The 56,182-nt window shown below is 71.4% G+C and carries 50 protein-coding genes and 2 pseudogenes (1 of these 52 cut by a window edge); 27 read left to right on the forward strand and 25 right to left on the reverse strand.

What is annotated here, in order from left to right; genetic code table 11:
• Nucleotides 1-87 precede the first annotated feature (87 nt).
• Genes H4N64_RS45545 through H4N64_RS45555 form a run of 3 tightly spaced genes read right to left on the reverse strand, consistent with a single transcriptional unit; the run spans nt 88 to nt 3,016 of the window.
• Nucleotides 88-1,488: a helix-turn-helix domain-containing protein gene (locus H4N64_RS45545; RefSeq protein WP_260859996.1), complete on the reverse strand. Its 1,401-nt coding sequence runs from the start codon at nt 1,486-1,488 to the stop codon at nt 88-90.
• Complete coding sequence (locus H4N64_RS45550) at nt 1,485-2,129, reverse strand: MarR family transcriptional regulator (protein WP_260859997.1); 645 nt, start codon at nt 2,127-2,129, stop codon at nt 1,485-1,487. The genes H4N64_RS45545 and H4N64_RS45550 overlap by 4 nt, the downstream gene beginning before the upstream one ends.
• Entirely contained in the window at nt 2,129-3,016 is an 888-nt protein-coding gene (locus tag H4N64_RS45555) for a hypothetical protein (protein ID WP_260859998.1), read from the reverse strand. The genes H4N64_RS45550 and H4N64_RS45555 overlap by 1 nt, the downstream gene beginning before the upstream one ends.
• Nucleotides 3,017-3,401: 385 nt before the next feature.
• Between H4N64_RS45555 and H4N64_RS27230 the strand changes: the two are divergent.
• Nucleotides 3,402-3,539 (forward strand): annotated as a pseudogene (locus H4N64_RS27230) (ribonuclease domain-containing protein); the annotation flags it as partial.
• 33 nt (nt 3,540-3,572) lie between these two features.
• Here the strand turns inward: H4N64_RS27230 and H4N64_RS27235 are convergent.
• Nucleotides 3,573-3,773 carry a hypothetical protein gene (locus H4N64_RS27235; protein WP_186285070.1) on the reverse strand — a complete coding sequence of 67 codons (201 nt, stop codon included), beginning with the start codon at nt 3,771-3,773 and terminating at the stop codon, nt 3,573-3,575.
• A gap of 178 nt (nt 3,774-3,951) precedes the next feature.
• Between H4N64_RS27235 and H4N64_RS27240 the strand changes: the two genes are divergently transcribed.
• Together H4N64_RS27240 and H4N64_RS27245 are read left to right on the forward strand one after the other, a co-directional pair.
• On the forward strand, nt 3,952-5,199 hold the full coding sequence (locus H4N64_RS27240) for a histidine kinase (RefSeq protein ID WP_186285071.1): 1,248 nt from the start codon (nt 3,952-3,954) through the stop codon (nt 5,197-5,199).
• Between the two features lie 241 nt (nt 5,200-5,440).
• The gene (locus H4N64_RS27245; protein WP_336246809.1) at nt 5,441-6,346 is read left to right on the forward strand and encodes a hypothetical protein; all 906 of its coding nucleotides are present in this window, start codon (nt 5,441-5,443) and stop codon (nt 6,344-6,346) included.
• Between the two features lie 9 nt (nt 6,347-6,355).
• Here the strand turns inward: H4N64_RS27245 and H4N64_RS27250 are convergent, their stop codons facing one another.
• Nucleotides 6,356-7,387: an aldo/keto reductase gene (locus H4N64_RS27250; RefSeq protein WP_186285072.1), complete on the reverse strand. Its 1,032-nt coding sequence runs from the start codon at nt 7,385-7,387 to the stop codon at nt 6,356-6,358.
• An 86-nt stretch (nt 7,388-7,473) separates the two neighbouring features.
• Here H4N64_RS27250 and H4N64_RS27255 point away from each other — a divergent pair, with 86 nt between their 5' ends.
• Nucleotides 7,474-8,154, forward strand: a complete 681-nt coding sequence (locus H4N64_RS27255) for a response regulator transcription factor (protein WP_186285073.1) — start codon at nt 7,474-7,476, stop codon at nt 8,152-8,154.
• A 56-nt stretch (nt 8,155-8,210) separates the two neighbouring features.
• Entirely contained in the window at nt 8,211-9,389 is a 1,179-nt protein-coding gene (locus H4N64_RS27260) for a cytochrome P450 family protein (protein ID WP_186285074.1), read from the forward strand.
• A 15-nt stretch (nt 9,390-9,404) separates the two neighbouring features.
• Here the strand turns inward: H4N64_RS27260 and H4N64_RS27265 are convergent, their stop codons facing one another.
• The gene (locus H4N64_RS27265) at nt 9,405-10,427 is read right to left on the reverse strand and encodes a Gfo/Idh/MocA family protein (RefSeq protein ID WP_186285075.1); all 1,023 of its coding nucleotides are present in this window, start codon (nt 10,425-10,427) and stop codon (nt 9,405-9,407) included.
• 129 nt (nt 10,428-10,556) lie between these two features.
• Here H4N64_RS27265 and H4N64_RS27270 point away from each other — a divergent pair, with 129 nt between their 5' ends.
• The 11 genes from H4N64_RS27270 to H4N64_RS27320 all read left to right on the forward strand — a co-directional run bounded on the left by H4N64_RS27270 (nt 10,557) and on the right by H4N64_RS27320 (nt 24,105).
• Nucleotides 10,557-11,294, forward strand: a complete 738-nt coding sequence (locus H4N64_RS27270; RefSeq protein WP_186285148.1) for a UTRA domain-containing protein — start codon at nt 10,557-10,559, stop codon at nt 11,292-11,294.
• 171 nt (nt 11,295-11,465) lie between these two features.
• The gene (locus tag H4N64_RS27275; RefSeq protein WP_186285076.1) at nt 11,466-12,470 is read left to right on the forward strand and encodes a substrate-binding domain-containing protein; all 1,005 of its coding nucleotides are present in this window, start codon (nt 11,466-11,468) and stop codon (nt 12,468-12,470) included.
• Nucleotides 12,467-13,504, forward strand: coding sequence for an ABC transporter permease (locus H4N64_RS27280; RefSeq protein WP_186285077.1), 1,038 nt, complete (start codon nt 12,467-12,469; stop codon nt 13,502-13,504). The genes H4N64_RS27275 and H4N64_RS27280 overlap by 4 nt, the downstream gene beginning before the upstream one ends.
• Entirely contained in the window at nt 13,501-14,271 is a 771-nt protein-coding gene (locus H4N64_RS27285; protein ID WP_186285078.1) for an ATP-binding cassette domain-containing protein, read from the forward strand. Before H4N64_RS27280 ends, H4N64_RS27285 begins: the two co-directional genes overlap by 4 nt.
• 116 nt (nt 14,272-14,387) lie before the next feature.
• The gene (locus tag H4N64_RS27290; RefSeq protein ID WP_186285149.1) at nt 14,388-15,536 is read left to right on the forward strand and encodes an ROK family glucokinase; all 1,149 of its coding nucleotides are present in this window, start codon (nt 14,388-14,390) and stop codon (nt 15,534-15,536) included.
• Nucleotides 15,533-16,126, forward strand: coding sequence for a sugar kinase (locus H4N64_RS27295; RefSeq protein ID WP_186285079.1), 594 nt, complete (start codon nt 15,533-15,535; stop codon nt 16,124-16,126). The genes H4N64_RS27290 and H4N64_RS27295 overlap by 4 nt, the downstream gene beginning before the upstream one ends.
• 109 nt (nt 16,127-16,235) lie before the next feature.
• Nucleotides 16,236-19,058 (forward strand): DEAD/DEAH box helicase, encoded by a 2,823-nt coding sequence (locus tag H4N64_RS27300; RefSeq protein WP_186285080.1) that lies wholly within the window; start codon nt 16,236-16,238, stop codon nt 19,056-19,058.
• A complete protein-coding gene (locus H4N64_RS27305) occupies nt 19,055-20,941 on the forward strand; it encodes an SWIM zinc finger family protein (RefSeq protein ID WP_186285081.1) in 1,887 nt (628 codons plus the stop codon). Before H4N64_RS27300 ends, H4N64_RS27305 begins: the two co-directional genes overlap by 4 nt.
• A gap of 238 nt (nt 20,942-21,179) precedes the next feature.
• Nucleotides 21,180-22,505, forward strand: coding sequence for a bifunctional 3-oxoadipate enol-lactonase/4-carboxymuconolactone decarboxylase PcaDC (pcaDC, locus tag H4N64_RS27310; protein ID WP_418896296.1), 1,326 nt, complete (start codon nt 21,180-21,182; stop codon nt 22,503-22,505).
• 154 nt (nt 22,506-22,659) lie between these two features.
• Nucleotides 22,660-23,295 carry an MBL fold metallo-hydrolase gene (locus H4N64_RS27315; RefSeq protein WP_186285083.1) on the forward strand — a complete coding sequence of 212 codons (636 nt, stop codon included), beginning with the start codon at nt 22,660-22,662 and terminating at the stop codon, nt 23,293-23,295.
• A 30-nt stretch (nt 23,296-23,325) separates the two neighbouring features.
• Nucleotides 23,326-24,105, forward strand: a complete 780-nt coding sequence (locus H4N64_RS27320) for an exodeoxyribonuclease III (RefSeq protein ID WP_186285084.1) — start codon at nt 23,326-23,328, stop codon at nt 24,103-24,105.
• Between the two features lie 10 nt (nt 24,106-24,115).
• Here H4N64_RS27320 and H4N64_RS27325 read toward each other — a convergent pair whose 3' ends face one another.
• Together H4N64_RS27325 and fdxA are read right to left on the reverse strand one after the other, a co-directional pair.
• Entirely contained in the window at nt 24,116-25,882 is a 1,767-nt protein-coding gene (locus H4N64_RS27325; RefSeq protein ID WP_186285085.1) for a GDSL-type esterase/lipase family protein, read from the reverse strand.
• A 122-nt stretch (nt 25,883-26,004) separates the two neighbouring features.
• Nucleotides 26,005-26,328 carry a ferredoxin gene (fdxA, locus tag H4N64_RS27330; protein WP_186285086.1) on the reverse strand — a complete coding sequence of 108 codons (324 nt, stop codon included), beginning with the start codon at nt 26,326-26,328 and terminating at the stop codon, nt 26,005-26,007.
• Between the two features lie 182 nt (nt 26,329-26,510).
• Here fdxA and H4N64_RS27335 point away from each other — a divergent pair, with 182 nt between their 5' ends.
• From H4N64_RS27335 to H4N64_RS27350, 4 genes are all read left to right on the forward strand, one after another.
• Nucleotides 26,511-27,497 (forward strand): DMT family protein, encoded by a 987-nt coding sequence (locus H4N64_RS27335; RefSeq protein WP_186285087.1) that lies wholly within the window; start codon nt 26,511-26,513, stop codon nt 27,495-27,497.
• A 493-nt stretch (nt 27,498-27,990) separates the two neighbouring features.
• Nucleotides 27,991-28,140 carry a hypothetical protein gene (locus H4N64_RS27340; protein ID WP_186285088.1) on the forward strand — a complete coding sequence of 50 codons (150 nt, stop codon included), beginning with the start codon at nt 27,991-27,993 and terminating at the stop codon, nt 28,138-28,140.
• Nucleotides 28,137-29,456 carry a glutamate-5-semialdehyde dehydrogenase gene (locus tag H4N64_RS27345; RefSeq protein ID WP_186285089.1) on the forward strand — a complete coding sequence of 440 codons (1,320 nt, stop codon included), beginning with the start codon at nt 28,137-28,139 and terminating at the stop codon, nt 29,454-29,456. The genes H4N64_RS27340 and H4N64_RS27345 overlap by 4 nt, the downstream gene beginning before the upstream one ends.
• A 15-nt stretch (nt 29,457-29,471) precedes the next feature.
• Complete coding sequence (locus tag H4N64_RS27350; RefSeq protein ID WP_186285090.1) at nt 29,472-29,633, forward strand: hypothetical protein; 162 nt, start codon at nt 29,472-29,474, stop codon at nt 29,631-29,633.
• An 81-nt stretch (nt 29,634-29,714) separates the two neighbouring features.
• On the opposite strand, the gene proB is transcribed toward H4N64_RS27350, so the two are convergent.
• From proB to H4N64_RS46215, 3 genes are read right to left on the reverse strand one after another with little or no spacing between them, the layout of a single operon-like run.
• On the reverse strand, nt 29,715-30,932 hold the full coding sequence (proB, locus tag H4N64_RS27355) for a glutamate 5-kinase (protein ID WP_186285091.1): 1,218 nt from the start codon (nt 30,930-30,932) through the stop codon (nt 29,715-29,717).
• Nucleotides 30,929-31,939: an alpha/beta fold hydrolase gene (locus H4N64_RS27360; RefSeq protein WP_186285092.1), complete on the reverse strand. Its 1,011-nt coding sequence runs from the start codon at nt 31,937-31,939 to the stop codon at nt 30,929-30,931. Before H4N64_RS27360 ends, proB begins: the two co-directional genes overlap by 4 nt.
• A complete protein-coding gene (locus tag H4N64_RS46215; RefSeq protein WP_272491821.1) occupies nt 31,936-33,489 on the reverse strand; it encodes a WhiB family transcriptional regulator in 1,554 nt (517 codons plus the stop codon). The genes H4N64_RS27360 and H4N64_RS46215 overlap by 4 nt, the downstream gene beginning before the upstream one ends.
• A gap of 419 nt (nt 33,490-33,908) precedes the next feature.
• Here H4N64_RS46215 and H4N64_RS27370 point away from each other — a divergent pair, with 419 nt between their 5' ends.
• Complete coding sequence (locus tag H4N64_RS27370) at nt 33,909-34,970, forward strand: hypothetical protein (protein ID WP_186285093.1); 1,062 nt, start codon at nt 33,909-33,911, stop codon at nt 34,968-34,970.
• A 112-nt stretch (nt 34,971-35,082) separates the two neighbouring features.
• Here H4N64_RS27370 and H4N64_RS27375 read toward each other — a convergent pair whose 3' ends face one another.
• From H4N64_RS27375 to H4N64_RS27420, 10 genes are all read right to left on the reverse strand, one after another.
• Nucleotides 35,083-35,808 (reverse strand): TetR/AcrR family transcriptional regulator, encoded by a 726-nt coding sequence (locus tag H4N64_RS27375; RefSeq protein ID WP_186285094.1) that lies wholly within the window; start codon nt 35,806-35,808, stop codon nt 35,083-35,085.
• A gap of 130 nt (nt 35,809-35,938) precedes the next feature.
• Nucleotides 35,939-36,514: a TetR/AcrR family transcriptional regulator gene (locus H4N64_RS27380; RefSeq protein ID WP_186285095.1), complete on the reverse strand. Its 576-nt coding sequence runs from the start codon at nt 36,512-36,514 to the stop codon at nt 35,939-35,941.
• Between the two features lie 118 nt (nt 36,515-36,632).
• Nucleotides 36,633-38,258, reverse strand: a complete 1,626-nt coding sequence (locus H4N64_RS27385; protein ID WP_186285096.1) for an FAD-dependent oxidoreductase — start codon at nt 38,256-38,258, stop codon at nt 36,633-36,635.
• A complete protein-coding gene (locus H4N64_RS27390; RefSeq protein ID WP_186285097.1) occupies nt 38,242-39,513 on the reverse strand; it encodes an MFS transporter in 1,272 nt (423 codons plus the stop codon). Before H4N64_RS27390 ends, H4N64_RS27385 begins: the two co-directional genes overlap by 17 nt.
• A 24-nt stretch (nt 39,514-39,537) precedes the next feature.
• On the reverse strand, nt 39,538-40,383 hold the full coding sequence (locus tag H4N64_RS46440) for a TrmO family methyltransferase domain-containing protein (protein WP_186285098.1): 846 nt from the start codon (nt 40,381-40,383) through the stop codon (nt 39,538-39,540).
• Nucleotide 40,384: 1 nt separating this feature from the next.
• Nucleotides 40,385-41,182: a class I SAM-dependent methyltransferase gene (locus tag H4N64_RS27400; protein WP_186285099.1), complete on the reverse strand. Its 798-nt coding sequence runs from the start codon at nt 41,180-41,182 to the stop codon at nt 40,385-40,387.
• A gap of 39 nt (nt 41,183-41,221) precedes the next feature.
• On the reverse strand, nt 41,222-41,938 hold the full coding sequence (locus tag H4N64_RS27405; RefSeq protein ID WP_186285100.1) for an alpha/beta fold hydrolase: 717 nt from the start codon (nt 41,936-41,938) through the stop codon (nt 41,222-41,224).
• Nucleotides 41,939-41,942: 4 nt separating this feature from the next.
• The gene (locus H4N64_RS27410; protein WP_186285101.1) at nt 41,943-43,415 is read right to left on the reverse strand and encodes a coproporphyrinogen-III oxidase family protein; all 1,473 of its coding nucleotides are present in this window, start codon (nt 43,413-43,415) and stop codon (nt 41,943-41,945) included.
• A gap of 245 nt (nt 43,416-43,660) precedes the next feature.
• Complete coding sequence (locus tag H4N64_RS27415; RefSeq protein ID WP_176711692.1) at nt 43,661-43,822, reverse strand: hypothetical protein; 162 nt, start codon at nt 43,820-43,822, stop codon at nt 43,661-43,663.
• Between the two features lie 137 nt (nt 43,823-43,959).
• Nucleotides 43,960-45,276 carry a radical SAM/SPASM domain-containing protein gene (locus tag H4N64_RS27420; protein WP_186285102.1) on the reverse strand — a complete coding sequence of 439 codons (1,317 nt, stop codon included), beginning with the start codon at nt 45,274-45,276 and terminating at the stop codon, nt 43,960-43,962.
• Between the two features lie 156 nt (nt 45,277-45,432).
• Between H4N64_RS27420 and H4N64_RS27425 the strand changes: the two genes are divergently transcribed.
• Complete coding sequence (locus H4N64_RS27425) at nt 45,433-45,873, forward strand: DUF6278 family protein (RefSeq protein ID WP_186285103.1); 441 nt, start codon at nt 45,433-45,435, stop codon at nt 45,871-45,873.
• Nucleotides 45,874-45,999: 126 nt separating this feature from the next.
• Complete coding sequence (locus H4N64_RS27430; RefSeq protein WP_186285104.1) at nt 46,000-46,743, forward strand: amino acid ABC transporter ATP-binding protein; 744 nt, start codon at nt 46,000-46,002, stop codon at nt 46,741-46,743.
• A gap of 260 nt (nt 46,744-47,003) precedes the next feature.
• Here H4N64_RS27430 and H4N64_RS27435 read toward each other — a convergent pair.
• Both H4N64_RS27435 and H4N64_RS27440 read right to left on the reverse strand, forming a co-directional pair.
• A pseudogene (locus H4N64_RS27435) lies at nt 47,004-47,296 on the reverse strand (CocE/NonD family hydrolase C-terminal non-catalytic domain-containing protein); the annotation flags it as partial.
• A 66-nt stretch (nt 47,297-47,362) separates the two neighbouring features.
• Nucleotides 47,363-48,121, reverse strand: coding sequence for a hypothetical protein (locus tag H4N64_RS27440; protein WP_186285105.1), 759 nt, complete (start codon nt 48,119-48,121; stop codon nt 47,363-47,365).
• A gap of 82 nt (nt 48,122-48,203) precedes the next feature.
• On the opposite strand from H4N64_RS27440, the gene ggt reads away from it, so the two are divergent.
• A complete protein-coding gene (gene ggt / locus H4N64_RS27445; RefSeq protein ID WP_186285106.1) occupies nt 48,204-50,003 on the forward strand; it encodes a gamma-glutamyltransferase in 1,800 nt (599 codons plus the stop codon).
• On the opposite strand, the gene H4N64_RS27450 is transcribed toward ggt, so the two are convergent.
• Both H4N64_RS27450 and map read right to left on the reverse strand, forming a co-directional pair.
• Complete coding sequence (locus tag H4N64_RS27450) at nt 50,004-52,544, reverse strand: ATP-dependent Clp protease ATP-binding subunit (protein WP_186285107.1); 2,541 nt, start codon at nt 52,542-52,544, stop codon at nt 50,004-50,006.
• Nucleotides 52,545-52,665: 121 nt separating this feature from the next.
• Nucleotides 52,666-53,433, reverse strand: coding sequence for a type I methionyl aminopeptidase (gene map / locus H4N64_RS27455; protein ID WP_186285108.1), 768 nt, complete (start codon nt 53,431-53,433; stop codon nt 52,666-52,668).
• Between the two features lie 32 nt (nt 53,434-53,465).
• Here map and H4N64_RS27460 point away from each other — a divergent pair, with 32 nt between their 5' ends.
• The 3 genes from H4N64_RS27460 to H4N64_RS27470 form a co-directional block, all read left to right on the forward strand.
• Nucleotides 53,466-53,717 carry a helix-turn-helix domain-containing protein gene (locus H4N64_RS27460; protein WP_186285109.1) on the forward strand — a complete coding sequence of 84 codons (252 nt, stop codon included), beginning with the start codon at nt 53,466-53,468 and terminating at the stop codon, nt 53,715-53,717.
• A gap of 133 nt (nt 53,718-53,850) precedes the next feature.
• Complete coding sequence (locus tag H4N64_RS27465) at nt 53,851-55,236, forward strand: hypothetical protein (RefSeq protein WP_186285110.1); 1,386 nt, start codon at nt 53,851-53,853, stop codon at nt 55,234-55,236.
• A gap of 158 nt (nt 55,237-55,394) precedes the next feature.
• Nucleotides 55,395-56,182, forward strand: partial view of a nitrilase-related carbon-nitrogen hydrolase gene (locus H4N64_RS27470; protein WP_186285111.1) — the 5' portion only. The gene runs 55 nt beyond the window's last position; 788 of the gene's 843 nt are visible here — the first part of the coding sequence; the start codon lies at nt 55,395-55,397; the stop codon falls past the right edge of the window.

The following is a 56,182-nucleotide window of genomic DNA, read 5'->3' on the forward strand; positions in this document are numbered from 1 at the left end:
GCGCGGAGCCCGGGGGTGCTGCTGGCTGGCGGGCGGCGGGTGTGTGTGGGGTGTGAGCACGCGGGATGCGGTTGAGTCGCACCTTGGCTATGAAGCGCAGGCGGTAAGCCAGTCCATGGAGCGCATTGCTGTGACGACCAGGCGTGCTGCATCGGGATGGGCCGGAGTCTTGAGCTTGTGAGCCATCCTGTTTCGTGCGGTGAACAATGAGACGAGGTTCGACCAGAGGTCGGGATCGTCGTTTTCGAGGCTCCGCCCGATCACGGTGTGCGCGATCGGCCCGTAGAGTGCGACGGCGCTGCCGTGGGTGTCTTGCAGTGAGCGCAGACTCGGGCAGGAGCCGGGAGCCCGGGCGGACCTGAGGGTCTCTTTGGCGTATGTCTCGGCCGCGACCGCGGCCAGCAGGGTCGCCATCCCCGGCTGGGGGCTGTTCGTCGATTGTGTCAGGTAGCGCGCTTGAGACAGGAGGGCTCGTGCTGGTGAGGCACCGTCGTTCAGCGCGGTCGTGGCGCTGTCGATGGTCAGCGTGGGCAGACCTCTGACGACGGGGTACCCGGGTGTGAGCGGTTCGGGCACGCTCAGGGCGAGCCCCCTGGTCACGTCCTGCGCCGTCAGGGAGAGCATCTTCGGGATGTCTCCCACCATGCCTACACTCGGCTGCTCGACGCGCAGAGCGTCGGACAGTCGAGCGGCGGCGAACCGGAGAACGGCGATGGCGGCCTTCACTTCGGCCTGGACTGCGGGCTCGTCGAGACTGGGGTCGAGAGGGAACGTCACGTGCGCAGTGAAGTACGCTGGGCTCAACGCTGTCGGCGCGCTGACATGGGTGCCCGACCAGCTGACGTATCCCTGCGCTGGGAAGCGGCCTTCGAACTTCGGGAATTCGAGGACAACATCGAAGGCCCCCACCCTGGTGGTGAGCGGCTGCCCCGCAAGCGCGGGATCGATGTCACCCATCCGCCCGACCGTCGGCTCACTGGACGGCTGGAGCCGGTAGACGGTGGCGACGGAGTAGTTGCAGTCCTTGGAGAGTTCCGGGACGGTGGCGCCGGCCTCGTATCGCGCCCGCAGGGACAGCGCGAGCTTGTGCCGCTCGGCGGCCCGCGCGGCTGAGCGCATCCGCAGCGTCAGCTGCGTGGTGCGCACCGTGCCGCCAGCCTCGATCAGCAAGCGCCGGGCACCACGCCGGGTCTCTCCTGCGGCTGCGGCGAGTTCGGCGAGGGTCGCGCCGTGCTCCTCGTACAGGGTGCGGAGATGTGCGGCCAGTCGTTGGCGGGCTTGGGGGTCCTGGCGCATCCTGCGGGTCTGCCACGAGGTGCGCATTTCGATTCCGGCGTCGTGCAGCCGGTTGAGGACCGTGCCGTACGACAACCCGCTGGCGGTGACGAGTTCGTCGACTGTGGCGCCGGATTCGTACTGCTCGCGCAGGGCCTCAGGAGCCACCGGCCGGTTCTCGGCAGGAGCGGTCGGAGGGTTGTCTGGGTTCATGCGGCGGAGTTCCATTCGCTGAGGGCTTCGGCATGGGCGGCGGCCAGTTCGTCGTAACTGCGCTGGTCAGCGGGGGTGATGAGGATCAGGCGGCCGTCGGTGGCGACCCGCCAGTCGGGGATGACACGGCCGGTGGCTGGGTCGAGGACGCGCCCGTCCGGGGCGTGCCACGTGGAGGGGATCTCGTCGGGGCGCGGTGTGGGGACCAGGACTTGGCGGCCGTCGTGGACGAGCACCACGGCCTTGCTGCGGTGCTCCGCAAGTCGGTCCAGCGTCTCCCGGTAGGCCGCACGCTCGGCCGTGTGCACCGCCTTGCGGCGGGCCGCGACGCCCGTGGTGCCGTGTTGCTCGGCCACCGCGTCCCAGCCCTGTGCTGGCCCCGCGTGCGAGCCGGTGGCTGCGTCCGGGAGGCTGTCGCCGAAGCCCTCCAGCGCACGAGGCGCGAGGGCCCACGTCTCCCCGGTGCGGTGGACGAGGCCGTGGTCGGCCAGGCGTTGCAGGGTCCGGTAGGCGGTGGCGCGCGAGACCGAGGAGGTGCCGACCAGCTCGCTCACGGTTTGGGCGGGGCGGACGTGCAGCGCGCCGATGATCACGAGGGCGGCGCTGCCGAGGCCGTGGTGGGCGAAGGCGTCGTGGCCCATCAGCCGGGCGATGACGGTGGAGTCGATGTCGGCCGAGCTGCCGGTCTCAGGGGTGGGCCACTCCTCAAGTGCCGGGTCGGGGGGTACTGAGTGGTCCGGAAACGAGACAGGCCAGTGGGGGCAGCGCTGCGATGGTCGGCGCTGCCATCGGCGAGGTACCAGGTGGAGCCCTCCCGGCCGTGACCGACCCGCAGCCGGCGCAGCCAGCCCTGCGGCTTGAGGACGGTCTCGTAGACCACCCGCAGCGTCGTCCGGGAGACACCGGCTTCCTCCGCGGTCTGCCGCTCGCTGGCGTGGTGCAGAGGGCCGCCGGCGGTCTCGGCGAAGGTCAGATGGGCCCGCAGCACCCGCAGCGCGCTCCGCCCCCGCTCGCCGCGCCAGGGTGTGGTCTCGATGCGGTCGCGCAGCGCGGCGAGGACCTCGTAGGCGTGGTGACGCGACTCCAGCACTCGCGTTCCGGTGACCGCGGCCGATGCGCTGGCCCACACCCGACGGATGTAGTCCAGGGCGCGCGCCTGCCCGGAGCGCAGCGCGATGTGCCGAGCGTGACGGCCACCCTCGTGGTCCGGGTGCAGCAGCAGCCGGGCCAGCTCGTCGACGGTGCCGCCGGCCCGGGCGACGTGGCAGGCGATGGCCGCTGTGATGCGGTGCCCGTGCTCGGCCACGCCGTGCCGGTCCTGGCGCGCGACCACGGTGTGGCCATCGGACCCGAGCCTGATGTAACTGCCGGTGGCGTACCGGCCGGTGAGGTCGCCGAGCAGGACGAGCTCGGCCGCTGCCGGACGAAGCCGGTGAAGGCCCAGTCCGCCGAACGGGCGAGGGGTCTGTCGCTGTGGTTCTGTCTGGTGGTTGTGGTGTGCCACGGTGGAGTCGTCTCGCAAGGACAAGGACGCCACCCAGGCCCGCTAAAACCATGGGTGGCATCCGGAACCGACCTCCAATCGGTGCCAGCGAAGCCTCCAGGATGGCCGTCCTGGAGGCGTTCGTATGCCTGGCTCCGCTGTGAAGGCAGGCGTCCCCATCGCAACTCGACCAAGGACTGAACAGAGAGCTGTCGAGAGGTCGTTACTTCTGATCCATCCGGTCAACTCGGTTCGCTCGAAGGCGAGTTGCAGAGGGATCGCCTCTGACTGCCTCCGAGCGACCCGGGTCGAACCGGGGTCGAATCAGAGCGTTCTCCTCTGACTGCCTCCGGTCGCCTCTGCAACCCGTCCTAGCAGGTCACAGCCGTTTCGGCCGCCATAAGCCCAGGTCAGAGGGGTGCGGTCGGATTACCACGAGTACACGGTCATCACGCCTGGTTCGTCCACGCGTGGAGCTCGCCGGATCGTGACCGGTGAGGAGTACCAGGAGGACTACTACACGGCCGATCACTACGCCTCGTTCGACCTGATCGACTACGGCTGCTGAGTTCGCCGGACCAGCCGGAGGTCCGGTCCGCGTTCAGCCGGGCCTCCGGCTCTCGGCGACGGCGAACAGCGCGAACGCCAGCACCAGCAGGGTGACGCTCGCGTAGATCTCGTAGCCGTCGAGAAAGCCGAGCCGCTGCACCAGGCCCCAGTCCCAGTCGGTGAACCGGTGCAGCAGACCGGCGATGCCCTGGACCAGGGCAAGGAATCCGAGAACTTCCAGCAACTGCTTCATGGGAAGACCCTCGCCCCGCGGACCCCCCACTCACATCGGCCGCGGGGCGAGACCGGTCCGACGGAAGTCTCCGGGCCCGGAGGCCCGGCGCGCCGAAAGTCTGCGATGCCGCGACTTTGGTCGACGATCCCGCCGAGGGAAGGGTGTCGTGGCGCGTGGCTGCGTAGATTTGTCGACCGTGAGTGGTGATGTGCCGGGGCCCGAGTCGCAGCCCTTCGTCGAGCAGCGCTGGCTGCTGCCCTCGGCGGTGGTGAAGGAGCTCGACCCCGACGGCGAGCGCCCGGGGTGGCGGTACCGGCGTACCGCGCGCGACTGGGTCGTCGACTTCTCCTGCTTCCTGGTGGCCGTCTCCTTCGGCCTGCTGAGCGCCGACACCGTGGATCAGGAGAACCTCCCGGAAGCCGTGATCGCCCTCGACCAGTTGCTGGGCGCGCTCGCCTGTGCGGCGGTGTGGCTGCGCCGCCGATGGCCGCTCGGGCTTGCCGTGGCGATGATTCCGGTCGGCTTTCTTTCGGCCACCGCGGGCGGCGCGAGCCTCGTCGCGGTGTTCACCCTCGCCGTGCACCGGCCCTTCCGGTATGTGGCCTGGGTGAGCGGGGCCGCGCTGGCGGTGACGCCGCTCTTCTACTGGTACCGGCCCGACCCCGAGATCCCCTACGGCTGGACGCTGTTCATCGGCGTGGTACTGACCGGAGCGGTCGTCGGCTGGGGCATGTTCGTCCGCTCCAAGCGCCAGCTCATGCTCAGCCTGCGCGACCGCGCCCGACGCGCCGAGACCGAGGCGCAACTACGGGCCGAGCAGGCCCAGCGGCTGGCCCGCGAGGCCATCGCCCGGGAGATGCACGACGTCCTCGCCCATCGGCTGACCCTGCTGAGCGTGCACGCGGGCGCGCTGGAGTTCCGGCCGGACGCGCCCCGGGAGGAGATCGCGCGGGCCGCCGGGGTCATCCGGGAGAGCGCCCACGAGGCCCTCCAGGACCTGCGGGAGATCATCGGGGTACTGCGGGCGGGGGAGCGCGACGACTCCAGTCGGCCCCAGCCCACCCTCGGCGCGCTGGAGGCGCTGGTCGCCGAGTCCCGTGAGGCCGGGATGAAGGTCGCCCTCGACAACCGGGTCAACGACCCCGCCGCCGTCCCCGCCTCCGTCGGCCGCACCGCCTACCGCATCGCCCAGGAGGGCCTGACAAACGCCCGCAAGCACGCCCCCGGCACCGAGGTCACCGTCACGGTCACCGGCGGCCCGGGCGAGGGGCTCGACATCCTCGTGCGCAATCCGGCGCCGGAGCGTGACGTACCGCCTGTGCCGGGGTCCGGACAAGGGCTGATCGGGCTGACGGAACGGGCGACCCTCACCGGGGGCCGCCTGGCACACGGCCCGACGGCGGACGGCGGCTTCGAGGTACGGGCCCGGCTGCCCTGGGGGTGAGAACTGCGCCTGTGGTGAACCCGGTTGACTTGCGTGGAGAAGATGACGCAGGTTTGTGCGGCCCACCGTCCCACAGGCACCGGAAGGAAGGACCAGCGTGAGTTTCGGGGGACCGTACAACCCGTACCCGCCACAAACGGGCCCGCAGAACGGCGGACCCTACCCGCCACCGCCCCCGTACGTCCCGCCCCGGCCCCCGGCGCCTCCACCGCCGTACCCTTATCCGCCGCACTCTCCCTTCGTGCCGCCGCAGCCCCAGCCGCCCACCACCTTGATGGGCTCCCTGAGAAGCCTGCGGGATGCCGAATGGCTGCCCCTGCGTGTGCTGTTGCGCGCCGGGCGGCCCCGGATCCACGGTTGTGTGTGGGCGCTGGCGCTGTTCCCGTGCACGGCGTTCGTGACGCTGCCGTTGATGGCCGGCTACGTCTTCGCCCGTTCCGCCCGCGCCCAGGCGCACCGGCGCTTCCCGCCGCGCGGACACCGCCGTATCGAGGACCCGGACGTGGTGCGCGTGCAGCGGGTGCGGGCCTGGACGGCTGCCGCCATGTCCCTTTTGCTGCTGGTCATGTACGGCAAGCCGGAGGACGTCAGCCAGGCGCAGGAGCAGTACATGACGCGGCTGGCCATCACCCCGCCGCTGCTGCTCCTGAGCGCACCCGTGGTGATCGCGTTCCTGTTCCGCGTGGCCTCGCCCCAGGCGAAGGCCCAGATGCGGCCGAGGCTGCGTGCGGCCGGGCGGTCGGCGCTGGTCTACGTCGGCGCGGTGACCGCTGTACCGCTGCTGCTCGTCGCGATCGTCCTGGTCGAGGACCGTACGTCCGCGGACCTCGATCCGGGCTTTCCCTGGATGCAGTTGGCGCTGACGCTGCCGTTCTTCTGGGTGCTGTTCTTCCTGGCGTTCGCCACCGGTCCGGCCGTGCGCACCGGGTTCAACTCCGCGGGCGTGCACGCGGCGCTGCCCGCGCTGCTCACCGCCGTGCTGGTGTGGGAGTTCGCGCTGATCAGCCTGGTGACGGGCGGACTTCCGCCCGGTCCGCCCGTCGTCCAGATCCTCGCCGTCCTCGCCGGCCCGGCCTCGGTCACCGCGGTGGTCCGCTGGGAACTGCACCGTCTGCGCACGCGCTACGGCGTTGTCCTGCGGGCCTGAGAGCCGGTGTCACCGGAAGCGGCGGGGCACCACGCGCTGTCCCGCCGCCCCGTAGACCCAGGGCGAGGTGCCGTCGATGAACTCGGTGGGGAAGCCCGGCCGGAACCCGGTCGTCTCCTCCAGTTGCGCCACCACCTCGGCGGGCAGGGTGAGTTCGGCCGCGCCCAGGTTGTCCACGAGCTGCTCGACCCGCCGCGCGCCGACGATCGGGTGTACGGCGGAGGAGTGGGCCATGGTCCAGGCGAGCGCGATCTGCGAGGGGGAGACGCCGAGTTCGTCCGCCGCCGACTGCACGGCCCGCGCCACGGTGTGCTCGCGCTCGCCGATCGAGTCCGCGTCCAGTCGCGCGGGCTCGTCCCCGCCGACGCCGCCCGGCCGGGTGTACTTGCCGGACAGGATCCCGCCCTGCAACGGGCTCCAGGCCGCCACCGACATCCCGAAAGCCTCGGCCATCGGCAGCAGTTCCCGCTCGATGTCCCGGTTCAGCAGGCTGTACGGCACCTGGAGCGAGGCGAACTCCGTCCAACCACGCAGCTCCGCGAGGGTGTTGGCGCGCGACACCAGCCAGGCCGGAGCGTCCGAGATGCCGATGTAGAGCACCTTTCCGGAGCGCACGGCGTCGTCGAGGGCGCGCATCGTCTCCTCGATCGGGGTGTTGCGGTCCCAGATGTGCACCCAGTACACGTCGATGTAGTCGGTGCCGAGCCGGCGCAGACTGGTCTCCAGCGACAGCGTCAGGTTCTTGCGGTGGTTGCCCGCGGCGTTCGGGTCCTCGCCGTTGCGCGAGCAGGTGTACTTGGTGGACAGCACGAACCGGTCGCGGCGTCCCTTCAGCAGTTCCCCGACGATCGTCTCGCTCAGCCCGTCACGGTAGTTGACGGCGGTGTCGATCACGTTCCCGCCGGCCTCGGCGTAGGTGTCGACGATGCGCGCGCACTCCTCCGGGGGCGCCCCCACCCCGTCCTGCTCGCCGAAGGTCATGGCCCCGAGGAACAGCTCGGACACACGCAGGCCGGTACGTCCCAGAAGTCGGTAACGCAAGGAATTTCCCCTCCTTGGATGCTTCGCCGGGCAATCTGGCCGCACCGTGCGCAACCCGCCCCGGCAATCATGATTACGTAAGCTCCATGACTGCGATCAGACTGCTCCTCGTCGACGACGACCCGCTGGTCCGGGCCGGTCTGTCCCTGATGATGGGCGGCGCGGAGGACATCGAGATCGTCGGCGAGGCCTCCGACGGCGCGGAGGTCGGGGAACTCGTCGAGCGCACCCGCCCGGACGTCGTCCTGATGGACATCCGGATGCCCTCGGTGGACGGCCTCACCGCCACCGAACGCCTGCGCGGCCGCCCCGACGCCCCGCAGGTGGTCCTGCTCACCACCTTCCACGCCGACGAGCACGTCCTGCGCGCCCTGCGCGCGGGCGCCGCCGGATTCGTCCTCAAGGACACCCCGCCCGCCGAGATCGTGGACGCGGTACGGCGGGTCGCGGCGGGCGATCCTGTCCTGTCGCCCACCGTGACACGGCAGTTGATGGAGCACGCGGCGGGCGCAGCCGCCGACCTCCGCCGTACACGCGCGCGTGCCCGTATCGCCGCCCTGAACGACCGCGAGAGCGAGGTCGCCGTCGAGGTGGGCCGCGGTCTGTCCAACGCGGAGATCGCCGCGGCCCTGTTCATGAGCGTCGCCACGGTGAAGACCCATGTCTCCCGCATCCTGACCAAGCTCGATCTCAACAACCGTGTGCAGATCGCGCTGCTGGCCTACGACGCGGGGCTGCTCGAAGAATCCGACGAGGAAGGGCACTAGCCGCGCACGTCGTCCGTTGTGAGGGTGTCGGGGGAGTTGTCCGAGGGGGAGCGGTCATGAGCGGTGTCATCGATCTGGGGGAGTTCGGCGAGGAGTTCCGCCGCGATCCGCATCCGGCGTACGCGAGCCTGCGCGCCATGGGGCCCGTCCACCGCGTCCGGCCGCCCGAGTGGGAGTCCGAGACGTGGCTCGTCGTCGGCCATGAGGAGGCGCGCGCGGCGCTGGCCGACCCGCGGCTGTCCAAGGATGCCGCCAAGATCGGCCTGTCGTCCCTCGACGAGGAGATGATCGGCAAGAACCTCCTGGTCTGCGACCCGCCCCAGCACACCCGGCTGCGCGGCCTGATCTCCCGCGCCTTCACCATGCGCCGCGTGGAGGAACTGCGCCCGCGCGTCCAGCGGATCACCGACGACCTCCTCGACGCGATGCTGCCGTACGGCCATGCCGACCTGGTGGAGTCCTTCGCGCACCCACTTCCGCTGACCGTCATCTGCGAACTGCTCGGCGTGCCCGAGATGGACCGCGCGGAGTTCCGCAAGATGTCCACGGAGGCCGTCGCCCCCAGCGGCAAGGGCAGTGAGTACGACGCCTTCGTGGGCCTCGCCGCGTACTTCACCGACCTGATCGAGGACAAGCGGGCCGTGGGACCGAGCGGTGACCTGCTCAGCGACCTCATCCGCACCACCGCCGAGGACGGCGACCGGCTCTCCCCGGACGAACTGCGCGGCATGGCCTTCATCCTGCTGATCGCGGGCCACGAGACCACGGTCAACCTCATCACCAGCGGCGTCCACGCCCTGCTCACCCACCCGGACCAACTCGCCGAGCTCCGGGCCGACATGACCCTGATCGACGGCGCGGTCGAGGAGATGCTGCGCTACGAGGGCCCGGTGGAGAACGCCACCTTCCGGTACGCCGCCGAGCCCCTGGAGATAGCCGGCGCCCGGATCGAGGCGGGCGACCCGGTGATGATCTGCCTCACCGCGGCGGACCGGGACGCGGAGCGCTACCCCGCCCCGGACCGCTTCGACATCCGCCGCGACACCCGCGGCCATGTCGCCTTCGGCCACGGCATCCACTTCTGCCTGGGCGCCCCCCTGGCCCGCCTGGAAGCGCGTACGGCGATCCGCACGCTGCTGGAGCGCGCCCCCGGCCTCGCCCTCGACGGCCCGCCCGGCGAATGGCTCCCGGGCATGCTGATGCGGGGCATGCGCAGCCTGCCGGTGCGCTGGTAGGTGTCCTGGTAGGTGTCAGACCACGGCCGTCTCGTGACCACCGGGGAGTTCCGCAAGGCGCACCGGTCTGTGCTCGCGTCTGGACAGCTCGCACGCCTCGGCGACCCGCAGCGCCTGCAAGGCCTCGCGGCCGTCGCAGGGGTTGGCCCGCTCGCCAAGGACCACCTCGACGAACGCCGCGAGTTCCGCCTCGTAGGCGGGCCCGAAGCGTTCCAGGAAGCCGGGCCAGGGCTTGTCCGCGGCGGGCGGTCCGCTCGGTTCGGTGGACGCGATCGGCGTGCGGTCGTCCAGGCCGACGACGATCGTGTCCCGCTCCCCGGCCAGCTCCATGCGCACGTCGTAGCCCGCGCCGTTCAGCCGGGTCGCCGTGGCCGTCGCGAGCGTGCCGTCGTCCAGGGTGAGCACCACCGCCGCCGTGTCGACGTCACCCGCCGCACGGAACATCGCGGGACCGGCGTCGGACCCGGTGGCGTACACATCGACCACCTCGCGCCCGGTCACCCAGCGCAGCACATCGAAGTCATGGATCAGCGTGTCCCGGTACAGCCCGCCGGACAGCGGCAGATACGCGGCCGGCGGCGGCGCCTGGTCGCTGGTCAGCGCCCGCACGGTGTGCAGCCGCCCGAGCCGACCCGCGCGCACCGCCTCCCGGGCGCCCGCGTAGCCCGCGTCGAAGCGGCGCTGGAAGCCCATCTGAAGGATCGTTCCGGCGGTCTCGACCTCGGCGATCGCCTGGAGCGTGCCGGGCAGATCCAGCGCGATGGGCTTCTCGCAGAACACCGGGAGCCCCGAGCGCGCCGCCCGTCCGATCAGCTCGGCGTGCGCCGACGTCGCCGTGGTGATCACCACGGCGTCCACGCCCCACTTGAAGATCTCGTCCATCCCCGGAGCCGCTGTCTCGCCAAGACGCAGGGCCAGCTCCGCCGCCCGCGCCGGATCGGCGTCCGTGAGGATCAGCGAACCGACCTCCCGGTGCCGGCTCAGTGTGTTCGCATGAATCGTGCCGATCCGGCCTGTACCGATGACTCCGATGCGCATGGGAACAAAGTGCGGTCGCATCAGGCACCCTGTCAATGTGTATGTCCGGACAATCGAACTACACGACTTCCCGTCAACCGGCCACGGAGCTACGCTCGCCCCGTGCCGAAACCAGAAGTGGACCCGACCGTGTCGCTCGACCTCAGTGTGGACCGGAGCAGCCCGGTGCCGTTGTACTTCCAGCTGTCCCAGCAGTTGGAGGCCGCGATCGAGCACGGAGCGCTCACCCCCGGCAGCCTGCTGGGCAACGAGATCGAGCTCGCCGCACGGCTCGGCCTCTCCCGGCCCACCGTCCGCCAGGCCATCCAGTCGCTCGTCGACAAGGGTCTGCTGGTCCGCCGCCGCGGAGTGGGCACCCAGGTCGTGCACAGCCAGGTCAAGCGCCCCCTGGAACTCAGCAGCCTCTACGACGACCTGGAGGCCGCGGGCCAGCGCCCCGCCACCAAGGTGCTGGTCAACACCGTCGTTCCGGCCTCCGCCGAGGTGGCGGCCGCGCTCGGCGTCGCCGAGGGCGGCGATGTGCACCGCGTGGAGCGGCTGCGCCTCGCGCACGGCGAGCCGATGGCGTACCTGAGCAACCACCTGCCCGGCGGACTGCTCGACCTGGACACCGCCCAGCTGGAGGCCACCGGCCTGTACCGGCTGATGCGCGCCGCGGGGATCACCCTGCACAGCGCCCGCCAGTCCATCGGCGCCCGCGCCGCCACCGCCGCCGAGGCCGAGCGCCTCACCGAGGACGAGGGCGCCCCGCTGCTCACCATGCAGCGCACGACCTTCGACGACACCGGCCGCGCGGTCGAGTTCGGGGACCACATCTACCGGCCGAGCCGCTATTCGTTCGAGTTCCAGCTCCTCGTACGACCGTAATCACGGCCTTCTCGGCGTCCCGAGTTCGTCGCAATGTCCGGACAATGCGACCGGCTCGCACGCCCCGACTGCGCGGCGCATGATCCCTGTGTCTGATACTGGGGCGTTTGGGGCTGGTGAGGTCACCGCCCCCTTGCGTACGTCAGAGCACAGCAAGAAGGGCACCGCCTCGTGGCACGGTTGAGGACCTGGACAGGAATCGCGCTGGCGGGGGCACTGTGCGTGTCCGTCGCCGGCTGCAGCAGCACCGGCGGCAAACGCGCCGAGGACGCCCGCAAGGCCGCGGCGGCCCAGGGGAAGGCGGCGGTGAACACCCCTCGCTGGACCTTCGCGATGATCACCCACTCCGGTGATGGCGACACCTTCTGGGACATCGTCCAGAACGGCGCCAAGCAGGCGGCCGTGAAGGACAACATCAACTTCCTGTACTCCCACGACGACGAGGCCCAGCAGCAGGCGCAGCTCGTGGACGCGGCCGTGGACAAGCAGGTCGACGGGATCATCGTCACCCTCGCCAAGCCCGACGCCATGAAGGCCGCCGTGGCCCGCGCCCGCAAGGCCGGCATCCCGGTGATCACCGTGAACTCCGGCTCGGAGGAGTCCAAGGCGTTCGGCGCGCTCACCCACATCGGCCAGGACGAGACCATCGCCGGCGAGGCCGTAGGCGAGGAGCTGAACAAGCGCGGCCGCAAGAAAGCCGTCTGTGTGCTGCACGAGCAGGGCAACGTCGGCCACGAACAGCGCTGCGACGGGGTGAAGAAGACCTTCGACGGCACCGTCCAGGACCTGTACGTCAACGGCACGAGCATGCCGGACGTGCAGTCCGCCATCGAGGCCAAGCTCCAGGCCGACAGCTCCATCGACTCGGTCGTCACGCTCGGCGCCCCGTACGCCGACACCGCCGTCAAGGCCAAGCAGGGCGCCGGCAGCGACGCCGAGATCGACACCTTCGACCTCAACGCCAAGGTGGCGGCCTCGCTCAAGGACGGCACGCTCGGCTTCGCCGTGGACCAGCAGCCGTACCTCCAGGGCTACCAGGCCGTGGACCTGCTGTGGCTGTACAAGTACAACGACGACGTCCTCGGCGGCGGCAAGCCGGTGCTCACCGGCCCGCAGATCATTACCAAGGACCAGGCCGCGGCGCTTGAGGAGTACACGCAGCGGGGCACCCGATGAGCGCCACGACCGTCTCCTCCGACGAACGGCTCCTGGAGACCTCGCCCCTGCGCAAGCTCCTCGGCCGCCCCGAACTCGGCTCGGTCGTCGGCGCGATCGCCGTCTTCGTCTTCTTCGCGCTCGTCGCCGACGGCTTCCTGCGCGCCTCCAGCCTGAGCACGGTCCTGTACGCGTCCTCGACGATCGGCATCATGGCGGTCCCCGTCGCACTGCTGATGATCGGCGGCGAGTTCGACCTGTCGGCAGGCGTCCTGGTGACGTCCTCAGCCCTCGTGTCGTCGATGTTCAGCTACCAGATGACGGCCAACACCTGGGTCGGCGTAGGAGTGTCCCTGCTGGTCACCCTGGCCATCGGCGCCTTCAACGGCATCATGCTCACCCGCACCAAGCTGCCGAGCTTCATCATCACGCTCGGCACCTTCCTGATGCTGACCGGCATGAACCTCGGCTTCACCAAGCTGATCGACGGCACGGTCTCGACCAAGTCGATCGCCGACATGGAGGGCTTCTCCAGCGCCCAGGACGTCTTCGCCTCGACCCTCACGATCGGCGACGTCGACTTCAAGATCACCATCCTGTGGTGGCTCGGCCTGGTCGCGCTCGCCTCCTGGATCCTGCTGCGCACCCGTGCCGGCAACTGGATCTTCGCGGTCGGCGGCAACCAGGACGCGGCCCGCGCGGTCGGCGTCCCGGTCACCAAGACCAAGATCGGCCTCTACATGGGCGTCGCGTTCGGCGCCTGGATCTCCGGCCAGCACCTGCTCTTCTCGTACGACGTCGTGCAGTCCGGCGAGGGCGTCGGCAACGAGCTGATCTACATCATCGCGGCCGTCATCGGCGGCTGTCTGATCACCGGCGGCTACGGCAGCGCGGTCGGCTCCGCGGTCGGCGCGTTCATCTTCGGCATGACCAGCAAGGGCATCGTCTTCGCCGAGTGGAACCCCGACTGGTTCAAGTTCTTCCTCGGAGCGATGCTGCTCCTCGCGACCCTGCTCAACGCCTGGGTCCGCAAGCGCGCGGAGGCCACCAAGTGACACTCGTCGAGCTGGCGGACGTCAGCAAGCACTACGGCAACATCCGCGCCCTCGCAGGCGTCTCCCTGGAGGTCGATACGGGCGAGATCACCTGCGTCCTCGGCGACAACGGCGCGGGCAAGTCCACCCTCATCAAGATCATCTCGGGGCTGCACCAGCACGACGGCGGCGTCCTGCGCCTCGACGGCGAGGAGACCATGCTGTCCTCCCCGCGCGAGGCCCTGGACCGCGGCATCGCCACGGTCTACCAGGACCTGGCCGTCGTACCGCTGATGCCGGTCTGGCGGAACTTCTTCCTGGGCTCCGAACCCCGCAAGGGCGTCGGCCCCTTCAAGCGCATGGACGTCGAGGTCATGAAGCGGACGACCCACGCGGAACTCCTGCGCATGGGCATCGACCTCCGGGACGTCGACCAGCCCATCGGCACCCTGTCGGGCGGCGAACGCCAGTGCGTGGCCATCGCGCGGGCGGTCCACTTCGGCGCAAAGGTGCTGGTCCTGGACGAACCGACGGCGGCGCTGGGCGTGAAGCAGTCCGGCGTGGTCCTCAAGCTCGTGGCGGCGGCACGGGACGAGGGCCTGGGCGTTGTGTTCATCACACACAACCCACACCACGCGTATATGGTCGGCGACCGCTTCGTGCTGTTGAAGAGGGGCACAATGGTGGGCAGCTACACGCGGGAGTCCATCGAGCTGGACGAGCTGACCAGGCAGATGGCAGGCGGAAACGAGCTGGACGATCTACGCCATGAACTGAAACGTGCCTAGAGGCGCCGGGAACTGCGCGACAAGCCACATACGGCTTGTAGACGGCGTACATCATGAACCACCCCATTGTTTCCCTGTACGGCACCGGGATCGCCGGTGAGGCAGAATCGGGCCTGATGAGCACCTACGGCACCTTCAACGCCCCCATCGGCTCCCGCCGCGCACCAGCGCTCCGAACGGTGGGCACCCGTGAACGCCGCTCCCATTTGACGGCGCCCCGGGTGCCGACGGTCGGCATCGACATCGGCGGCACCAAGGTGATGGCCGGCGTCGTCGACGCCGACGGCAACATCCTGGAGAAACTCCGCGCGGAGACACCGGACAAGTCCAAGAGCCCCAAGGTCGTCGAGGACACCATCGTCGAGCTGGTGCTGGACCTGTCCGACCGGCACGACGTGCACGCCGTCGGCATCGGCGCGGCCGGCTGGGTGGACGCCGACCGCAACCGCGTCCTGTTCGCCCCGCACCTGTCCTGGCGCAACGAACCGCTCAGGGACCGTCTCGCCGGGCGGCTCGCCGTACCCGTACTGGTCGACAACGACGCCAACACGGCCGCATGGGCGGAGTGGCGTTTCGGCGCGGGCCGCGGTGAGGACCATCTGGTCATGATCACGCTGGGTACCGGTATCGGCGGCGCGATCCTGGAGGACGGGCGGGTCAAGCGCGGCAAGTTCGGCGTGGCGGGCGAGTTCGGCCATATGCAGGTCGTACCCGGCGGCCACCGCTGCCCGTGCGGCAACCGCGGCTGCTGGGAGCAGTACAGCTCGGGCAACGCGCTGGTGCGCGAGGCGCGTGAACTGGCCGCGGCCGACTCCCCGGTGGCGTACGGGATCATCGAGCACGTCAAGGGCAACATCTCCGACATCACCGGCCCGATGATCACGGAGCTGGCCCGTGAGGGCGACGCCATGTGCATCGAGCTGCTCCAGGACATCGGCCAGTGGCTCGGCGTCGGCATCGCCAACCTGGCGGCGGCCCTCGACCCGTCCTGCTTCGTGATCGGCGGCGGTGTCTCGGCCGCCGACGACCTGCTCATCGTCCCCGCGCGGGACGCGTTCAAGCGCCATCTGACCGGCCGCGGCTACCGCCCCGAGGCCAGGATCGCGCGCGCCCAGCTCGGCCCCGAGGCAGGCATGGTCGGCGCTGCCGACCTCGCCCGCCTGGTCGCCCGCCGCTTCCGGCGCGCCAATCGGCGCCGGGTGGAGCGCCATGAGCGCTACGAGCGGTATGTGTCGTCCCGCCGTGCGTCGCAGGGGCCCGCGTGACCCCTGATCTGCCCGGTCAGGCCGAATCGGCGGACGAACCGTCCCGGCCCGCCGAGGACCGGCGCCACATGATCCGCCGCAGGGCGCTCACCCTGCTCATCATCGGGCTGCTCATCGGCGTCCCGGCCGGCTACCTGGTGATCTCCGCCAACCAGAGCCGGGACAGCGGCAAGGACAAGGAGGCCAAGTACTCGGCGAGGGGACTCACCGAGGGCTGGCCGTCCAAGGTCCAGCGCCGCCTCTACCAGGTGCCGGTGCCGCACCCGGCGAACCAGGTCGCGTACTACGAGACGAACAACTGGCGCACCAGCAGGCTCTACGTCCAGTTCCAGACCACGCACGCGGGTCTGGACGCCTTCCTGGCCGAACTCGGGCTCAGCCGGGACGACCTGAAGCGGGAGGACATCACCATCGGCGCCCGCGACCAGAAGGTCACCGGCTGGAAGTTCGCGGGTGAGGGCTCCCGCCCCGGCCCCTACTTCGGTCTCGTACGGGAACAGAAGAACCCGGCGCCCACGCAGGACATAGTGGTGAACACGGGGAACCCGACGTACCCCATGATCTACGTCGTCTCCCGCACGGTTCCCTGACCGGCCTGGCCCGGCCCGGCCCCGGCCGGGCGGCGGGGCCGGTTGTCAGACCCCGCCCGTAGAGTCGAAGACGTCTGATCCGACTCCGGGCTGGGAGGTGACAGGAAGTATGAGTCAAGCGGCTGTGGCGGACGGTCTTCGTACGGCGGAGGCGGTCCCCGTGCGACTCGCCGCCGTCTTCCTGCCCGCGCCCCTCCCGCGCGAGGGCCGGATCGCCTTCTGGGACCCCGAGGACGGCCCCCTGCCCGCGGGCCCGGAACCCACCGAGCTGACGGTGGTGCGGCGGTACGGCTCCGGCGTCCGCCGCAGGCCCGCCCCCGCGCTGACCCTCCCGCTCGACGCCGCGCTGCCCCTCCTCGTGCGCGCCCGGCGCGACCCCGCCGCCCACCCCGCCACCGCAGCCTGGGGCGCCGCCGCCCAGCACGCCCTACGGCTCACCGCGCGCGGCCGGCTCCTGCCCGGGCTGACGCCGACCGGCCACGACGCCTGGCGGGCCGGACCCCTCGCCCCGGACGACATCGCCCACCTGCGGGCCATCGCCGCCGCCCTGCCCTACGAAGGCCACGCGGTACCGCTGCCCGGCCCAGGACCGCTCCGGCTGCCCGATCCGGAAGCGCTGATGCGCTCCTTCCTGGACGCGGTCGCGGACACCCTGCCCCGCACCCCGGCCGCTCCCTACGCCTCCGGGAAGCCCTTCGCGGACCGCCGGCCGCAGCGACTGCCCGAGGCACACGACTGGGCGGCCGAGGTCGCCGCCGGGATGGACGCGGGCGTCCGGATCTCGCTGCGCCTGGACCTGTCGGCGTACGAGCTGTTCGACGGCGAGGAGGGCGTCCGCAGCGCGGGCGCGGCGATCGTCCAGGTGCACAGCCTCGCCGACCCCACCCTGGTGGCCGACGTGGCGGCGCTGTGGGCGGGCGAGGCGGACGCGGCCTTCGGACCCCGCGCGCGGGTCGACGCGGCCCTCGCGGTGCGCCGCGCGGCCCGTGTCTGGCCGCCGCTGGACCGGCTCGCCGAGCAGGACGTGCCGGACGTACTGGCGCTGTCGGACGAGGAGTTGGGCGATCTGCTGGGGGTGGCGGCGACCCGGCTCGCGGCGGCGGGCGTCGGGGTGCACTGGCCCCGCGACCTCGCCCAGGACCTGTCCGCCGCCGCGGTAGTACGGCCCGCCCCGGGCTCCGCGACCGACGGCACCGGCTTCTTCGAGAGCGAGGAACTGCTCCAGTTCCGCTGGCAGTTGGCGCTCGGCGGGGAGCCGCTGAGCGAGGCCGAGATGGACGCGCTCGCCGAGGCGCACCGCCCCATCGTGCGGCTGCGCGACCACTGGGTGCTCGTCGACCCGGCGCTGGTCCGCAAGGCCCGTAAGCGCGAACTGGGCCTGCTCGACCCGGTCGACGCGCTGTCCGTCGCCCTCACCGGCACGGCGGAGGTCGACGGCGAGTCGGTGGAGGCGGTGCCGGTCGGCGCCCTCGCCGCCCTGCGCGACCGGCTGACGGCGGGCGTCCGCCCCGCCGAACCGCCCCCGGGCCTGGACGCCACCCTGCGCGACTACCAACTCCGGGGCCTGGCCTGGCTGGACCTGATGACCTCCCTCGGCCTCGGCGGCTGTCTCGCCGACGACATGGGTCTCGGCAAGACCATCACCGTCATCGCCCTGCACCTGCAGCGGGCCCGCAGCGAACCGACCCTGGTGGTCTGCCCGGCCTCCCTGCTCGGCAACTGGCAGCGCGAGATCACCCGCTTCGCGCCCGGCGTCCCGGTCCGCCGCTTCCATGGCCCCGACCGCACCCTGGAGGACCTCGCCGGAGGCTTCGTTCTCACCACGTACGGCACCATGCGGTCGGCGGCGCCGGTCCTCGCCCAGCAGACCTGGGGGATGGTCGTCGCGGACGAGGCACAGCACGTCAAGAACCCGTACTCGGCGACGGCCAAGGCGCTGCGCACGATCGCGACCCCGGCGCGGGTGGCGCTGACCGGCACACCGGTGGAGAACAACCTCTCCGAGCTGTGGGCCCTGCTGGACTGGACGACCCCGGGACTCCTCGGCCCCCTGAAGTCCTTCCGTGCCCGGCACGCGCGTGCCGTGGAGAACGGCGAGGACGAGGAGGCGGTGGAGCGGCTGGCGCGACTCGTACGCCCCTTCCTCCTGCGCCGCAAGAAGTCCGACCCCGGGATCGTCCCGGAGCTGCCACCCAAGACCGAGACCGACCATCCGGTGCCGCTCACCCGCGAACAGGCCGCGCTGTACGAGGCGGTGGTGCGCGAGTCGATGCTCGCCATCGAGACGGCGGAGGGCATGGCGCGCCGGGGCCTGGTGCTGAAGCTGCTGTCGGCGCTGAAGCAGATCTGCGACCACCCGGCGCTGTACCTGAAGGAGCCCGCCGCGGCCGAGGCCCTGGTGGCCCGTTCGGGCAAGCTGGCGCTGCTGGACGAACTGCTGGACACGCTGCTGTCGGAGGACGGCTCGGCCCTCGTCTTCACGCAGTACGTGGGAATGGCCCGCCTGATCACCTCCCACCTCGCCTCCCGCGCGGTCCCCGTGGACCTCCTCCACGGCGGCACACCGGTCCCGGAGCGTGAGCGCATGGTGGACCGTTTCCAGGCGGGCGAGACCCCGGTCCTGGTGCTGTCCCTGAAGGCGGCCGGCACCGGCCTGAACCTCACCCGAGCCGGTCATGTCGTCCACTTCGACCGCTGGTGGAACCCGGCCGTGGAGGAACAGGCCACCGACCGCGCCTACCGCATCGGCCAGACCCAGCCCGTCCAGGTCCACCGCCTCATCACCGAGGGCACGATCGAGGACCGTATCGCGCAGATGCTGGAGTCCAAGCGGGCGTTGGCCGACGCGATCCTGGGCTCCGGCGAGTCGGCCCTCACGGAACTGACGGACCGCGAGCTGTCCGACCTGGTCTCCCTGCGGAGGACGTCATGACGTCACGACCGTCGGAGGAGGCCCGGCACGCCTTGCGGGCGGCGCGGGAGCGCGAGGCCAAGGACGAGCGTCCCGGCGCCGCGGATCGTCCCACCACAGAGCGACCGGAGGAGGGCGCGAGGACGTCCGAGGCGGTGCCGGAGACGCGTGAGGTCCGCCCCGCGGACGCGGCACGCGCGGCACTGCGGCGCGCCGTCGGCGGCGCAGGGCAAGGCACGCCATCGGAGAAAGACGCAGCGGCGGACACGCCCGCACCGGCGCGGGAGACAGCCCACGCCGACCCACAGACGGCGCGCCCCGCGGACGTCGCGCGTGAGGCGCTGCGGGCCGCGCGCCGCGACAGGCGCCAGACCGATCCGGACCCGGCGAACCCGAGCCCGGGGCGCGCGCGTACTCCCCGCAGCCCCGCGCACCCGACGCTGAGTGATGCCCCCGCCGTACGGGCACGCGCCCTGCGGGAGCTGCTCGCCGACGCCTTCCGCCTGCCCGCCGATGTGGAGGCGCCGGGGGAGGAGCCCACCGAGACGGCCCCCGCCGGCCCGACGGACGCCGACGCTGCCCGCAACGCCGTTACTTTCGGCGGCCAGGAGACCCCCGCAACCCCCCGCGTCCCCCGCAGCATGGCCGCCCCTTCCCGAGACGACGACCACCGCAGCACCTTCCCCGCCTTCCCGCCCCGGGAGCCCGGCGACGCCGCATTCGCCGAGACATGGTGGGGCAACGCCTGGGTGTCGGCCCTGGAAGAAGGGGCGCTGGACCCCAAGCGGCTCGCGCGCGGGCGCGGTTACGCCGAGCAGGGGCATGTGGACGCCATCACCGTCACACCCGGTCTGGTCCTCGCGTATGTGAAGGGCAGCCGGCCTCGGCCGTACCGCGTGCAGGTGCGGTTGCGGACGCTCGACGACGCCGACTGGGAGCGGTTCCTGGATGTCGCCGCCGAGCGGCCCGGGCATATCGCCGCGCTGCTCGACAAGGAGATGCCGCACTCCCTCGCCGAGTGCGGCGTGCCGCTGCTGCCGGGGCCGAGGGATCTGGAACCCCGGTGCAGTTGCCCGGACTCCGGGCACCCGTGCAAGCACGCCGCCGCCCTCTGCTATCAGACGGCACGTCTGCTCGACGCCGACCCCTTCGTGCTGCTCCTGCTGCGCGGCCGGGGTGAGCGCGAGCTGCTCGACGCCCTGTCCCGCCTCAGCGCCGCGAGGGCGGCCCGTGCCGCGCAGGACCAGGAACCGGCGCCGCTGCCGGGCGTACGGGCGAGCGAGGCCCTCGCGCCCCGCGAACTCCCGCCCCTGCCACCGCCGTTGCCGGTGCCGCCGCACCCCGAGCAGCCCCCGGTCTATCCGGCGGCGCCGGGCGGCCCCGACCCGTTCGCGCTGGACCAGCTGGCCACCGACGCCGCCGCCCGCGCGCACGCGCTGCTCGGCACCGGCCGTGACCCGCTCGCGGAGCTGACGCTGTGGCAGGACGCCGTACGGCTCGCCGCGGCCCGCCCCGGTTCCGGCCTCACCGCCGGCACCCGCGCCCTGTACTCCTCGCTCGCCTCCGCCGCCGACCGCACGCCCGCCGAACTGGCCCGCGCGGTGGCCGCGTGGCGCCAGGGCGGCGCGGAGGGCCTCGCCGTACTGGAAGAGGCCTGGGACCCGCCGGCCGGCCGTTTCGACCGGGCCCGCCCGCTCCTCCTCGCCGCCGACCTCCCCGCCTTCCGCCCCTGGCGCAACCGACTCACCCACCCCCGCGGCCATGTCCAGCTCCGCCTCGGCCGCGACGGCCTGTGGTACGCGTACGAATCAGAACCGGGCCACGACGACTGGTGGCCCCGCGGCACCCCCGACCTGGACCCGGTCGGCGCCCTGACCGGCCTGGGCGGCCCGGTCGAACCATAACGGCGCGCAATCCGGGCGTCGCCCTGCTGCGCACCGAGGCAGGCCGGACGGGCACCGCACGACACCGGCCGCGAAGCCTTCCGCCACCCCGCCGCACCCCGCACCTCCTCGCCGCCTGGGCCGCCACCGAAAACGCCGAACCCACCGCTGGTCCGACAGGTCGTTCACCTGATCCGGCCCACATCCTCACAACCCCCGTCATAGGGCAGTTGTGAGATGTGAGAGCGTGCAGGACGTGATTGATAGCGTGACGAACACCCTGCAATACCGCTTTGACGGGCCAGAAGAGGCTCCGGTCCTGATCCTGGGCCCCTCCCTGGGCACCACCTGGCACATGTGGGACCGCCAGGTCCCCGAGCTGACGAAGCAGTGGCGAGTCTTCCGGTTCGACCTGCCGGGGCACGGCGGCGCGCCGGCGTACCCCGCGGGCTCGGTCGCCGAGCTCGCCGAGCGGCTGCTCGTCACGCTGGACGGGCTCGGGGTGCAGCGCTTCGGTTACGCGGGTTGCGCGTTCGGCGGTGCGATCGGTGTGGAGCTGGCCCTGCGTCATCCGGAGCGGCTCGCCTCGCTCGCCCTGATCGCCGCCTCGCCCCGCTTCGGTACGGCCGACGAGTTCCGGCAGCGCGGGGTGATCGTGCGGACGAACGGTCTCGACCCCATCGCCCGCACCTCGCCCGAGCGCTGGTTCACCCATGGCTTCGCCACCGCCCAGCCCGCCATCACCGACTGGGCCGTGCAGATGGTGCGCACCACCGACCCCGGCTGCTACATCACCGCCTGCGAGGCGCTGGCCTCCTTCGACGTACGCACCGAGCTCACCAGCGTCGGCGTGCCCACCCTCGTCCTGGTCGGCTCCGAGGACCAGGTCACCGGCCCCGCCGAGGCCCGCACCCTGGTCGCCGGCATCCCGGACGCCCGGCTCGCCGTGGTCCCCGGCGCCTCCCATCTCGTACCGGTGGAGCAGCCCGCCGCCGTCACCGATCTGCTGGTCAGACACTTCTCCACCGCCTGGCAGCCCGCCTACGACTCGACCACCGGCCAGGTCGCCATCACCGCCGCCCCCGTGAAGCCGGTCCTCACCACGGCGAGCGCGGCGACGGCCCCGCCCGTGGCGCCCCCGCAGCCCGCACCGATCGCCGAGATCGCCCCGGCCGTCGTCCCCGCCCCGGTGGCGGGCGGCCGGCCCGATCCGTACGACGCCGGGATCAAGGTGCGCCGTGAGGTGCTCGGGGACGCGCATGTCGACCGGGTGCTGGCGCAGGCCGACGAGTTCTCGGGCGACTTCCAGGAATTCGTCACCCGCTACGCCTGGGGCGAGATCTGGGACCGCCCCGGCCTAGACCGCCGCTCGCGCAGCTGTGTCACCCTCACCGCCCTGGTCGCCGGCGGCCACCTGGAGGAGCTCGCCTTCCACACCCGGGCCGCCCTGCGCAACGGCCTGACGCCCACCGAGATCAAGGAAGTGCTGCTCCAGGCCGCGGTCTACTGCGGTGTACCGGCGGCGAACAGCGCGTTCACGGTGGCGCAGCAGGTGATACGCGAGGAGACCACACCGACCGAGTGAAGCAGCTGCAAGGCGCAGGAGGGCGGCGACGCGATGGGGGAGTCGGCAACCGACGACAACGCCGCTGGGGGTCCCCTCTCTGGGGGAACGCGTGCCAGACTCCCCGACGCCGACATGATCCGCCGGACAGGGCCCTAGGGGGCAGGATGGTGCCATGAGGTTCACGAAGATGTCGCACGCCTGCGTCCGTCTGGAGAAGGACGGGCGCACGCTCGTCCTCGACCCCGGAGGCTTCAGCGAGGAGGACGCCGCCCTCGGCGCGGACGCGATCCTCGTCACGCACGAGCACCCCGACCACTTCAACGAGGAGCGGCTGCGCACCGCGATGGAGGCGAACCCGGCCGCCGAGATCTGGACCCTGAAGTCGGTCGCGGAGAAGATCTCGGCCGCCTTCCCCGGCCGGGTGCACACCGTCGGCCACGGCGACACCTTCACCGCCGCCGGCTTCGACGTCCAGGTCCATGGCGAACTGCACGCGGTCATCCACCCGGACATCCCGCGCATCACCAACGTCGGCTATCTCGTCGACGGCGGCCGCGTCTTCCACCCCGGCGACGCCCTCACCGTCCCCGACCACCCCGTCGAGACGCTGATGCTCCCGGTCATGGCCCCCTGGAACAAGATCTCCGAGGTCATCGAGTACGTCCGCGAGGTCAAGCCGCAGCGCGCCTACGACATCCACGACGCCCTGCTCACCGACCTCGCGCGCCCCATCTACGACAACCAGATCGGCGCCCTCGGCGGCGCCGAGCACCTGCGGCTGGCGCCCGGCCAGAGCGCGGCTCTCTGATTGTCAGTGCCGCCGGGTAGGTTGTGAGACATGCGCATCGCGACCTGGAACGTGAACTCGATCACCGCCCGCCTGCCGAGGCTCCTGGCCTGGCTGGAGAGCAGTGGCACCGACGTGCTCTGCCTCCAGGAGGCCAAGGTCGGCGAGGACGCCTTCCCGACCGAGCAGTTGCGCGAGCTGGGCTATGAGTCGGCGGTCCACGCGACCGGCCGGTGGAACGGCGTGGCGGTGCTCTCCCGCGTGGGCATCGAGGACGTCGTCAAGGGCCTGCCCGGCGACCCCGGCTACGACGGCTCGGTCGAGCCCCGCGCCATCTCCGCGACCTGCGGCCCGGTCCGCGTCTGGTCGGTGTACGTGCCGAACGGCCGCGAGGTGGACCACCCGCACTACGCCTACAAGCTCCAGTGGTTCGAGGCCCTGAGGGCGGCCGTCGCGGGCGACGCGGGCGGCAGCCGGCCGTTCGCGGTGATGGGCGACTACAACGTGGCGCCGACGGACGACGACGTCCACGACGTGGCCGCCTTCGAGGGCCTGACCCACGTCACCCCCGCCGAGCGGGCGGCCCTGGCGTCCCTGCGCGGGGCGGGCCTGTCGGACGTGGTCCCGCGCCCCCTGAAGTACGACCACCCCTTCACCTACTGGGACTACCGCCAGCTCTGCTTCCCCAAGAACCGCGGCATGCGCATCGACCTGGTCTACGGCAACGAACCGTTCGCGAAGGCGGTCAAGGACGCGTACGTGGACCGCGAGGAGCGCAAGGGCAAGGGCGCGTCGGACCATGCGCCGGTGGTGGTGGACCTTGATGTGTAGACCCTGACGATCACGGCATCAAGGCCCGCAGATCCACCGACGAGGCCAGCGCCGCGAGCCCCGCGTCTCCGGGGTGCAGATGGTCGCCGCTGTCGTACTCGGGCAGGATGCGCGAGGGGTGCGCGGGGTCTCGTAGGGCCGCGTCGAAGTCCAGTACGGCGTCGAAGACCCCGGTGTCCCGGATCCAGGCGTTCACCTCGACCCGCTCCGTGTCGACGGCGGCCGTGCAGCGGGCCTCGCCCTCGCACGGCACGATCGTGGCCGCCAGCATCCGCAGCCCGCGCGCGTGTCCCCGGTCCGCGAGCTGCCGCAGCCCCTCGATCACCTGCTCCGAGTCCGCGCCCCAGCGCACGTCGTTGACGCCCTCGAACACCACCGCCGTACGCACCGACGGCTGTGCGAGGACGTCCCGGTCGAAGCGGTTGAGGGCGTTCACCCCGGCCGTGTCCATGGAGATCCCGTCCCCGGGATAGCGGTCGGCGACCACACGGTTGCCGGAGATCCCCTGGTTCAGCACCCCATAGTGCGGCACCTCGTCCTGGCCGAGCTGCCGGGAGGCCAGCACATTCGGCCAGCGCCGGTTCGCGTCGACCGTGGACTTGTCCCCGTCCGTGATCGAGTCCCCGAGCAGCACCACAGACCCGGGCCCGCCTCCCACATCCACACCGGCGAGCAGCGGCCAGTTGGTCAGGATCGAGGTGTACGCCGTAGCCGAGCCGTCGGCCGAGTGGTCGCCCGGCTCGCTGAGGTACGACCGCTGCTGTGCGAGCCGGTGCACCGGGGCCGCCGACACCGTGCCGGGCAGATGGAAGCTGACGAGCAGGTTCGTGTCCGCGGGCACCTCGAAGCCGAGCGGGTCGCTGAACACCTGGGCGCCCGCCGGGATCTCGGTGCCCGGGGCGCCGCCGAACGACAGCGGCAGTGGCGTCCCCTGGGGTGTGGCGCCGGATGCCTGGACCGCCACCGTGGCGCTGCCGATCCGTACCGGAGTCGCCGCGAAGGTGTTGTCGAACCGCACGCGGACGCGCGGTCCGCCGGCCGAGGTGTGCACCACAAGACGCAGCGTCCGGTCGGTCCACGGTCCCACGGCCGCGTAACCGCCGGTCGCGGTGGACCAACTGCCGGTCCACCCGGCGGTGTCGGTGCGCACCGACACCGCGAACACATGCAGCCCGGGCGCGCGCGGCAGCCGTACCGAAGCCACCTCGCGGCCCTCCGCCAGCGGCACCGTGACGACGTACAGCCGGGCCCTCTCGGTGAGCTGGCCGTCCGGTGTGTTGACGTGCGGGAGGGCCAGCGCCTTGGTGGCGAGGGGGCCGGTGCGCCAGTCGGGGGCGGTGAGCCGGTACGGGGTGCGGGTGCCGTTCGCGTATGCGACCGTGCCGGGGCCGGTCACCTCCTCGCCGGTCGTGCCGGCGACGAGGAAGGCGAGGGCGTCACCGCGGCCGTGGAGGCGGATGTTCTGTCCGTCGGCCAGGACGTTGTCGGGCTCGCCGGCGGAGCTGTCCGGCCAGGTGAGGCGAGCGCCCTGCACGGTGAGCGTGCGGCCCGGGCTCCAGCCCGCGGCGGCCAGGTCATGGGCCGAAAGGGAGGCGCCGGAGCCGTCGAAGTCCGCCTCGGCGGGGCGGGAGTCGTCGCTGACCGCGGTGTTGTCGAAGAGCCGCTCCAGAGGGAGCGGTTCGGCCGCGGTCGTCGCGGAGGCGGTCGCGGACGACACGGGCAGCAGACCCGCGATCAGCGCGCACACGACCCCCGCGCCCCGAAGACTCGGCCGCACGTCCCGCCCCTCTCCTCGGCGAAGCCCTTTGCTGACGTGATGTCAGGCGGGCACGAAGCTATGGATGTGGCGGGCGAACGTCAACGAGGGCCGTGTGAACAGCCGTCGAACTCACCTGTTCGTCACGAGTTCGCCGTCACGGGCAGCTCGGCGACCACGGCGTGGTCGGACTCGACGGGGCCGATGTTCGCGGCGCCGCCCGGGGAGCCGAGCTCGGCGAAGAACTCCGTGTCGGCCCGGCGGAAGTCCGCCCACTCGCCGGGGACGTCGTCCTCGAAGAAGATCGCCTCGACCGGGCAGACGGGCTCGCAGGCGCCGCAGTCGACGCATTCGTCGGGGTTGATGTACATCTTCCGCCGGCCTTCGTAGATGCAGTCGACGGGGCACTCGTCGACGCAGGCCTTGTCCTTGAGGTCGACGCAGGGCTGGGCGATGACGTACGTCATGAGCGACTCTCCGTGGTCCAGATGTCGTGCCGGGCTGGTGAGTGCGGTGAGGGTAGGAGCCGTGGCAGGAATCCCCGTGGATGTCTGATGGAGTCCGTCTCGAACCCTTGTGACCCTGTGTTCGGGAGCACGTCGGTCCTGGTTGCGATGGATAATTCAGTGTCCGTAGACTTCAACAGAGAATGAAATATCTCGGCTCCGTGCCCGGCGCGGTGAAAGGACATGACACCGTGTTCTCGGTTCTGGTGCTCGGTACGACTTCCGCGCTGGCCTACGCGGCCGCGGCGGTTGCGCAGCGGATGGCCGCCCTTCGGGCCGCCGGGCCACGGGGAGTCGGGCTGCGGCGGTCGGGGGCCTGGTGGGTGGCGGTGCTGCTGAACGCGTTGGGCGCCGTGCTGCATACGGCCGCGCTGCGCTACGGCTCGCTCGTCACGGTGCAGATGCTCGGAGTGCTGACCCTGGTCGCGGCGCCCTTGTTGTCATCGGGTGTGCTGCGGCATCGGATGACTTCGGCGCACTGGTCGGGGACGGGGCTGACCGTGGCGGGGGTGGTGGGGCTGCTGGCACTCGTCCCGTCGGCCGGGGAGAGTCGCACGCTCGACGCGGCCGAGCTGGTCGGGGTCGTGGTGTTGACCGCGGTCGCGATGGGGGTGCCGGTTGTGGCGGCGGCGGTTGCTCGAGGTTTGACGGTTGCGAGTCTGTCGTACGCGGCCGCGGCGGGGGTCGCCTTCGCGGCGGCGAGTGCGCTGGCTCAGACGGCGGTGCTTCGGGTGACGGGGGCGGGCGCTGGGACCTTCGCGTCGACTGTGCTGGTCGCGGGTGGGGTGATGTTTCTCGCGCCGGCAGGGCTGTTGTTGTGTCAACTCGCCTATCGGGGCGGGCTGGAGGCTCCGCTGGCCACGGTGACGTTGGTGAATCCGGTGTTCGCCGTGGTGATCGGGGTGGCGGCGCTGGGGGATCGGTACTCGACGGGGCTGATGACGGTGGTCGCCGGGCTTGTCGCCGCGGTCGCCGCGGGGCGGGGGGTGTTCATCCTGGCTCGTGCGGAGACCTCGGGTGCGCCGGAGGGGTCGCGGCCTCAAGTCGCGGCGCCTGGGGGGCATTTCTGGGGGATACGGCTGCGGAGGTCGGGGGCGGTTGTGGTGGGGGCGTCGGAGTCACGACGGTAACTACGGCCTCGGCTGCGCCTTCGAACCCCTTGTGTTCCCAACCGTGCCACCCGTGCGGCCATCGTCGTCGGGTGCGGGTGACCCCTGCGGGGCGGATTCGCCGTCGGCGGCTGCGGAATCCTGTGCGGGTGCGGGTGCGGGTGCGGGTGCGGGTGCGGGTGCGGGTGCGGGTGGGCGGTGGATGGGGGCTTGGCGATGAGTTCCGCTCAACGTCCGCAGCCCGCCGCAAGTTCCTCCGATCAGCGCCCACAATCCGAACCCGTGTCCTGCCCTGTTCCGCCAGGTGATGCCGTCCAGCGCGAAGCGGCACCTCCCCTCACCCGCACCCATAGAGCCCCGCTCAAGCCCCGCCCCAACCCCCCTCGTGCCCCGGAACTCCCCGCCTTGTCGGGAGTCTTGGCTCGTGTAAGTCTCGGCAGAGGTGAGTTCACCGGTTGTTGAGTTCCTCTTGTCAGTGGGGCACGGCATCAGCCGTATATCGCAGGGAGTTCCTATGAGCAGCACTGGTACCGGTCTCACCGTGCGTGCGGAGGAGGCCGAGGCGTTGGCCTGGGTGATGTTGGCCGAGTTGTCGGGGACCGTGCCCGCGCCGCCGCCCGTGGAGCAGGTGGACGTGGTGGTGGGGGACGGCGGTGAGGGATGACCGCCGATGCGGCCGTCGGCGTTCGCGGCGTGCAGTCGGAGGTGAGGGAAGGTGACGTGCGCGATGCCGCCCTTGCCTCCCGCACCGCCGCCCGTCTGCTTGCCGCTACCTCCGGTGACGTACGGAATGCCGCGCTGCTCGCCATCGCGCGGCGGCTCACCGTCGACCCCGCCGACATCCTCGCCGCGAACCAGCGCGATGTCGCCGCGGCCAGGGAACTCGGGCTCTCCGCCACCGTCCTTGACCGGTTGACCCTTACTCGTGAGCAGCTCGGCTCGCTCGCCGGCACCGTGCGTTTCCTGGCCGCCCAGCCTGACCCCGTCGGTGCCGGCGTGGACGGGTCCGTCATGCCCAACGGGCTTGAGGTGCGGCGGATCCGGGTCCCCCTCGGTGTCGTCGGGATGATCTACGAGGGGCGTCCGAACGTGACCGTCGACGCCGCCGCACTCTGCCTCAAGAGCGCCAACTCCGCCCTGCTGCGCGGCTCCTCGACCGCCCGGCACACCAACGCCGCCCTCGTCGCCGCCATGCGCAAGGCGCTCGCGGACACCGGCGTGCCCGTCGACGCGGTGCAGACGGTGCCCGGCACCACGCATGCCGCCGTACGCGAACTGATGTCCCTGCGCGGCCTGGTGGATGTCCTCGTCCCGCGCGGCGGCGCCGAGCTCATCCGGACCACCGTGCGCGAGTCCGCCGTACCCGTGATCGAGACCGGGGTGGGCAATTGTCACGTCTACGTCGACGAGCACGCCGACCTCGACAAGGCCCTCGCGATTCTGCTCGACGCCAAGACCCAGCGGACGTCCGTCTGCAACGCGGCGGAGTCCCTCCTCGTCCACGAGGCCGTGGCGCCCGCCTTCCTGCCCCGTGCCCTGCTCGCGCTGGCCGAGCGAGGCGTGGTCGTGCACGGTGACACGCGGGTGCGGGCCTGTCACGACAGCGTCGTACCGGCCACCGGTGAGGACTGGGACCGCGAGTACCTCGACCTGGAGATCTCCGCCGCGGTCGTCGGCTCGCTGGACGAGGCCGTCGAGCACATCCGGCGCCACGGCACCGGCCACACGGAGGCCATCGTCACCGACTCGCAGTCCGCCGCCCGCCGGTTCGTCGCCTCACTGGACACCGCGGTCGTCGCCGTCAACGCCTCCACGCGCTTCGCCGACGGCGGCGAGATCGGCCTCGGCACCGAACTCGGCGTCTCCACCCAGAAGTTGCACGCGCGCGGCCCGATGGGCCTGACCGCGCTGACCACCACCAAATACGTCCTGGTGGGCGATGGGCACACCCGGGGCGGAACCACCGCCCCACTGCCCTAGACGGGAGGTCCGTTCATGCAGATACGCATCATCACCAAGACGAAGCCGGCGGGCCGGCTCGTGTACCGGGACGATCGACGGCGGGTTCGTCGGCCCGCCGGACTGGCGCCCCCGTTGGGTCTCGCGGGAGTGGACAACGATCCCGCCGAGTTCCATATCGTCCGCAGCATCGACTGAGCGGCTCACAGAACTGAGCGGCTCACAAAGAAGGGCGGCGCCCGTCGTGGAATCCGACGGGTGCCGCCCTTCGCCCGTCCGTCAGCCGAGCCCCGGTCCGCCCGCGTCCCGTGCCGCGAACTCGCGGGCCGGCAGCACCCGTACGCTCACCTCCCGGCGCAGTTGCGCCGGGAGTCCGCCGCGGGCGGCGGCCGGGAGCAGGACCAGGTCGTCCTGGTGCACCACCTCCCGGCCCGAACGGCCGCGCAGCAGGGACAGTTCCTGGAAGGCGAGCGAGGCGAGGCCGCGGGCGACCACATGGCCCTCTTCGTCGAGGAGTTCCACCGGGTCGCCCGCCACGAACTGACCCGCGACGCGGGTCACCCCCGTCGCGGGCAGCGCGCCACGGCCCTGCACAAGGGCATGCACCGCGTCCGCGGTCAACTGGACCGTGCCGCGCGGGCTGCTGGCGTGCTCCAGCCACAGCAGATGGTCGGAGTTGCGGTCGCCGGTGCGGTGGAAGAGCGTGCCCGTCTCCCGGCCCGCCAGCGCGTCGGCCGCGTGCCGGGCGGCGGTGAGGACCACCGGGACGCCCGCCCCGGTCGCGATCCGCGCCGCCTCCACCTTGGTCTTCATGCCACCGGTGCCCACGCCCGAACTTCCCGCGCCGCCCAATTCCACGCCCGCCAGGTCCTGTTGGCCGTGGACGTCCTTCAGACGCTGCGCCCCCGGTCGCCGGGGGTCGCCGTCGTACAGGCCGTCGATGTCGGACAGCAGGACCAGCAGATCGGCGCGGACCAGGTGGGAGACCAGGGCGGCGAGGCGGTCGTTGTCGCCGAAGCGGATCTCCGACGTCGCCACCGTGTCGTTCTCGTTGACGATCGGCACCGCGCCCATGGACAGCACCTTGGTGAGCGCGCGGTAGGCATTGCGGTACTGGGCGCGGCGGCCGATGTCGTCGGCGGTCAGCAGGACCTGGCCGACCCGAAGGCCGTAGCGGGCGAAGGAGGCCGTGTAGCGGGCCACCAGCAGACCCTGGCCCACACAGGCCGCCGCCTGCTGCCCGGCCAGGTCCTGCGGGCGCTCCGCCAGACCCAGAGGGGCGAGGCCTGCGGCGATCGCGCCCGAGGAGACGAGGACGATCTCGGTGCCGGTGGCGCGGGTGCGCGCGAGGACGTCGACGAGGGCGTCCACGCGGTCCGAGTCCAGTCCGCCGACCGCGGTCGTCAGCGACGAAGAACCCACCTTCACCACGATCCGCCGTGCCCTGAGCACATCAGGGCGCAGGGCCTCGGCGGCAGGAGTCGGGGGACTGGTCATCGTTCCGCTCCCGTTTTGAGGGCGAGTTCCCGAGGCTCACTCGGGGCTGACTCGCGCCGGTCTCGTAGGTCGCCCAAGAGCGCGTGCACGGTCTCCACGACCAGCACGGGGCGCTCGTACGGCAGGTCATGGCCCTGTTTCGGCACGGTGTGCAGGGTCGCCCCCGGGATGTCGTCGGCCAGGCGCAGGGCCTGGGCGGGTGGTGTGTAGCTGTCCAGGGCGCCGACCAGGATCCGGGTCGGCACCCGACCGAGCGCGCCGAGGCGGCCCGCGCAGTCGTGCGTGGTGAGCGCGGCGAAGAACTCGGCGACGGTCAGCGGCGGGATGGCGCGCAGCGCGTGCGCGTCGGCCCGGGCGGTGTCGGTCCCCGGGCCCCGCCCGAACAGGGCGTGCCAGATCGGGGCGGCCGAGGGGTGGGAGAGCGGTCCGGTGAGCAGCCGGTGCACGGCCTTGGCCCAGCCCGGCGAGCGCAACAGACCGTCGGCGACCAGCCGTTCGGCATGCGCCCTGCGCTGCGCTGCCCGGTCCTGGGGTACGAACGGAACCGCCCCGACGTCCTCCACACACGTCGAGAACAGCGCGACACCGGACACCCACGGCCCGATCAGGTCGGGCCGGGCCGCCGCGAGCTGCTGTACGGCCATGCCGCCCATGGAGTGGCCGACGAGCAGCACGGGCCCGTCCTCCGGCGAGGTCGCCCGGCGCAGCACGAGGTCCAGGTCCCGTCCGAGCAACGCCATGTCCAACGGCGCCTGCCCCCGCGTGGACCTGCCGTGCCCGCGCTGGTCGTAACTGACCGCCCGCAGCGCGGGAAACCCGGGCCGGGGCCGCGTCAACGCGTCGATGTGCGGCCGCCATTCGAGCGCCGACATGGTCCACCCGTGCGACAGTACGACGGTGGCCTCGGCCTCCGGCGAACCGTGGGCGTACACGACGATCTCGGCGCCGTCCTCCGTGATGACGGTCCCGGCGAGCCGCCGGTCCTGCCCCATCCGTACGGCGCTCATGACGCCGCTCGCTGACCGGCACCGGCCCCCGGAACGGGCCTGATGGTGATGGTGATCCGGGGACTGCCGGGGGCCACGAAGGTGCGCGCGGACCTGCTGGTGAGCGTGACCCGGGGACCGGTGGGCCGACGGCGCGCCTTGGGCACGAGGGGAACACGGGTGCGGTCGGCGGAGATCGGACCCGGGACACGGCGAGGCTCGGGGGCGAGCGGCACGCGCGCACGGTCCGTGGGCGCCGGCCCGGCCGGATACCGCACACCAGCCGCCACTTGGGAGCCCCGCGAACCCTCCAGCCGCCGCCCGTCAGGGCTCAGCGACACTGGAGTACGGGGGCCGCCGGTGACCCCGCGCCCGTCAGGCCCCAGCGGCACCGGAGTACGGTTGCTGCCCGGTACGCCCCGCCGCCTGTCAGGTCCGGTGGGCACTGGAGTACGCGTGCCAGCGGGGACCCCGCGCCCGTCAGGGCTGAGGGGCGCTGGAGTGCGGTTGCCGCCAGGCCCGCCCCGCCGCCTGTCAGGTCCGGTCGGCACTGGAGTACGGGGGCCGCCGGGGACCCCGCGCCCGTCAGGCCCCAGCGGCACCGGAGTACGGTTGCTGCCCGGTACGCCCCGCCGCCCGTCAGGTCCGGTGGGCACTGGAGTACGCGTGCCACCTGGCGCCCCGCGCCCGTCAGGGCTCAGCGACACTGGAGTACGGGGGCCGCCGGGCACCCCGCGCCCGGCAGGCCCCAGCGGCACCGGCCCGCGCCTGCCACCCGGTGCCCCCCGCCCGGCAGGGCCCAGCGGCACCCCCTGCCCGTCCGCCGCAAGCGGCACCCCTCGTCCATCCCCCGCCAGCGGCACCCCCCGCCGATCCGCAGGCACCGGCCCCGCCGGATGGCCCCCGCCGGCTGGAAGTTGCGGTCGTTCCGGGGCCGTGCCCCGCCGCCGCGCCCCGTACCCGGTCAGCGGCGTTCGGCCCAGGGCCGCCACGCCGCCGCGTATCTCGGGGCGTTCGACGCCGACCACCCCCTGCTCACCGCCGCCGGTCCGGCGTACCCGCTTTCTCGGCGCCCGGGGATTCGGCATGCCGCTCACCGGCCCGCGGGTGCAGGAGGACGCCAACTCGGCGAGCTGCCAGGCCTGTTGGACCTGACCGAAGGAGATGCCGAGGGCGCCCGCGATCCGGCGCGGGGTCCAGCCGTGGCGGCGCAGGTACCACACATACGCCGGCCGCTCCCGGGGCGTCGCGCTCAGCCTGCGCCCGCCGGCCGCCAGATACGCGGCCAGCTCCGCGGCCGTCGACTCCAGCGTGCTCGCGATACGCAGCAGCTCACGCCGTTCCCGCGCGTTGAACCCGCCCCAGATCCCGGCGCCCTCGTCGCGCACCAGGGCCTCGCGCAGGCACTCCCGGGCCACTGGGCAGCGTCCGCACAGGCGCTTGGCCATGGCCTCCCGGTCGAGGCCGCCGGAGGATCCGGGGAGCGGGAAGAAGGTCTCGGGGTCGGTGTCGCGGCAGGCCGCGCGTTCGGTCCAGGGGTCGGGGTCCGCGTGGTGCGGCGGTGCGTGCATGGCGGTCGGCCCTTTCTCGGTGTGATCCCGGTGGCCGGTGCTCTCGGCTGTCCTCCCGGATTGAATTCCATGCGCGTTGAATTTCGCTCTAGTTGGAGTCAACTCGGCTCTCGTACCTTCGAGTTCAGAGGCCACCCCGAGGCTCGCTCGGAAGGGCGGGCACCTCGGAGACAAGGTTCTGGAACGTCGTGTGCCGGTGCGGGCTGCGCCTTTTCATGCGCACTCGTCATTCCGCGCCGCACAGCGCCCGCGAGGGAAAGCACCGTCAGACACCGGGGGGAGTGTTCGGCATGCGCAAATCTGCACGGCGAGAGCCCGTGCCCGGCGACGACTGCGACGTCGCTCGGCCGCCCGACCACCGGGCCGGACGTGGTCGGTGCTCCCTACTCCCGCAAGTCAGCCACCGCTTTGGAGGCGTCGTGCCAGTCGTCATTGCTCCCGCTGTCGCTCTGCCCGTTCACCAGGTCAGCACGGACGAAGTCCTGGAACGCATGGCGCAGTTGTATCCGGACCATCCCAAACTCGCGCGCGCCTTCGAGGTCATTCGCGCCACGACCGTACGGACGCGCTGGTTCACCCGCCCACTGTCCGAGCAGTTCAGGAACGGAGGTTCGGTCCGCGAGCGCACCCGTGAGCACCTGCGGGACTGTCTGGAGCTCGCGGAGCGGGCAGCGCGCGCGACCCTGCGCGAGGCCGGACTGGAGCCGGAGCAGGTCAGCGCTCTGATGGTGTCCAGCGCCACGGGACACACCATGCCCGGGCTCGACATCATGCTCATGGAGCGGCTGGGAATCGCGCCTGGGGCCCGGCGCGTACCAGTGACCCAAATGGGCTGCGGCGGAGGGGCGTTCGCGATCTCGATGGCCGCGGAGTTGGTGATGGCACGGCCGGAATCCAATGTGCTCGTGGTGTGTGCCGACGCCTTGAGTCACTACCTGCACGAGCGCGACAACGGCATGGACGGAATGATCTTCAAGGGGCTCGTCGGGGACGCGGCGGGTGCCTGTGTCGTCCGCGACCGGTCGACCGGTCGGCACATGGAGATCGTCAATTCCTGGAACTGCCTGGAGGTGAGCGCTCGTGACGTCGTCGGTACCTACATGGACAACGAGGGTCTGCACATGTACAACTCCCCGGCGGTGACTGACGCGATCCGTGGACTCATGCCTGGGCTGAAGGAGTGGCTGAAGAGCACCGCGCCCGCCGGCGAGGACGGCAAGCTGGAGTTCGCCGTCTCCCACACCGGGAGTCCCAGGGTCCTGGAGCGCTTCGCCGAAGGCCTTGAGTGTTCGCCGGAGATCTTCGGTCCGGCCCGCGACTCCCTGCGCGACCTGGGGAATCTGGGCTCTGCCTCGCTGCTGGACACGCTGGAGCGCACGTTCGCCAAACCGCCCGCGTCAGGGGCGCGCGGTGTCGTCTTCGGTGTCGGACCCGGGATCTTCCTGACCGCGATGCAGGCCATCTGGCGGGATGACGTGTGACGTCCTGCGCGCCACATCCCATGCAACGGGCGGGCGGGACCAGGTCAATGGCCTGGTCCCGCCCGCCCGTTGCGGTAGGTGGTCGTCGGCTTCACGTGTGCCAGAAGGTGAGTCAGCTCTCGTGGGTCTCGTCGGTTTCGTCGGAATTGCGCGGTTCCAACGTGGCGGAGAGGCGCAGCTCCAGTGACGGCATCACCCAGGCCATGAAGTCGTCGAAGTCCATGTCCGCCAGCGGCTGCATCTGGATGATGTAGCGAAGGATGGCCAGCCCGGCGAGATGGCCCGAGGCCAGGGCCGTCCGGATCTCGGCGTCCGGCTGCTCCTTGTAACCCGACGCGCTCGCCCAGGCCTTGGCGCTTGTCTCCAGACGGTGCTTGAGAACCCCCGAGGTGTCGCTGTCGGCGAGCCCCGCCCGGTAGATGGCCTTCATGGCGTAACGCGTCCTCTCGTTCTCCCAGAACGAGAAGTACGTCGTGGCGAGCCAGACGGCCTGTGACGTGGAGGTGTCGGCCAGGGGCGCCTCGCCGACAACCGCCGAGACGCTGAGGCTTGAGTTGACCGCGGCGTCGAACACGCCTTCCTTGTTGTTGAAGAAGTGGTGCACCAGAGCAGGATCGACCTGGGCGTTCTCTGCGATGGAGCGGATCGTCGTACGGGCGTAACCGCGCTCGGCGAACAGATGCAGTGCCGCGTCGAGGATCTGTTCACGCGTGCCGCTGTCGCCCGGGCGGCGCCCGCTGCGGGCACGCTTCGGACGACTCCGGTGTGCGGCCGGGGTCGCGGACAGGTCGGGTCCTTCGGGGGTGGAAGCGGAACCGTCCGGGCGGCTGGGTTTCATTGGATCACTGCACTCTGCATGGGAAATTTAGGAAGAAGTAATTCACTGTACAGTGAAAATATCCTATCAGGCCGGGATGACGTGAGGCCATGGGCATACGGAGTCTTGGGTTCTTCCTTACGTTCCCTGTTCATCCTTCGTCCGCCGCCAACACCGTCCGCAGCGACGGCGTCACCAGATCGGCCAGCGCCGCCACCGGGAGATCGGCGATCGGCCGCAGCCGCAGGACGTACCGGGTGAACGCCACGCCCAGCAACTGTGCCGCGAGTATCCCGCTGCAGGCTGCCGCACGCTCCGCCCCGAGGGCGCCGCGCAGACTGCTGGTGAACTGCTCGTGCAGCATCTGCCGCAGATGCTCCGCCGCCCGCTCGTTGGTCGCCGCGCAGCGCAGCAGCAGCCGCATCGAGCCCTCGTCCAGGTCGTCCTCCCACGGCGCGAGGAAGTGCGTGATCAGCGCCTGCGGGAGCAGCTCCGCGGGCGTGCCCGTGAGGTCCGGCAGATGCAGGTCGACGTCGAGCGCCGCGTCGAAGAGCTGTCCCTTGCTGCCGAAGTAGCGCATGACCATGGACGGGTCGATGGAGGCCGTGGCCGCGATGGCCCTTATCGTCGACCGCTGGTACCCGTCGGCCGCGAAGTGCATCCGAGCCGCCCGCAGTATGGCCTCGCGGGTCCGCTGGGAACGCGCCGACATCAGCTGCTGTGCCATGGCGACGAGCCTTTCTGCGTCCTGTCCGTGCGAGCGCCCACGCGACGGCGGACCGCCGCGCGGGAAGCAGATCGAGGGGGTCGGCCGGGCTGTGGGGGAAGTCCACGGTTTCCTCTCGTCACGTGCGGTCGGCGGCGGCCGGCTCCGTGTCCGGAGCCTCGGCCGGTTTCTCCTGGGCGGGGCGGGCCGGGGCGCTGTCGGCGGCGGGGGCCGGCTGCCGTTGCGGGGTCGGGCCCTCGGTACCGCACCAGCGGTGCAGGGCCTGCCGTACGCGCGCCTCGCGGCCCGTGGTCGACGACGTGCTGTCCACCCACGCAGCGTAGCCGTCCGGGCGGACCAACACGGCGCTGAGTCCGGAGAGTCGGGGAACGTCGCCGTCGACCCGGACCGGGCAGACCCGGGAGCCCCAGGCCTCGGCGACCGCGGCGGCCCCACCGTCCTCACGCAGGTCGAGCAGCAGGAACCGGCCGTCGCGCATCAGCTCGTACAGCCGTACCGGCGCTCCCTCCGCCTGCGCCACCGCCAGATCCGGCACCCGCTGCCCGGGGCGCAGCCGGGCGCCGCCGAGCACGGCCGGGCGGCCCCGGCCGGCGTAACCGGCCCGTAGTCCGGACAGCGTCTCGCCGGCGAACTTCTGGATCTTGCGACGCCCGAGGAGCCGGGTCAGCACCGCGCGGCGCAGCCCCGTCACCACCGGCGAGGGGTGGGTGGCCATCCGGGTGGCATGGTCAGTGGCCTTGAGGATCTTCTGCGCCTGCGGCCGGCGCTCGCTCTGATAGGTGTCGAGCAGACCGGCCGGCGCCCAGCCCTGGAGCGTGGCGGCCAGCTTCCAGCCGAGGTTGACGGCGTCCTGGATACCGAGGTTCAGGCCCTGCCCGCCGAGCGGGGAGTGCAGATGCGCCGCGTCGCCCGCGAGCAGCACCCGGCCCGTCCGGTACTGGTCTGCGAGCCGCTGGTGGATCTTGAACCGGGCCATCCACCGCGGATCGTGCGGCTTCGGGTCAAAGCCGAGCACCTCCTTCAGCCGCTCGGCCAGTTCCTCAAGCGTCACCTCGTCCCGCGTCCACGGGTGGTCCCGGTGCCCCACCGCGATCCGGTGGAAACCGTCCCCGAAGGGGATCGACACCATCATCGCGCCGCCCCCGGTCAGGATCGTCACATCGTCCGGAGGCGGGGTCTCAAGGCGTACGTCCGCGAGGATCGGCGCGATGTCGTACGTACGGCCGCGGAAGGCGATGCCGGACAGCTCGCGCACCGCGCTGTGCGCGCCGTCGCAGCCGACCACGTAGTCGGCGGTCTCCTCCCACTCGCCGGACTCGGTGCGCACCTGCAGCCGTACCCCTGTCGCGTCCTGCTCAAGGCCGAACAGCTCGGCCCCGCGCTGCACGATCACCCCGAGGTCGATCGCGCGCTGCTGGAGCGCCTCCTCGGTGCGGCTCTGCGGGACCACGTACAGCGCAGGGAAGGGGCTGTCGATCGCGGTGAAGTCGATCGACGCGCCCTGCGCCGGCAGCATCCGGCCGACCGGGCGGCCCACCGCGGTGAGCGCGTCGGCGTGGCCGCGCAGGTCCAGCACCTCCAGGGTCCTGCTGTACAGGGCCATGGCACGGGACTGCCCGGACACCTCCGTACGGCGCTCCAGAACGGTGCAGGAGACTCCGGCGGCGGCCAGCTCACAGGCCAGCGCCAGTCCGGTGGGTCCTGCTCCGACGATGATCACGGACTGCTCAGGGGTGGGTGCCATGGGACTCTCCTTGGACATCTGTCAGCGATACGGCCGGTGCGGGCTGCGCACCGGAAGCGGCGGTAGGCCGGCCGGCCCGCGCCGCCCAGGCACCGGAGCCGAGGGCCAGGGCACCGAGCAGCAGCCAGCCGACGGCCCCCCGTTGCACCACGAGGAACGTGACGACGAGCGGACCGTAGGTGTTGCGGGCGGCGTTGCCCAGGCTGAAGAAAGCCAGATACACCTGGCGGCGGTCCTCGGGCGCGAGGTCGTAGGAGATGGCCCAGGCGCCCGCCTGCTGGTGCATCTCCGCGAACGCCTGGAAGGCCACCGCGCCGAGCAGCACCGCGACCGCCCAGGCCGTGGGCAGTTCGCCGGTCGCGGCCAGCGCACAGCAGCCCGCGGCGAGCAGCAGACCGCTCAGCCGCAGCGCCCGGCCGCCGTCCTCGGCGCTCTCGATGCCGTGCGTCGCCCGCACCTGGAACAGCACGACCACGACCGTGTTGAGCACCAGCGTCCAGGCGATCACCGGCCGGGGCAGCTCGTCATGGGCCAGCACCCACAGCGGGATGCCGACCGTCAGCACCGTCACATGCAGGCTCACCACGGAGTTGAGGACGGTCAGCCCGGTGAACCGCCGGTCCCGGAAGACCGCGAGGCGCCGCCGCCACGGCAGCGGCCGGCCCCCGCCGCCCCGGCCGGCCCGCAGCCGGGCCACCAGCGCGGCGGCGAGCACGAACGACAGCGCGTTGCCGTACACGACGGCCAGATACACCCCGTCGCTGTCCCACAGCAGTGCCCCGGCGGCCGCGAGACCGCCGAGCGAGAGCCCCAGGTTCTGCAGCGACCGGGCCATGCCCATCGCCCGCACTCGCTGCCCGGCGTCCACGGCCGCCCCGAACATCCCCTGCACCAGCGGCGAGGCGGCACGGTCGGCCACCGCCAGCAGGGACACGACGAGCAGGAAGGGCACGAACCCGGACGCGAACGGGTAACACGCCAGCAGCGCCGCCCGGGTCAGATGGGCGGCGATCAGCGTGGTGCGCGGACCGGCCCGGTCCGCCAGGATCCCGGTGGGCACCAGCAGCGCGAAGGACACCGCGCCCGCGACGGCCAGACCGAGCCCCACCTCACTGCTGCCCAGGTCCAGATAGCGGGTGAGGAAGACGACGGAGACCGCCATGTAGAGCCCGCTGCCGAGGGCGTCCACGAACACGGCGGCCAGCAGCGCCAGCGCGCTGCGCGGCAACCGCTCCCGCTCGGCGGACTTCTTCATGTCGGCTCCGTTCGGCGGAGAGGTTCAGTAGTAGTCCCGCATCAGGTCGTCGACCCAAGCGGGCTGTACGACGTCCTCGCGCGGCCCGAACTGGGTGAGATACGGCTTGATGTCGAGCACCGGGGTGCCGTCCACGGCGTCGAGGCCGCGCACATGGACGTCGAGCCCGTCCACCTTCAGCAGCTTGCAGCGCGAGACGCCGATGCGGTTGGGGCGGTTCTTCGCGCGCTGGGCGAAGATCCCGGCCCGCGGCCAGTCGGGGTTGCCCCGCGGATGCCGGGCCCCCGTGTGCACCTTCTCCGGCGCGACCCGGTGGAAGCGGAAGACGACCTCCAGGTGGGAGAAGGTGTCCAGACCGAGCAGCGCCTCGGCGGTGAACTGCTGGCCGTCCAGCCGGATCACCGAGGTGACATCGCCCCAGTAGTCGTCGGACAGGTCGCTGCGGTCGGTGTGCACGCGTCCGATCGGCACCAGGTCGGTGACGGCGCCCGGCCGTGGCTCCTCCAGGTGCGCGAACCACACCTCGTCGCGGACCAGTAACTCGCCTGCGACGGCCCGCTGCACGGTCAGGAAGATCTCGTCGGCCGGAACGTTCAGCAGCTGCGAGAGCCGCCCCTGGAGCAGCCGGAGCAGGGCGCCCACCTGGTCCTTGCTGTAGCTCTCCTTGCACACCACGAACCCGACCGGGGCCGGGGGAGTGTCCGGGGCGCGCCACTCGGGCCGGTGATAGGTGCCGGGCTCCAGACGCTGCCACCACACCCAGCAGTGACCGGCGGGCAGCCCCAGCAACTCCGTGACGCCGGCGGCGAGTTGTTCCAGGGCCGCCGGGCCCGGGCTCGCGTCCGGTGAGAACAGCCGGATGACGGGCATGTCAGGACACCTCGCCCAGCGGCTTGACGCCGATCACCATGCAGGTGCGCACGGGGATGTAGAACTCCTCGCCGTCCTGGCGGATCCCGAGCGCCTCACGGTGTTCCGCCGGGGCCTCGGCGAGCCGCCGCCGGATCGCGGCCTCGGCCTCGGCGCCGGAGGAGGCGATCTCGCACCAGCGCTTGACCGGCACCCCGGTACGGCTCTCCGCCTGACGGCCGCGGGCGACCGGGACGTTGAGCCCCGCGCCCTGGAAGAAGCCGACCCATTCGTCGAGGGTGTAGCTGCGCTGATGGGTGGGGTCGTGCAGGATCTCCAACTCGTGGTTGAGCGCGTCGATCACGGGGTCCTCGTGCCCCTCCAGGTCGATCACCGCGAGCCGCCCGCCCGGCCGCAGCAGCCGGGTCATCTCACCGACCGCCTTCGGCATGTCCTGGAAGTGGTGCGGGGCGAGCCGGGACACCACCAGGTCGAACGAGGCGTCGGGGAAGGGCAGTTCCTCGGCGACGGCCTGCGCGGTCTCCACCGTCACCTGCCGTTCCGCGGCGAGCCCCCGGAAGGACTCCAGCATCGACGGTGCCGGGTCGACGCCCACCAGCCGGGCCGGGTACTCGTCGGCGAAGGACAGGGCCAGATGGCCCGCGCCACAGGCCACGTCACAGATCGCGCTGCCCGTCTGCGGCCCGAGTGTCTCGTGCAGCGCCTCCATCGTCGGACTCGACCGGTGCACCTCGCTGGTGGCGAAGTTGTCGGCGATCTTGTCGAACCGCCGGCTGGAGAGAGTCTCACTCGCGGGCATGTCGTTCCCTTTCCTGTCGTGCTGTGAGCTGACGTGACGTCATGTGGTGACGCCCACCAAGGAGGTGAGCGCCGGCAGCGGATCACGGGCCGGGCCCGGGCCGCAGGGGTGCAGCGTGTGACCGAGTCCTTCGAGTACATGGACCCGGACCGCGGGTGAGTGGGTGCCGATGAGATGGCGGGCCGACCAGTCGGCGTACATGGCCGGCTCGAACACCGCGGGCGGCAGCTTGTCGTCCGACTCGTCGGCGAGATAGCCGACCAGGTCGAAACCGCCGTAGACCATTTCGATCAGGGGGATGCGGGAGGTCAGGAAGGCGTCCGACTCCACCACCGTGCCGATCAGGACGACCCGGTCGGCGCGCGGCGGCGCCCCCGACTCCAGCAGCCGCAGCAGTGCCTGGCCGCCGAGCGAGAAGCCCACCAGCGACAGGGAACCGGTCATCACATGCCGGTAGCCGTCCAGCAGCCGCCCGAGCCGCTCGGCGCGGATGCGCTCGTCGTCGGCCGAGGCGGGGCAGTCGCGGTCGCGGGCGGGCATGTCGCACTGCAACACCTGGGCGCCCGACGCCACCAGACGGGCCGTCAGCCGGTCCAGGAGCTGGTCGTCGCGTCCCTCGCCGTCGAGGTGCGAGACGCTTCCCGGACCGGCGAGCAGCACCGTCGCGTTCGGCGGCCCGGCCGGGAACGACCGGCGGGCGCGGTAGGCCGTACCGTCCGGATCGCGGCGCCACTGGATGTGGCGGTGCACGCTCACGGTCTCACCTCCGGCAGACGGCTTCGGCGAAGGAGCCGATGCGCTGGTGGAAGTAGACACTGATGATCTCCTCGTGCAGGGCCTCGCCGTCCAGCGTGGGCACGACGCTCTCCGCGGCCCCCGGCACCGGCTCCACGAGCCCGCGCTCCAGGAGTTCGGCGAACACCCCGGCGAACGGCTCGTCGTGGAACAGCTCGATGCCGAACCGGCGCCTGAACCGCGCGGCGTCGATGGGCTGGTTCGCCTTGAACGCGAACCCGAGCACCATCCCGATCGCCTCCGCCCCGGCCAGCCTGCGCCCGAACGCCAGTGGCAGCCCGGGGCCGTTCTGGATCAGCCGGGCGTAGCCGCTGATGTCCGCGATGTTGTGGGTCTGCACGACCGTGTCGTCGTCGCCGGTGAGCCAGCCGTAGGCGCCGGGGCCGTAGGCGATCATCGAGTCGTGGCGCTGCCATTTGTTGCGCGAGACCCGCGGGATGTTGCCGTCCGGGTAGACGCCGGGCCGGTTCCACCAGCCGCACGGGCTCGGGTGGTAGCCCCCGTCGAGCAGCAGCTCCACGATGGCCTCGCGCATCTCGTACGTCTCGTCGAGGCCGGGGAAGAGATGCTCCTCGCGCAGCCGGTCGCGGACGCTCTCCACGTTCCACAGCGCCCGGTTGCCGATCCCCATCTTCGCCCGGTCCGCGTTGCGCAGCCGGTAGATGGTGATCGTGGGCACCTTGAGATCGACCAGCGTGCGGATGTCGTGGGCGACCTTCTCGGGGGTCTGGTGGGGCAGCCCGAACATCATGTCGACGTTGAACGGCCGCCCGGTCGCCCGGAGTTTCTCGATCGCCCGCAGCGACATCTCCGCGTCATGGCCACGCCCGGCGAAGGCGTTGACCTCGCTCTGCAGCGACTGCACGCCCACACTGAACCGGTTGAAGCCGATGGCGCAGGCCTCGGCCAGCTCGTCGTGCTGGAAGTTGTCGGGGTTGCCCTCAAGGGAGATCTCGCAGTCGTCGGTCAGCGCGTACTCGGCCCGCATGTGCTCGACCAGCCGCCCCAACTGCTCGGTGCCCAGCAGGGACGCGGTGCCGCCGCCGAGGTACACCGACTCGATCCGGGCCTCGGAGAGCCAGGGCGCGTGCGCGAGCCTGCGGCGCGACTCCTCCAGCAGCAGGTCGGTCCAGACCTGGGAGGCGCGTTCGCCCTCCGCGCCGCCGGGGATCTTGCGCTTGACGTAGTTGCAGAAGTGGCAGATGTACGCGCACAGCGGCACATGGAAGTACAGATGCGCGGGCCGGCCGGCGCCCGGGTGGGCGCGCAGGGCGTCGGCGACCTCGTCGGGGTCGAGCCGGTCGCCGTAGTTGGCCGTCACGTTGATGTTGTAGTCGTCCTGGCCGATCCTGAGGGCCGGGTTCTCCTGGAGCAGCCGAGCGAGTCCTGTGCCGGGGCGCACGGCGGTGGTGCCGGCTGAAGCAACCGTCTTGCTCATCGCGACCTCGTCTCCTGTCCGGGCTAGGCCGCTTTGGGCCCCCGCTGGTCGGTCACGCCGCGCCTGACGTTCGCGCGGCCCTTCCCGGCCCGTCCCTCACGGGCCGGGAAGGCCGTGCAGCGCTCGCCCCCGTTTCCGATCCCTCGGCGGTCCCGGGGGTCCCTTGAGCGCTCTTCCGCGGGCCCGTCCCTCTACGAGCCCGGGGGGTCTTGCTGCGCTCCGGTCCGTCTCGCCACGGCGGTGGGTCAGACCTCGACCTCGATGACCGTGGCCTCGGTGATGTTGGTGGCCTCCACCAGGAGGGTCTCGCTGGGTGCGGTGGCCGAGGCGGCGCCGACGGCACTGAGCGTCACGCCCTCCTGGCCGGGCTCCAGGTGGATGCGGATGACCTTCTTCTCTTCGGGCATGTCCGTGTTCCCTTCGATGAGGGGCGGCAGCGGTCGCGCCGCCCGCGGACGGGGCCCGCTCACGACGTCGGGAGCGGGGTCGGTGGGGCCCGGCGAGATCGCCGGGCGCGATCGGCACACGGCCGGTGGGGCCGCGTCTAACGCGGGGTGAGAGTCAGGCGTACGTCGCGTCGCTTGCGCTCCCGCCAGTAGCGGCCGGCGCGCAGCATGAACTCCTGGAGGTACTCGGTGGCACCGCACCCCTTCGGGTCGCCGGTGAGATTGCGGGCCAGCGGGGGGCACCGGAACTGGCACCAGATGTCCTCCGCGGCCACCGGGCAGCTTCCGCACACGGTGTGGTCGCTGAACCGGATGTCGCGGAAGGCGTCGAAGCCGGTCTCCCAGATGTCGGCGAAGGACCGCTCGGTCAGGTTCCCGGCCCGGTGCAGCTGTCCCGACATGCAGTTGCTGCACGGGTAGACATCGCCGCGGCTGTTGACGTAGACGACCGAGCGGCCGCACTTCTCCTGGCCGACGGCGCGTTCGAGGCGCTGGCAGAACTGGATGGTGTCCACACCGCGGATCTCGTCCGCGGCCCGCCCGCCGGCCTCCGGGCCCGAAGGGGCCTCGGGCCCGATGTCGGGTTGGATGTCCGGGGAGGTGGAGTACCGCTCCATGCAGCGCCGGTAGACCTCGAAGACCTCGTCGACGTCCTCGGGGCGCAGCAGCATGTCCGGGTGGAGCAGGGCGCGGCCCACGGGGTGGGTCTCCAGCCACTGCGGCCGGGGGTAGCCCCGCTCCGCGCACCACTCGAAGATCTCCTCGGCGTCCTGGATGTTGTTGCGGTGGACGGAGATCGCGGTACGGAACACATGGCCGTGCCGGCGCATCGTCTCGAAGGCGCGCTGGAGCTTGGGAAAGTCCATCCGCCCGCGCACGGTGCGCTCGGGGTCGGCGGTGTCGAAGCTGATGAAGAACGACTGGCCGGGCGGGATCGCCGCGAGCTTCTCCTCGGTGATCAGCAGGCCGTTGGTGAAGATCTGGGTGCTGAACGGCTTGCTGCGGGCGTACCGGATGATCTCCACCGCGTCCCGGTGCGAGAAGATCTCGCCCCCCGTCAGGAAGACCTGGAGCACGCCCATCTCGGCGAACTCGTCGAGCAGGGCCTTGATGCGCGGGGTGGACATCTCGTCGGGGCGCTTGAGCGCGGAGTCCGCGTAACAGTGCTTGCAGCGCAGGTTGCACAGGTTCGTGGTCTCCACGAACGCGATGGCCGGGGCGGACAGATGGAACCGGTCCAGGGTCACCAGCGGATCGCTGAGCGCGTGGGTCATCAACTCCTCGGCGGGGACCGGCCGTCCGGCGTTGTGCCGCAGGATCAGCTGTCGCGCCGAGTCGGCGAGGAACTCCACATGACCGTTGGGCAGGAGGGCGACCAATCCGCCCTCGTTCACCTGGAATGGGATCTTCCGCACGGGTCCCCGCCTCCCGGAAGGCCAAAGTCAACATTCGTTGAACTCATGACCTGATGAACTCTACGGAGAATGAATAAGCTTTGGCAAGAGGTATCCGGGCGGTCGGTTCCCGCGTGCCGGTGGTGCCGGTGGCATGGTCGGTGCGAGGCTGAGCGTATGAACATCCCTTTCCTGGACGCCTGGCGGAAGCGGCATGGTCTCGCCCGCGGCGTCGCCGTGTTCGCGGACGGCGACGACACTCACGAGGGCATCGCCGAGCTGCTCTCCGAGTGCGATCTGCTCCGCTCCCAGGCGTCCCGGGAGGGGATCCGTCTCGACGACTCCGCCGCCTCGCTGGAGGCCCTCGACCAGCTGCTGCCGCGCTGGCGCGACGACGAGGAGGTGCTGCCCTGGCTCGGCAACGACGCCGGTCTCTACCTCGGTACGGTCATCGTGCGCACGGTCCCGGGCGCGCAGTGGGAGATCTGGCCGAGCGGCCAGCCCGTCGTACGGCTCTCCTCGGGCCGTGAGTTCGATGTCGTCGCCTCCGGGCACGAGTGGGCCTCCAGTGGTGTGCCGGAGCTCTCGCAGCTCTACGCGGAGGTCGCGGAGGCGTGAATCCCTGGCCTGAGCTGCGGCTTAAATACGGCTAATGCCCGAAAAGTGCGTGTCGCCCATTAGTTCCCGTTTTGTCTGGATAGTTTGCGGCAACCACGACACAGCTGAGAGTGGGTAGGGCTGGGCATGGTCCTCGATCCGTTGATCGAACTGCGTGACGTCAACAAGTACTACGGAGAGCTGCACGTCCTGCAGGACGTCAACCTCACCGTCGGCAAGGGGGAGGTGGTCGTGGTCATCGGCCCTTCGGGGTCGGGGAAGTCGACCCTGTGCAGGGCGATCAACAGGCTGGAGACGATCCGCTCCGGCACGATCCTGCTCGCCGGACAGCCGCTGCCCGAGGAGGGCAAGGCCCTCGCACGGCTGCGCGCCGATGTCGGCATGGTCTTCCAGTCCTTCAACCTCTTCGCCCACAAGACCGTTCTGCAGAACATCTCGCTGGGTCAGATCAGGGTCCGCGGCCGCAAGAAGGAGCAGGCGGACAAGCGCTCCCGTGAACTCCTCGACCGGGTGGGCCTCGCCGACCAGGCCGACAAGTTCCCGGCCCAGCTCTCCGGCGGACAGCAGCAGCGGGTGGCCATCGCCCGCGCCCTCGCCATGGAGCCCAAGGCGCTGCTGTTCGACGAGCCGACCTCGGCGCTCGACCCCGAGATGATCAACGAGGTGCTCGAAGTCATGCGGCAACTGGCCCGCGAGGGCATGACCATGGTCGTCGTCACCCACGAGATGGGCTTCGCCCGGTCCGCCGCCAACCGCGTCGTCTTCATGTCCGACGGCCGCATCGTCGAGGACCGCGCGCCCGAGGACTTCTTCACCGCCCCGGAGAGCGAGCGCGCCCGGGACTTCCTGTCCAAGATCCTCAAGCACTGAACGGGGAGTGCGACCCATGCCGCGTACCACACCTGTGTCCTCGACGGCACCGGACGACGGATGCTCAAGCCCCGCTCACCGCCCGGGAAGTGTCCCGCGCCGGCCCTCGACTACGATGGGCGGTTCGTCCCCCTAGCGGTCGCCGTGGCCGGCCGGTTCAGCCGGGGACGCTGCTGCCGGAGGGGGGAATACCCCCACGGCCCCTCGACCGCAGGGGGCAGCAGACACAGAGCCATACCCGATCCGGCGGCAGTCGGAGATCACTGCTCGCGCAACGGGACCGACACGTACGACGGGTCGTTCGCCGGCGAGGAGAAGGTCAGCTGCGCGCCGGTCGGGTTGTGCTCGATGCAGAGCGGGTCGACCGTGTCGACCACCAGGGCGAGCCGGTGCCCCGCCGGGACGTCGCAGGCCGTGGGAAACGCTCCAGGCCGACGCCGAACGGCTTGTGGGGCGTACGCCCGTGGAAGGTGCAGGGCGCGTTGCTGACCAGCTTGCCGAGGCCGGGCGGGCCCCCGTCGTAGAGATGGGCGACGAGGGTACCGCTGGGCCGACGCCGGCGATCAGGGTACGCCGAGACGATGCCCACGGCGGTCGTGCGCAGAGCCTTGCGAGATCCTCAGGAGGCGCGGTGGGAGTTACGGGGAGCCGCCGGGGCCGGCAGGGGCGTCTGCGCGGTCCGGGTGACATCGCCGACCAGTTCGACCACGTCCGGTCCATAGGCCTGGGAGTTGACGACCTTCAGCAGCAGGACGAAGGAGTTGCTGCCGTACTTGCGGGTCAGGCGCTCGTGGTTGCGGGCCAGATAGCGGGTCGCGGCCTGGTTGGTGATGGCGCGCTGGCCGCAGAAGAGGAAGACCGGACGGCTCTGCTTCGGGTCGCCCGCGGTGAGCCTGGCCAGCAGTACGTACTCGGCGACGCCCGCCTCCAGCCGGTAGCGCTCGGTGCCGATCTGGAAGGCGCCCCGGTCCGGGCCGGGTTCGGGGTCGATGTTGATGCGTATCCCGGGCAGCATCGCGGACATGTGGGCCAGCATGCGCCGGTTCGACCCCGGGCCGCCCACACAGAACTCGGTGCGCTCGCCGAAGCCCTGATGGACCGCGTCCTGCGTGACCACCTGGGTGTGCGCGCCGCAGTCCTTGATCAGCGCGGACAGCTCCAGCAGTGCGAAGACGTCGAAGCGGTGCACCGCGGGTTCGGAGGTGGCCGGGTCGCGGTTGACGACGAGCAGTGACTCCGAGTTCTCCGGCAGCCCGAAGAAGGCCTGCTTGCGGCGGAGCTTCCGCTTCCACACATAGGTCCGGGCCAGCCAGCCGATCGCGGCACTGATGCCTGCGGCCACCACGCCGAGGACGATATTGCGTACGTCGTCATTCATGGGCGCGCATGGTAGCGCGTGCTCCTGACGGGGGCATGTCGATCCATTAGGCTGCGCGAACGGTTCCTGACTGGAGGTGCGGATGCGTCTTTCCGTCGCACGCAAGCTGTCGGTCCTCGCGGTCTCTGCCGCCGTGGTGTCGGTGGGGGCGGCGGCGCCTCCCACCGCTTCCGGTACGGCCGTCGAGAAGGTCCCCGTCGCCGTGGGCTACGGCGGCGCCGTGGCGAGCGTCGACGCGGACGCCTCCGCCGCCGGGATCGAGGTGCTGAAGAAGGGCGGCAACGCCGTCGACGCGGCCGTCGCCACCGCCGCCGCGCTGGGCGTCACCGAGCCCTACTCCGCGGGCATCGGAGGAGGCGGCTACTTCGTCTACTACGACGCGGGGTCCCGTACGGTACGCACGATCGACGGCCGTGAGACCGCCCCGCTGAGCGCGGACTCCGGGCTGTTCCTGGAGAACGGCAAGCCGCTCGCCTTCGCCGACGCCGTCAGCAGCGGCCTCGGTGTCGGGACGCCGGGCACACCCGCGACCTGGCAGACGGCGCTGGACAAGTGGGGCAGCAAGAAGCTCGGGAGCCTGCTCAAGCCGGCCGAGCGCCTCGCCCGCGAGGGCTTCGTGGTCGACGACACCTTCCGCGCGCAGACCGCCGCGAACGAGAAGCGGTTCCGCTACTTCCCCGACACCACCGAGCTGTTCCTGCCCGGCGGGTCGCTCCCGGTCGTCGGCTCCACCTTCAAGAACCCCGATCTCGCCCGTACCTACAAGCAGTTGGGCCGGGAAGGAGCGCGCGCGCTGTACCGCGGCGACCTCGCCGAGGACATCGTGAACACGGTCAACAAGCCGCCCGTGGACCCCGCTACCGGCTGGAACGCCCGCCCCGGCGACCTCACCGCCAAGGACCTCTCCGCCTACCGCGTCAAACTCCAGGCGCCCACGAAGACCTCGTACCGCGGTCTCGACGTCTACTCCATGGCGCCCTCTTCCTCCGGTGGCACGACTGTCGGTGAGGCTCTCAACATCGTTGAGCGGACCGACCTTTCGAAGGCGAGCGAGGTCCAGTACCTGCATCGCTACATCGAGGCGAGCCGGATCGCGTTCGCCGACCGAGGGCGCTGGGTGGGCGACCCCGCCTTCGAGGACGTACCGACGAAGGAGCTGCTGTCGCAGCGGTACGCCGACTCCCGGGAATGCCTGATCAAGGACGACGCCGTGCTGACGAGCCCGCTCGCGCCGGGGGACCCGCGCAACCCGGCCGCCTGCGACGCGGGTGGTACGGCGGCCCCGACGACGTACGAGGGCGACAGCACGACCCATCTGACGGTGGCCGACAAGTGGGGCAACGTGGTCTCGTACACGCTGACCATCGAGCAGACCGGCGGCAGCGGCATCACGGTCCCGGGCCGCGGCTTCATCCTCAACAACGAGCTGACGGACTTCTCCTTCGCCCCCGCCAACCCAGCCGTTCACGACCCGAATCTGCCGGGTCCGGGCAAGCGGCCGCGCTCCTCCATGTCCCCGACGATCGTTCTCGACCAGCACGGCAGGCCCGTCGTGGCGCTCGGTTCGCCCGGTGGCGCCACCATCATCACAACGGTGCTGCAGACCCTGACCGGCTTCCTCGACCGTGGACAGCCGCTCGTCGACGCCATCGCCGCGCCGCGCGCCAGCCAGCGCAACCAGACGACCACCGAGCTCGAACCCGGGCTGTACAACAGCCCGTTGAGGGCACAGCTGGAGTCGATCGGGCACGGCTTCCGGCTCAATCCCGAGATCGGCGCGGCCACCGGCGTCCAGCGACTGCCGGACGGCAAGTGGCTCGCCGCCGCCGAGAAGGCACGCCGGGGCGGCGGCTCGGCGATGGTCGTGCACCCGGCGCCGTAGTCACAACTCGGGGGCGGGCGCCGCGCCTTCCGTCCGGAAGGCCAGGCGTCCGTCCTCGACGGCCACCTCCACCCGGCCGCCCTCCGCGACCCGGCCGTCCAGCAGCAGCCGCGACAGCTGGTTGTCGACCTCGCGCTGGATGGTGCGGCGCAGCGGACGGGCGCCGTACTCGGGCTGATAGCCGCGCTCGGCGAGCCAGTCGACGGCCGGCTCGGTGAACTCGACCGTGACGTCCTGCGCCTGCATGAGCCTGCGTGTCCGGTCCAGCAGCAGGTTGGTGATCTGCCGCAGCTGGTCGGGGTCGAGCTGCCGGAACACCACGATCTCGTCGATACGGTTGAGGAACTCGGGCCGGAAGTGCTCGCGCAGCGGCCGCAGGATCCGCTCCCGCCGCGCCTCCTCGTCCGCCTCCTCACCGCCCGCCCCGAAGCCGATCCCGGCACCGCGCCGGGTGATCGCCTCGGAGCCGAGGTTGCTGGTCATGACGATGACCGTGCTGGTGAAGTCCACCGTGCGGCCCTGCGCGTCGGTCAGCCGTCCGTCGTCCAGCACCTGGAGCAGGATGTTGAAGACGTCCGGGTGCGCCTTCTCCACCTCGTCCAGCAGCAGCAGGGAGTACGGGTGCCTGCGCACCACCTCGGTGAGCTGGCCCGCCTCCTCGTGGCCGACATAACCGGGCGGGGCGCCCACCAGACGGCTCACGGTGTGCCGCTCCTGGTACTCGCTCATGTCCAGGCGGACCATGCGCTCCTCGCTGCTGAACAGCGCCTCGGCGAGCGCCCGGGCCAGTTCGGTCTTGCCGACGCCGGTCGGGCCGAGGAAGAGGAAGCTGCCGATCGGCCGGTCCGGACTGGCGAGCCCGGCCCGCGAGCGCATCACCGCCTCGGAGACCACGCGCACGGCCTCGTCCTGGCCGACGACCCGCTCGTGCAGATGCTGCTCAAGATTGAGCAGCCGGTCCTTCTCCTCCTCGGTCAGGCTGGCCACCGGGATACCGGTCAGCCGTGACACGACCTCCGCGACCGCCTCGGCGGTCACTTCGAGGTTCTGCCCCTCGTCGGCCGCGCCGTCGCCCTCGGCGTCCGTGATCCGCTGCTTCAACTCCACGATCCGGTCGCGCAGTTGGGTGGCCGTCTCGTACTGCTCGTCCGCGACCGCCTGGTCCTTGTCCCGGGCCAGCTGCTCGACCTCGCGCTCCATGGCCCGTACGTCCGTGCCCTTGGTGCGCGCCCGCAGCCGTACCCGGGCGCCGGCCTGGTCGATCAGGTCGATCGCCTTGTCCGGCAGCCGGCGGTCGGTGAGATAGCGGTCGGACAGCTCCACGGCGGCGACGAGGGCCTCGTCGCTGTAGCGGACCTGGTGGTGGGCCTCGTAGCGGTCCCTGAGGCCGCGCAGGATCTCGATGGCGTCCGCGGTGGTCGGCTCGGGCACCAGGATCGGCTGGAAGCGGCGGGAGAGGGCCGCGTCCTTCTCGATCCGCCGGTACTCCTCCAGTGTGGTGGCGCCCACGATGTGCAGCTCGCCGCGGGCGAGGGCGGGCTTGAGGATGTTCCCGGCGTCCATCGCACCGCCCTCGCCGCCGCCCCCGGCGCCGACGACGGTGTGCAGTTCGTCGATGAAGACGATCAGCCGGTCGGAGTGGGCGCGGATCTCGCCCACGATGTTGGTCATGCGCTCCTCGAAGTCGCCCCGGTAGCGGGTGCCCGCGACGACCCCCGTGAGGTCCAGCGCGATCACGCGCCGCCCGCTGAGCACGTCCGGGACGTCCCCGTCGGCGATCCGCTGGGCCAGCCCCTCCACCACGGCGGTCTTGCCGACGCCCGCGTCGCCGATCAGCACGGGGTTGTTCTTGCCGCGCCGGGAGAGCACCTCGATGGTCTGCTCGATCTCCTCGTCCCGCCCGATCACCGGGTCGATACGGCCCTGGCGGGCGAGGTAGGTCAGATCGCGGCCGTACTTGTCCAGCGTCGGCGTGTCCACGGACCGGGGGCGCTCGGGGCGCGGTGCGGTGTCCGGCGCCTCGGGCGGCAGGCCGGCGGGGCCGAAGCGCGCCGAGTTCAGGATGTGCCCGGCTGCGGAGTCCGGGTTCGCGGCGAGGGCGCTGAGCACGTGCTCCGGGCCGATGTGACCGGCGCCGCGGGCCCTGGCCAGTTCGTGCGCGTCGAGCAGGGCGCGCTTGGCGGCCGGGGTGAGCGAGAGCGACGTCGGCGGTGGGACCTCTCCCGGCGGGTGCTGGACCGGGCCCGAGCGCTCGTCGATCTCCGTGGCCAGGGAGTCCGGGTCCGCCCCGGCCCGGCTGAGCAGACTTCTCGTGGGCTCGGCGGAGAGGGCCGCGCGCAGCAGGTGCTGGGTGTCCAGGTCCCGGCTGCCGTGTTCGGCGGCGTACTGGGCGGCGCCGCGGACGAGTTCCCTGGCCGGTTGGCTGAGCAGCTGGCCGATGTTGATCTGTCGGGGGCCGGGGCGGGGGCCGCCGAAGAATCGGGCGAGGAATTCTCCGAAGGGGTCCCCCTCCGGACCTTCCGGGAAGAAGCCGCTGGTCATCGGATCCGTACCTTCGTTGACGACGTACCGGAGTCGGGTAACCCGGACATGGTGCGCTTATGTCACGATGGCATGTTCTGTTGCGGTGGGCACGTTCTGGCGCCTACGGACGGGGCCTGCGTCACCTGGCCGTCAGAATCCTTGGGCCCTCTTCTGTAATCGCCACCGTGTGCTCCACGTGCGCCGCCCTCGATCCGTCGTTCGACTTGAGGGTCCAGCCGTCCGGGGCCGCGTGGTAGCCGTCCTTGCCGCCCGTGATCAGCATCGGCTCGATCGCCAGGGCCATGCCGTGGCGCAGGGGCATGCCTCGGCGGGGGCGGCCCTCGTTCGGGACCCCGGGGTCCTCGTGCATCTGGCGGCCGATGCCATGGCCGCCGAAGCCGTCGGGGATGCCGTAGCCCGCCTCGCGGCAGACCGTGCCGATGGCGTGGGCGATGTCGCCGATGCGGTTGCCGACCACGGCCGCCTCGATGCCGGCGGCCAGGGCACGCTCGGCCGTGTCGATCAGGCGCAGGTCCGCCGGGCGCGGCCTGCCCACGGTGAAGGTGATCGCCGAGTCACCGGCCCAGCCGCCCAGTTGGGCGCCGAAGTCGATGGACACCAGGTCGCCGTCGCGCAGGCGGTACGCGGTGGGGATGCCGTGCACGATCGCGTCGTTCACCGAGGCGCAGATGACGGCGGGGAACGGGGTCGGCGCGAAGGACGGGCGGTAGCCGAGGAAGGGGGATGTCGCGCCCGCCTCCCGCAGGACGGCATGGGCCACCTCGTCCAGCTCCCGCAGGGAAACGCCCACGTCAGCGGCTTCTCGTACGGCTGTCAGGCCGCGGGCGACGACCTGGCCCGCCTCGTACATGGCATCGATCGATGTGTCCGTCTTCAGTTCCACCATGCCAATTACTATACCGGTATTAGAATGGCGGCATGGTGCGTAACCCCTTGACACCCGAAGAGCGCGAGCGCGGTGAGCGGCTCGGGCGGCTGCTCCGCGAGGCCCGCGGTGGCCGCAGCATGGCGGAGGTCGCGGCCAGCGCCGGTGTCTCTGCCGAGACCCTCCGCAAGATCGAGACCGGGCGGGCGCCGACCCCGGCCTTCTTCACGGTGGCCGCGCTGGCTCGGGCGCTCGGGCTCTCGATGGACGAGCTGGCCGGATTGTGCACGCCGGTCGGCGTGTGAGTCCGCGCCCGCACGTCACGTACCGGCAGGGCGGGCGTACTCTGCGTCCCGCCGGAAAACTCCCTGTAGCTTCTTCGTAACACGACTGGTGTTGCCTACGGACCGGAGTGCTCCGGTCTGGCGGGAGTTGGGCATGGCTGTGGAACAACTCCCTACTCATGTACGGGAGTTCGCGAACTACCTGAACGGCCTGACGGCGCGCCTCGATCAGGGCGGCGGCTGGTGCGGGGTGTTCTGGCAGCGCGATCCGGACGGCATGCGCGCCTGCCTCGACGGGCGTGAGGTACCGCCGTGGGACGTGGTCGAGGCGCTTCTGCAGGATCTCGCCTCGGAGTACGGCCCCGAAGCCGCCCGCGCCGAGGTGGAGGGAGCGCGAGGGCTGCACTCTGCCGCGCTCTTCGCCTACGACGCCCGCCCCGGCGGCCGGGACGCCCTCGGCGACCGGCTCGACGTGATGCTCCGCGAGCAGCGGTACGCCGCGGAACGGCAGGCGGAGCTGGGCCGGTCGCTGTCCGCGGCGACCAGCCAGGAACACGCGGACGCTCTTCGCCTCGATCTCGCCTGGGCGCGTGACGATCACACGCGAGCCACTGCCAGGTGCGCCGAACTCCGTTCACGGATGGCCGAGTTGGACCGACGGTCGGCGAGCGGGCAGACGGAGGCCATACGGCGAGAGCGCGCCGGGGGAGGGGCCGTGCTCGCCGTCGACGGCGCCCGGATGCCCGCCCCGCGCGCCCCTGAGACCCCGGCCCGCATCCCCGAGCCCCAACCGGAACCCCCCGCCCCCAAGCAGCGCAAACGCCGCCGAGGCGGCGCCCGCTTCGCCGGCATGGTCGAGGAGGACGCCGCCCCCGTCGTCGTTCCGCCCACCGCCGTGCCATCCTTGCCCGAGCCGTCGGCCGGGGGCCGCCGTACCCCCCGAGGTGCCCGCTTCGCCGGTGCCGCCGAGGGCATGGAACCGGCGGAACCGCAGGTCGAGCACGTGGACGGCGCGGACCGGCGGGAGGTCGTGGGGGCCGTCGAGAGGCTGGTGCGGCTGCGCCATGAGGGCCGTAGCGGTGAGGCGCACGCGCTGCTCGCCGAGATCGCCTACTCCTCCCCCGGGCGCTACCCCCTGCTCGCCGTCGAACTCCAGCGGGCCGGGCTGGCCGCGGACTGGGCCACCCTGCTGTGGGAGGCCGCCTCGCTGCCCGCCGACCGGCTGGTCGCGGCGGCGGACGCGCTGGTCGCCGCGGGGATGGGCGTGGACGGGGAGCAGATACTGCGGCAGGGAGTCGTCCGGACCGCCGACGAGATCGGGCGCGCAGTGCTGGGCCTCGCCGAGGAGGGGCGCCGACGCGAGGTGCGCGCCCTGCTCGACGCCTACGTCCGGGTCCGTACCCCCGAGGAGGCCGCCCGCAGCGTGGCCGCGGACCCGGGGACCCTCGTACCGTTGCTGCTGGAGGCCGCACGGGGTGTCTCGGACGAACGGCACTGGGATCTCGTCCACGCGCTGAGGGTCGCCGGATTCGCCGCCTGACCGGGTGGGCCACTCACCCACAGGAGTGTGAAACCGGATCGACTCAGCGGGTTAACGACGATGGTCTTGGCAAGCCCGTCCGGGAGGCTTACGTTCGTGCCTCTACGGCCTGCGTCTACGGGCGTAGAGGCTCTGACGTCCCGCCGAAGGAGCAGCTCATGGCCAACGTCGTACGTGCCGCTCTGGTCCAGGCCACCTGGACCGGCGACACCGAGTCCATGGTGGCGAAACACGAGGAGCACGCCCGTGAGGCGGCCCGCCGGGGCGCCAAGGTGATCGGGTTCCAGGAAGTCTTCAACGCTCCCTACTTCTGTCAGGTGCAGGAGCCGGAGCACTACCGCTGGGCCGAGCCCGTGCCCGACGGGCCGACCGTGCGTCGTATGCAGAACCTCGCGCGCGAGACCGGCATGGTGATCGTGGTGCCGGTCTTCGAGATCGAGCAGTCCGGCTTCTACTACAACACCGCGGCCGTGATCGACGCCGACGGCTCCTACCTCGGCAAGTACCGCAAGCACCACATCCCGCAGGTCAAGGGCTTCTGGGAGAAGTACTACTTCAAACCCGGAAACGCCGGCTGGCCGGTCTTCGACACCGCCGTCGGCAAGGTCGGCGTCTACATCTGCTACGACCGCCACTTCCCGGAGGGCTGGCGGCAACTCGGGCTCAACGGCGCCCAGTTGGTGTACAACCCGTCCGCCACGCACCGCGGGCTCTCCTCCCATCTGTGGCGTCTTGAGCAGCCCGCGGCGGCCGTCGCCAACGAGTACTTCGTCGCGGCGATCAACCGCGTCGGCGTCGAGGAGTACGGCGACAACGACTTCTACGGCACGAGCTACTTCGTCGACCCGCGCGGACAGTTCGTGGGGGAGGTCGCGAGCGACAGCAAGGAGGAACTCCTCGTCCGCGACCTCGACTTCGCCGTCATCGAAGAGGTGCGGCAGCTGTG

The sequence above is a fragment of the Streptomyces cupreus genome, from assembly GCF_014257025.1.
Taxonomy (GTDB): Bacteria; Actinomycetota; Actinomycetes; order Streptomycetales; family Streptomycetaceae; genus Streptomyces; species Streptomyces cupreus.

Excerpts from the sequence above, each read along its gene's own strand:
- H4N64_RS45545 (WP_260859996.1), bottom strand. The coding sequence starts at position 1,488 with ATGAACCCAGACAACCCTCCGACCGCTCCTGCCGAGAACCGGCCGGTG.
- H4N64_RS45550 (WP_260859997.1), bottom strand. The coding sequence starts at position 2,129 with ATGGGCCACGACGCCTTCGCCCACCACGGCCTCGGCAGCGCCGCCCTC.
- H4N64_RS27235 (WP_186285070.1), bottom strand. The coding sequence starts at position 3,773 with ATGAAGCAGTTGCTGGAAGTTCTCGGATTCCTTGCCCTGGTCCAGGGC.
- H4N64_RS27255 (WP_186285073.1), top strand. The coding sequence starts at position 7,474 with ATGACTGCGATCAGACTGCTCCTCGTCGACGACGACCCGCTGGTCCGG.
- H4N64_RS27260 (WP_186285074.1), top strand. The coding sequence starts at position 8,211 with ATGAGCGGTGTCATCGATCTGGGGGAGTTCGGCGAGGAGTTCCGCCGC.
- H4N64_RS27265 (WP_186285075.1), bottom strand. The coding sequence starts at position 10,427 with ATGCGCATCGGAGTCATCGGTACAGGCCGGATCGGCACGATTCATGCG.
- H4N64_RS27280 (WP_186285077.1), top strand. The coding sequence starts at position 12,467 with ATGAGCGCCACGACCGTCTCCTCCGACGAACGGCTCCTGGAGACCTCG.
- H4N64_RS27290 (WP_186285149.1), top strand. The coding sequence starts at position 14,388 with ATGAGCACCTACGGCACCTTCAACGCCCCCATCGGCTCCCGCCGCGCA.
- H4N64_RS27300 (WP_186285080.1), top strand. The coding sequence starts at position 16,236 with ATGAGTCAAGCGGCTGTGGCGGACGGTCTTCGTACGGCGGAGGCGGTC.
- H4N64_RS27305 (WP_186285081.1), top strand. The coding sequence starts at position 19,055 with ATGACGTCACGACCGTCGGAGGAGGCCCGGCACGCCTTGCGGGCGGCG.
- H4N64_RS27315 (WP_186285083.1), top strand. The coding sequence starts at position 22,660 with ATGAGGTTCACGAAGATGTCGCACGCCTGCGTCCGTCTGGAGAAGGAC.
- H4N64_RS27320 (WP_186285084.1), top strand. The coding sequence starts at position 23,326 with ATGCGCATCGCGACCTGGAACGTGAACTCGATCACCGCCCGCCTGCCG.
- fdxA (WP_186285086.1), bottom strand. The coding sequence starts at position 26,328 with ATGACGTACGTCATCGCCCAGCCCTGCGTCGACCTCAAGGACAAGGCC.
- H4N64_RS27335 (WP_186285087.1), top strand. The coding sequence starts at position 26,511 with ATGAAATATCTCGGCTCCGTGCCCGGCGCGGTGAAAGGACATGACACC.
- H4N64_RS27340 (WP_186285088.1), top strand. The coding sequence starts at position 27,991 with ATGAGCAGCACTGGTACCGGTCTCACCGTGCGTGCGGAGGAGGCCGAG.
- H4N64_RS27345 (WP_186285089.1), top strand. The coding sequence starts at position 28,137 with ATGACCGCCGATGCGGCCGTCGGCGTTCGCGGCGTGCAGTCGGAGGTG.
- H4N64_RS27350 (WP_186285090.1), top strand. The coding sequence starts at position 29,472 with ATGCAGATACGCATCATCACCAAGACGAAGCCGGCGGGCCGGCTCGTG.
- proB (WP_186285091.1), bottom strand. The coding sequence starts at position 30,932 with ATGACCAGTCCCCCGACTCCTGCCGCCGAGGCCCTGCGCCCTGATGTG.
- H4N64_RS27360 (WP_186285092.1), bottom strand. The coding sequence starts at position 31,939 with ATGAGCGCCGTACGGATGGGGCAGGACCGGCGGCTCGCCGGGACCGTC.
- H4N64_RS46215 (WP_272491821.1), bottom strand. The coding sequence starts at position 33,489 with ATGCACGCACCGCCGCACCACGCGGACCCCGACCCCTGGACCGAACGC.
- H4N64_RS27375 (WP_186285094.1), bottom strand. The coding sequence starts at position 35,808 with ATGAAACCCAGCCGCCCGGACGGTTCCGCTTCCACCCCCGAAGGACCC.
- H4N64_RS27380 (WP_186285095.1), bottom strand. The coding sequence starts at position 36,514 with ATGGCACAGCAGCTGATGTCGGCGCGTTCCCAGCGGACCCGCGAGGCC.
- H4N64_RS27385 (WP_186285096.1), bottom strand. The coding sequence starts at position 38,258 with ATGGCACCCACCCCTGAGCAGTCCGTGATCATCGTCGGAGCAGGACCC.
- H4N64_RS27390 (WP_186285097.1), bottom strand. The coding sequence starts at position 39,513 with ATGAAGAAGTCCGCCGAGCGGGAGCGGTTGCCGCGCAGCGCGCTGGCG.
- H4N64_RS46440 (WP_186285098.1), bottom strand. The coding sequence starts at position 40,383 with ATGCCCGTCATCCGGCTGTTCTCACCGGACGCGAGCCCGGGCCCGGCG.
- H4N64_RS27400 (WP_186285099.1), bottom strand. The coding sequence starts at position 41,182 with ATGCCCGCGAGTGAGACTCTCTCCAGCCGGCGGTTCGACAAGATCGCC.
- H4N64_RS27410 (WP_186285101.1), bottom strand. The coding sequence starts at position 43,415 with ATGAGCAAGACGGTTGCTTCAGCCGGCACCACCGCCGTGCGCCCCGGC.
- H4N64_RS27415 (WP_176711692.1), bottom strand. The coding sequence starts at position 43,822 with ATGCCCGAAGAGAAGAAGGTCATCCGCATCCACCTGGAGCCCGGCCAG.
- H4N64_RS27425 (WP_186285103.1), top strand. The coding sequence starts at position 45,433 with ATGAACATCCCTTTCCTGGACGCCTGGCGGAAGCGGCATGGTCTCGCC.
- H4N64_RS27430 (WP_186285104.1), top strand. The coding sequence starts at position 46,000 with ATGGTCCTCGATCCGTTGATCGAACTGCGTGACGTCAACAAGTACTAC.
- H4N64_RS27440 (WP_186285105.1), bottom strand. The coding sequence starts at position 48,121 with ATGAATGACGACGTACGCAATATCGTCCTCGGCGTGGTGGCCGCAGGC.
- ggt (WP_186285106.1), top strand. The coding sequence starts at position 48,204 with ATGCGTCTTTCCGTCGCACGCAAGCTGTCGGTCCTCGCGGTCTCTGCC.
- H4N64_RS27450 (WP_186285107.1), bottom strand. The coding sequence starts at position 52,544 with ATGACCAGCGGCTTCTTCCCGGAAGGTCCGGAGGGGGACCCCTTCGGA.
- map (WP_186285108.1), bottom strand. The coding sequence starts at position 53,433 with ATGGTGGAACTGAAGACGGACACATCGATCGATGCCATGTACGAGGCG.
- H4N64_RS27460 (WP_186285109.1), top strand. The coding sequence starts at position 53,466 with ATGGTGCGTAACCCCTTGACACCCGAAGAGCGCGAGCGCGGTGAGCGG.
- H4N64_RS27465 (WP_186285110.1), top strand. The coding sequence starts at position 53,851 with ATGGCTGTGGAACAACTCCCTACTCATGTACGGGAGTTCGCGAACTAC.